This window comes from Ruminococcus albus 7 = DSM 20455, from assembly GCF_000179635.2.
GTDB lineage: Bacteria > Bacillota > Clostridia > Oscillospirales > Ruminococcaceae > Hominimerdicola > Hominimerdicola alba.
Window position 1 is genome coordinate 823,700 of the sequence record NC_014833.1, and the last position, 57,671, is coordinate 881,370.

Genomic DNA, 57,671 nt, shown 5'->3' on the forward strand with positions numbered 1-57,671 from the left:
TCCCGATGCTCACGGTACAGCGGCAGAAACACACTGTACAGGTCATAGAACTCAAACAGCCCGGGAAGATGAAAATAAGCTATATTTTTTTCAGTGTTTTTCATATGTTATCATACCTCTGAACGATGTCTGAAACGTCATGGCAGGTCGAATACGACCTTTGCAGGCACGCATAGCGAAGCGATCGTGTACGCATAGTCAGGACCGTATGAGGCCTCCATTCGTGACACACTGAAGTACACCGTTGCGTACGGCACCTTTTGGAATGACTGCATACCGACTGTATCAGCACCGGGGAAATAAATATCCGTTATGCCGTTGCCCGAATTCCATACGTCGCCTCCGAATGCATGGTCAAACACATACTCTCGACCATGCGTAACATCTTTAGGCATTGAAAATAAAGTATTTATATCCATATTTATATTATACTATATGTGCGGCAGAGTGTCAAGAAATGCCGCCTAACTCATGACTAAAGTCACGAGCGTGCGGCGGCAAAATCGTCAAAAGGTACGGTGACTTTTAGTATACGCCTTTCTCCGATTATCGGTACCTGATCTGTGTGTATCCATTTTCTTTTATCGGGTGGCAGACACAATTCTTCCTTTGCACATTCCATCCATGCCAGTTTATATCCTATATTATGAATACCTGCACCTTCGATCAGATGACGGTTCCGATCATCATTCGTTATACGGCTTTTACAGCAAGAGCATAATAAATTCACTATATCATCTCCTCTTCGGTTATATCAGCCATGGCTACTATGCTTAATATACCATAATTGTGATCAATAGAAACCTCGCATTAAAAATCGCTCCCTGCGCATTACACACAGAGAGTTGCATCATTTTATAAACTTGCTGAAAAAGCATATTTAATTATCATTTGGTTCTCCTCGTCTTTTGATCATATCTTCGTATGGATTGAGTATAAATTTCTCAATTTTTTCTGTATCAAGCTCGAATATGCTCCTTAGCTTCTTTGAGCCTGATCTCGATCGAGCTTATCATCCAACCTCGACTTCTGCTTCCTTACCGAAAAAAGCGATTGCTATCTTAATAATATCTGTTACACCTTTATCTCTCATTTCGGTACCGTTTGCATAATACAACTCTTGAAAGCCTTGCTGACGTCCCCGCTCATACTCCACGATTCTTTAGATACAACCGTCCCTGTTACGGGAACACAGTTTTCCGGAATATGAACCAGCTGCCGTCAGAACAACGATATATCATTGAGTTATCTTTCTCACGATACCATTCTTCAAATACTTTGATATGCCAGTAGTCAACTTCATGTTGAGTGCCTATTTTGTAAGGAAATCCACCACATTAATAATCTTGATCCCCTCTTCATCCATCGGGAGTTCGTCCATAGTGACGATGTATTTGGGGTAATTATCATGGATCCTCTTCAATGGAGCGATCTCTCTTGCAAAGATTTCTTCACTCAAAACTGTTGCTGCCACTTGATAGTATGCTTTTTCGCCGTCTTTTTCTGCAACAAAATCTATCGCCAGCTCTCCAAGCTTACCGACACTGACGTGATATCCTTTTCTGGTCAGTTCGAGATAAACGATGTTTTCAAGAATGTGACTAATATCCCGATTTCGGTTGCCAATAAGCAGATTGCGAAGCCCGACATCAACAATGTAGTATTTTTCAAGAGATTTTAAATGCTGCTTCCCTTGTACATCGTATCTTCCTACTTTATATAGGATAAAAGCTTCACACAACGCGGTGACATAGTTTTCAGCGGTCAGGGATGTTGTTTTTCGACCGAGTAAGGTTAAACTATCTGCAATTTTTTTAGAGGAAACTATATTACCAACATTATCAAACAGGAATTTGACAATGCTTTCCAGAAGTTCAATGTCATTGATTCTTCTCCTTGCAGCTACGTCCTTCAATAAAACAGTGTGATAGATTCCGTTAAGATAATCTCGGCGGATTTCTTCATCTTCTATCTGTGAAGCATACGGAAACCCACCGCTTGTGAAGTATTTTTTCCAAGCACTTCTGACATCTCAGCCAACCAATTCTGCATACTCTGAGAATGATAGTGGCAGCATCGGTACTTCCACATATCTTCCGGATAAAAGTGTTGCAAGTTCACCTGATAACATATGTGCATTGGAACCAGTGATATAGATATCCACATTGTCTTTTAGGAACAGTGAGTCCACAACTTTCTGGAAGTCTGAAACTGCTTGAATTTCATCTAAGAAAATGTATGTTTTTCTGTCATCAAGCAGCCTTTCCGTTATATATTGATGCAATGCATGGTATTCCAATAAATAATCGAATGAGATGTCCTCAAAATTGATCGAAATAATTTGTTCCTCAACGACTCCGCTTTCCAGAAGATATCGTTCAAATTGTTTCAGAAGCGTTGACTTTCCGCATCTGCGAACGCCGGTAACAACCTTAATGATTTTTTTGTCTCTCAAGCGAATCAGCCTGTCAAGATATTGTTTGCGCAGAACCATTGTATCATCCCCTTGGTTTAAGTATACCACAAAAACATTGTTTTGATCAAGAGTTTTTTAAGTGTATTTAAAAAACTTTATAATGAATATGATTGTTTGTGGATTTCCTTCAGTATGTTTTTGGGTCCATGGTGGGATATGTAGAGAAAAATAATACAAAACATATTGAATAAATACTACGCGATCAACGTGTGTCACGCGTGACACATAGTAAAAAGCACGCAGAAATCAAACACAATTAGACTTCGTCTTGATATCTTCAAGCATTCTCTGGGCTTTACATCTCTTAATGCCCCCGATCTGATGAGATATGTAGAGGATACTGTATATTCAGATCTGGTTGAACAGTTAGGCAGTGATGACTATTTTGTAGAGAACGTTGAAGCGGTCTACATATCCAAGGAGTACCTTGATGAATTAGCTTATAATTCACAGGAGAATATCTATTTCGGATATAAGTATTCAGAACTTGAAGAGGCTTTTCAAGGAGATAAATTTATATTCACATTCGGTGAAAACGGTCAGAAAGATGTTGTGCCTTTTGAGAAATACGATGGCACTTACGATACCGTTATACGTAATGTCGCTGTTGGTACAGGTGTTATATTGCTTTGCGTGACTGTATTAGTAGTTTCAGCAGGTGCCGGTGCGCCAGCGGTAAGTATGATATTTGCAGCTTCTGCAAAATCCGCAACAACATTTGCGCTTTCGTCAGGTGTTATCAGCGGAGTATCTGCGGGTGTTGTTGAAGGAATACAAACTCACGATTTTGATAAGGCGATAAAATCTGCTGCCCTTGAAGGTAGCGAAGGTTTTAAATGGGGTGCGATCGAGGGCGCTATTATCGGAGGCGTAAATGAAGCTCAAGATGTTTCAGCGTTAAATGGTGCTGATGTAACTGAATATATCTGTATATAAAAACGGAGCGTTACCATAGCGGTGCTGTTTTTGTTAAACGCATCGAACGGAATAATTATTTTGCACTATTTTGTTCATAGACGAATGTATAATTGGGCTTGCAGATATAGTTAAATATAATACTTTGTTTTAAGTAAGCAATAAAGTCGTGGTTCAATTTGGGCTAGAATTTATTGATTATTAATTAAATTTAAAAAAGTGCTTGCTATTCGTAAGATCATATGCTATAATATAGGCAATTCATTTTTATGGTGTGTTACCAATAAGGGCATTAACCAACTTTATACGATACGCTCTCTGCGTTTTGTATGGGGTTGGTTTTTTATTTGCATGAAAACGTACATCGCCATTGGAATGATCACAAACAGTTCGGAAAAAATGCGCATTATTTTTCTGTCGATTTATTTGGTTTATTTTAGGAAACGAGGTTTCAAAAATGACAAACAGCAAAAAGGTTATCTCATTCATTATGTCATTAGTAGCTTTGGCGGCAACACCTAGATTTGCAGGCATAAATGCATCAGCCGAAAAGTATAAATATGATGGCAGAAACGGCGCATATCAGAGAGTTGATTTTTATTATAACCACAGCACTGACTACAATAGAACTATCGAATGCGATATTAACAACGATGGTGATACAGACTACTATGATGTAAAATTACTTGAAGAAACAGTCAACAGATTCGGCTATGACGGCAATTTGGCTAAGAATAACAAGATATCTGTTGATTCACTTATCAGCGGTACTGATACACAAAAATTTGAAAAAACACTCTCTCAGGCTTATGATCTTTTGAAATACGATCGCAATGATAACGGCAGGTCGGAAGATTTCTATAAAAAATTTGATGTCAACGGTGATAATTTTATCGACAGCAATGATATTATAAAGCTGCTTGAATTCGTTCAGAAGGATTATCACTTTGTTGTAAATACAGGTGAATTCTCAGCAGTTTTATTCGGAACAAATGATAATTTGAAAACTGAGGCAAGACTTGTAGTTCCTGCTGAAATAGTATTTCACAAAGACGGCAAAAGTGTTATTCTTCCAGTAATGGAAATAGACAAGGAGACTTTCCAAAATTATCATCAGCTTAATAAGATCGAGATACCTGACTATATCCAGCCATTCACCAACCATTACTATTTTGATGAAAACGGAAATCTTAGTGACAAAAAACTTCTTGACACAAATGGAAAGGTCACTGCAAGCACATATCTCAGAATAGACGATAATGCTTTTGCAAACTGCGAAAATTTGGCCAATGTTTCACTCCCTCAGAATGTCAGACTTTCAAATAAGAATGTATTCAGCGGAAGTGATAATTTCCTTGATCAGCATCTCTATAAGGATACAAGCAACGGCGCTGTTGTGCTTTACGATCATGTTGACGGTGTAAGCGGCGATGAATCAAAATACGGCGACAAAACTACAGCAATTCTTGTGGAGCTTGGAAACAGCATAAGTTATGACGGTACACTTGACATTGCTGGTATCAATGCTGATACAAGAGTATATCAGGATAATTACGAGAAAAAGATTACCCCTGTAAAAGTTAATGTCGTAAACAAATTAGATCAGTTTGTAAAAGATAATAAGGCTGTTACTGATATTAAGGACATTAAACTTCCTGATGATGTTTACCTTGAAGAAAGTGTTTTTTCAAAATGCGTAAATTGCGAAAAAATAAACGGAAATGAATACACCAAGCTTGTAGAAAATAGCGCTGAAAATAAAGAAGTACTTGATACCATATCAAGATACCTCTCATCATTTGACGGCACGCTATTCATTATGGGTGCTGTTGATGCAAAGGCAAATGAAATAATCAAAAGCTTTGAACTTGATGATAACTGTACTTCATTTGACAAGGTCAAGGCTGTTGCAAAATATGTTGTACAGAAAAATAAATATCGTCAGTACAATGATACTACCGCGAATATCAACGATTACTTTGATAGCAACGATACTATCTATCCTTCTTTGAAGAATGAATATAACACAAGCGATCAGGACAGAGAAAGCATCTATAAGATGGCTACTCCATTCTTTGGAAAGACTACAACCTGCGGTTCATTCTCTTTCCTCGGCAGTGTTCTGCTTGACAAACTCGGTGTTGATAATTTCTCACTCGGAATTGGCTACAGCAGTATGGTAGAAAATAAAAAAACACATCAAGTCGAAGAGATTGTTGCAGCTTGGGGACATTCAACTATAAACTATTACAACAATGAAACCAAGAGATGGTATAATCTAGATCTTTCAATTCTGAGTGGATTTACTTCTACATCAGATGCAGACATCATCAATGTTATTGATAGTATTAAATTTGATGTAATAACAGGTAAGCCAAGCTCAGATTATAAGCTTAATAAAAAGAATGAGGTCATTAAAGGTCTGTGCGGTACTGCATACAGAACTGTAAGAAATACCACAGCAGGCTCAAACAACAGCGATGTTAATCTTGCTGTAAACTCATGCTTCGGATATTTCACAGAATCATCAGCAAAGCGTCAGATGACCGATGATTATTCATATGTAAAGGTAGTCGGTACAGAAAATTATCCTGAGAAAATGAAGGTCGAACTATTTTCAATAAAAGATAAAAATAATGAAAATAAGTGGATCAATGTTAATGAACTTGAAAAGCTTCTCAGACTGTCTGAAACACTTGAAGTAGTTAATATACATGAGTTCTATAATCTTGGTGATGTAAACTACGATAAGAGATTCAATTCAGCAGATATTGATATGATAAATGAATATCTGTCTGGCAATAATGATTTTTCCATCTTACAGAAAAATCTCGCTTCTATCGACTATGATAACAATAAAGTAATCAATGAAGATGATATTGATGCGCTTGAAAATCTGATCCAAAAGAAGATTCATGTAGTTCAGGAAGATACTGGCCTCAGACCTGAAAGTTTCAAGAAGTACGATATTGACGGCGACAGTGATCTTGATGAAGATGATATTGATGACTTGAAAATGTATATCAATTATTATGATACTGAAGAAGGTGTAAAGCAGGAAGAAACAGGTCTTAGACCTGAAAGCTTTAATAAATACGATATTGACGCTAACGGAATACTTAATTCTGAAGATATATATGATCTTGAAGCATATATCAGTAAATATGTTTTACTTGGTGATGAAGTCTATAAAATAGAAAATTTCAGTGACTTTAATGGTGACGGATATGTTGATTCAAACGATGTTGCTATACTGAGGGCCGCATTTAATAGTTAATCAAACAGTCTGATAAAGAATAGTAATAAATAAAACTCCTGTGAATTTTTCGCAGGAGTTTTTTATATAGACTAAATTAACAAAAAAATACAGCCATAGAATAAAATAAACTTAAATGTTTTTCTTTGAAAATACTTGAATTTCTTAAAATATTTTGATACAATAAATATACAAATAAATAATATGGTGTGTTACTGTTTAATACAGGCATTAGCCAACTTTATAATGTACAGTGTTTTCACGTCGTTATAAGGCTGGCATTTTTTTGGGTAATATTTAAGGTAACACAGCAAGACCATCAGCTAACACTTTTTTAAGGTGTTGCTTTAGCGCTTGAATGAGGAGAAATGAAATGGAAATACTAAGGGTAATTAACAACAGCAATGTGTGTGTTCTTGATGAATATGGAAAAGAACAGATCGTATCTGGAAAAGGTATCGGGTTCAAAAAGAAAGCAGGCGATACAGTATGCAAGGAAGATATTCAAAAAACATATCTTGTCACTGATTCGGATATGCAGCGGCGTATGATACAGATATTGCAGGAGATTCCGGAGGTTTACATAAAGTTTACGGATTCACTTGTGGAATATATCAGAGAAAGATTAGACCGTAAATTAAATGAATCACTAGTAATAACGCTTGCTGCCCACATTTGCTTTTCAATAAAGCGTAAAAGAAATGGTGTTGATATGATAAATCCACTGCTTGATACGTTCAAACGCTGTTACCCTAAGGAGTTAGAGCTTGGAAATTATTGCCTTGAACAAATAGAAAAAAAGTTTCACATCAGCTTTATCCCTGATGAAGCCGGGTTTATTGCAATGCATATAATAAACGCCCGGTGTGACAACGATTATAATGAGAAATATAAAATAACAAAGCTTATAGGTGGATGTATCAAAATAACAGAAACGAGATTTCCTAATATAAATAAATGCACCGATTCTTACGAATATTTTACTGATTATCTCAAATATATTGCAAAACGTATTTATTCGGGCAAAGATATTACTTCTGTCTTTACACACAATAAGGATCTTATAAAAAGCGTAAACAATAATCATTCACTCGAATACAAGTGTTCAGAAGATATCCGAAAATACATTCTTGAAACAACAGGATACGACATAATGTCGGAAGGAACAGCATTGATGACCGTTCACATTGCAAGAATAACTGCTGAAGCAGACGGATCTCAAGGAGAAAATCAAACATTTACAGCATGAAAGTCATGCAGATATAGGAAAAGCATTTGGATATGTTTAAGTGGCAGGAGACTGTTATTTGACGATTTTGCCGCCTAACTCATGACTAAAGTCACGAGCGTGCGGCGGCAAAATCGTCAAGAAGAATGATGCGGATAATTATACATCAAATATAAAATATCTTTTTGTGATCATTATTCCAAAGCATTAAGCTCGTAAACACGGAAAAAAACGGCCGTGCTTACGAGCTTTTTGAGTGTATGAATCCGACTGAAGTCTAATAGAGAGATGCTAATTATGCTCTGTAACCTGGTAAAAAAATTGATTACACAGTCCTATCCTATTAATGGATGGGGCTGTGTTTTTTATATGACAAAGTCCTATCATGCCTATCATCATTTATACCGACGGCATGATATCCGCTTGATTTCAGCGAGTCAGGTTTTTGTGTTTTAGGCTACGCTAATGCTATTCGCAACCTTTATTTGTAAAACGTAAACATACTTGGTGACTGTTTTCGTTTATCAATCAGATAAAGAGATATTCTGTCAGAATGAACATTGGAAGGATGTTCCGATACATGAAAAAGCACAGACACACGTCGAGTCGAGTGTCTGTGCTTTGCTGATTTCGTTGTTAATCAAGCTTGAAAGAAAAAGAATTTGCTACCTTACGTAGATAATCATCGCCGAAGTTCTTTGTAAGGAAATTTTTAAAGTCATTAATTTCGTTAGTATATATAATGCCGTAATACTTACCGTTTGTGAGAAGATATAGTGTACGGAAAGAATTAACAAACATTAAATAGTTCTCATCATACAGAGAATAATTCGTTCCCAGCAATTCGTTGACGGCTTTTGCGACACGCTTATTCTCAGTGGTTTTGCAGTTATAGTCAGTTTTAGCCGCAAAATACTCTTCCAACTTTTCCCATCCAGTTTGATTGCCGTATTTTTTATTTGCAAGAACGCCCATTTTTTGCATAAATTGATACCTTAAATCCGAAGAATGAAGATTATCCGTGATTGTATTATAAGGGTAGGAATATGACGCAGATGAACCGTCTGGTTCATAGTATACACTAGTTTGCCTGAGATTATCACAATTTTGCATTGCAGTCAGACCTCTTAAGTTGGTAACATAGTCATCCCACAAACCATTTGCGACAAAATTATAGTGATCATTGAAGTGCGATGAAGATTTACAGCAATAGCAGTGCGAGATCTCATGGATCAGACCCCAGACGAGTTCATTTTTATCTGATCTCAGACGTTTCAGATCATAGTCAGTAAATTCAGCGTTTGTAACTGCGATTGCATTCCGTGAACTTTGATCAGAATGAATATACGCAGTTTCAGAAGCACGTAACCCTACATCAGGTACATCATATGCAACAAAAAGCTGATCACGTTTGACACCAGTCATTTGACTCAGCGAGTTTGCAAGCAAGCAAAGTCTCTTGCCCCAAGCTTCAATATTCTTATATGGAACAGAACTGTCATTTCTCAGGCTGATAATAACATCTTCGCCGGGAGAGTCAACCGTGTAGATCGTGTATGAAATGCCGTTATTCATTGGAGACATATCTGCATAAACGCAGGACAAGGTGCCCATAAAATTAATCTTATCCAGATTGAACGAAAACTTGCTCCCATAAGACATGAGTTCATAAGTAAGTTCGTAGCATTTTCTTCCGTTTACCATTCCGTAGTAACTGACCTGCGGATTGGAGAATGCACGGGAAAAACCCGTTTTTCCTTCATAGGAGAAAGTTGCATTCAAATCAATATTCGTCAGGCGATCAAGAATATCACTTGGGCTCTCAGTACCGGTCACACGGATAGTAATTTTCCGTCTGTCGAGAATCGGAAGATAGTTCTCGGAATTCTTAGTTTGAATAACGTTGTCGCTTACCACCATAGAAAAACTTGCACCAGTATTATAGTAGCTTCTGGAAGAAACCTTGATCTGGCTTTCATCAATATTCAAAGCTCCGTTATTATTAGTATCGGTAATAAAATCTATTGATGCCGCTGAAGCGGTTACAGGCGGTTTAATTGCTGCAACAGTGGTGCAAAGTACAACCGAAGCAAGCAACGCACTAGTTGTTTTTATTATTGGTAATTTAATCATAAATAATGTTCCTCTTTATAAAATAGTTTGATATATTGCAATATACGGTTGTATTATACCATGATGACGAGAATTTGTCAATATATTTTTATATTATCGTACTATACACTTCTGTTTTTAATTATAACTGCAATAAATCATCCGTCGTAGGTATGCATTGTTCAAGGAAGGATGATATTTTACAATCTGACTATACCTTTACCACACCACTTAAAATGCGGTTCGACAAGAATATTTTCTTTCTGTATATCTGCATAGCATTTTTAACTGATACGAGCCGCCAATTATCTATATTATAATCTTCCGGAAGGGGAGTGGGATCATCAAATTCATCGAGTAAAGCTTCTTTATTAGGCTTGGTAGCATCTTTTGGTAGTCCAATTCTCACATGACATCCAAAAATAATGATATTATGTTGTATCTCGTAAACAAATATACTTTGATCTGAGCATTATAGACGGAAATGTATACCCTGCTTTGGGATTTGATGGTTCTATGCGACCGAATCTTTTATCCATTTGGCAAGATAGATTTTAAGAAAATGCCTCCTAACTCATGACTAAAGTCACGAGTTAGAAGGCAAAGTCGTCAAATATACTCCGTATAACCTTAGCCGGAGAGCCGACAGCTATCATATTTTCGGGAATATCCTTTGTCACAACCGAGCCTGCGCCAATCACAGCGTTATCACCGATAGTAACTCCCGGAAGAACGGTCGAGTTAGAGCCTATCCACACGTTCTTGCCTATATGTATCGGCTTTGGTATCAGGTCGTGGCGTTCTTCGGGGAGCAAACCGTGATTCAGAGTTGCAAGTACCGTGTTGTGACCGATCAGCGCACCGTCACAGATGTAAATGCCGCCCTGATCCTGAAACTTACACCCTGAATTGATGAATACGCCCCTTCCGAGATGAATATTCTTTCCGCAGTCGGTAAAGAACGGTGGGAACAGCCCGACCTCAACAGGCTCACCGATCAGCTCCGACATAAGCGCATTTATCTCATCGGGCGTATGATAACGGCTGTTGATCTCCATTGTTATGCGGATAGCCTCCTGACTGAGACGATGCATGGTCTGATGAACTCCGCACTACGCCGTGACTTGCTTGCCGCTGTTCATATATTCAAGAAATTCCGATGTCGTCATCTGTATTCCTCCCACCAATGCTCATTGAATGATGCTATATCATCATAGCTCACGGTCTGTCCTATCCTCGGTGTCGCAAGGTTCACGCCCTGCTCGTCTGCCGCATTTACGGCTCTCTGCGGCGGTTCGTCCCAGGCGTGATTTGAAAGCGAATATGCACCCCAGTGAACGGGTATCAGCCATTTCGCATGAGCGTCCTTTGCCGCCCGCACCGTTTCCTCGGGGAACATATGCGTAGTCGCCCAGCCCTTGTCATACTGTCCCGAATCGGCAAGCATAAGATCGGGGGCGCCCAATTTGTCATACACCTGTTCAAACAGATCGTAATATCCCGTATCGCCCGTGTAATAGAAACTATGATAGCCGTCCTTAATGTAAAGACCGCCCCATAACGTCGCATTGTTTTTCAGCGGATTTCTTCCGGTATAGTGTTCCGCAGGTGTAACGGTGTATGAAATGCCGTCAAGCTTGATATTCTCCCACCAGTACAGAGGGTGCAGCTTGCTTTCGTCAATGCCCCAGCCTTTCAGTATCACATCAATGCCGAGAGGAACGATATAATTGCTTACCTTGCTGTCAATTGCTTTGATCGTATCATAGTCAAGGTGATCATAATGGTCATGAGAGATAAACAACACATCTATTTCGGGAACACCGTCGGTATCGAGAGCGTATTCAGCAAACCGTGCCGGACCTGCAAAGCCGACGGGTGAAGTCCTGTCGCTCATCACGGGATCAATTAGGATATTCTTATCACCCATTTGCAGCAGAGAAGAAGAATGACCGAGCCATGTGATCTTCATTTCTCCCTCTCTTGCACGCTCTGCGGTGTCTGGTGTTTCGGCGGGCAGTTTGTTTTCGGGAACAGTCCTGTCACTCTTTGGCGATGCTTCATCCGTCATAACTTCAAAATCAAGTTCGTTATGGAACTGCTTTTCATAGTACAGATCGGTCTTTGCTCCGTATACTTTCTGCTTTTTCTTATCAGGTGTATCTCCTATCGTCGGATAGAATTCAAGGAAAAGCAGACCTATGATAAGTATCAGAATAATAACGATAACAATGATCAGCAGTACTTTTCCGCATATTTTCAGTATCTTCACAGGATCACACCCTTCGGTCATTTATATGCTCTTTCCTAACTCATAAGCAGCCATTAAGTATGTTTGATTTGCTTCCGCATCGGCAGGATCGGAAAGCCCTCCGCCGGATAGCACCTTGACGAGCTTTGCTTTCTCAAAGCAGTCAACCCAGCCCTGCATACCGCCTTTGGCAGTCTGATAAACTTCATCGCCGTCCTCGGCAGAAGCGGTTATCAAATATACCTCTCTGAACTTGTAGTCCGACGGATAAAGCGGATTGCAGCGGTCAAGCAATGTCTTGAGCTGACCGCACAGCTCGTAGTAGTATATCGGATTTGCGAAGATCAGCACATCTGCATTGCCAACTTTCTCACATATCTCCGAAGCATCGTCCTTGATAACGCACTTCATTGTTTTCTGACAGGCAAGACAGCCCTTGCAGAAATTCAGCGTTTTATCTTTCAGAGAAATAAATTCAACATCGTGTCCTGCGTCCTGCGCACCCTTTGCCGCCTGCTTTGCAAGCATTTCAGAATTGCTGTTATTACGCAGGCTTGATGATATTACAAGTACCTTTTTAGCCATAATCTGCTCCTTATTTCAGAAATTCACGGTAAAACGTCACGATCTTGTCAAACGGGATAGAGTCCTTACCGCCGCCATCATAAAGGTCGGTATGAACAGCATCGGGAATAATCATAAGCTCCTTGTTTTCGGTGTATTTGCTGTTCTTTGTCATAGCGGCGTAAGCGTCTTTACTGAAATAGCAGGAGTGAGCTTTTTCGCCGTGGATAAGAAGAACCGCACTTCTGATCTCGTTGCTGTAAGTATTGATAGGCTGATTCATGAACGACATACAGCCGATCACATTCCAGCCGCCGTTGGAATTGAGCGAACGTGGGTGATATGCTCTGCCCTTGTAGTATTCGCTATAATCCTTTACAAAGAACGGCATATCTTCGGGAACAGGCAGGGGCAGACAACCACCGCCGAGAATATATTCTCCACTCTGATAGTCCTTGATACGCTGGGCATTGAGAGCGACTTTCTTTTCATACCGCTTCTCCTCACTGTCCTCGGAATCGAAATAGCCATTAGCATTCACACGAGCCATATCGTACATCGTAACTGCAACTGTTGCCTTGATACGGGTATCGAGAGCTGCCGTATTGATCGCCATACCGCCCCAGCCACAGATACCACATATTCCGATACGGTCTGCATCAACATTTCCCTGCACAGACAGGAAGTCAACAGTCGCCTGAAAGTCCTCGGTGTTGATGTCGGGAGAAGCCATATAACGAGGCTGACCCCCGCTTTCACCAGTAAAGGAAGGATCAAAAGCGATAGTCAGGAAGCCACGCTCCGCAAGTGTCTGAGCATACAGACCGCTGCACTGCTCCTTGACTGCACCGAAAGGTCCGCTGACAGCGATCGCAGGTAGCTTACCTTCGGCATTCTTCGGAATATACATATCGGCTGCGAGGGTGATACCGTAGCGGTTGTGGAATGTCACTTTCTTGTGGTCTACTTTGTCGGACTGCGGAAAAGTCTTGTCCCATTCCTGCGTTAAAGTCAACATTTCGTTATTCATAGTGATACCTCCGTTTTTAATATGATAGTGTTACGGTGATATTTCCCTCACCGAACAGTTTTGCCAGTTCATCGCTTGTGATATTGTCGATATGTCCGAGCTTCGTGTAACTCCATGAATTTGAGTTATAAAAGATAGTCATCTGATTGCCCTGATAGAGCATAATATCTCCCGCTTTGGTCACGATACTCTCATCTGTTTTTGTGAGCGTCCACGGCAGCTTGCCGACCTTTTCAAAACCGCCGTATTCATTCAGCGTAACAGTTGCAGGTTCCGCTTCCAGCTTTTCTGCAAGCTCTTTTGCGGCGGTGCTGTCGGCAAGTGTAGCTGTAAGCTCCGTACCTTTGACGGATATTTTCAGCTTCATGTCTTCAGTTCCTTTGTTTATAACAACAGATCTCGGCGTTTCTTCTGATGCCGAAAAAGCAATTGTTTCTTCGGAGACAGCTTTATCATCTTTTGTATCGGATATTGTAGTTGCTTCCGGTTTCTGTTCTTGCTGTGCGGACGTTGCTTGTTGTGATATGCTGTTGCTTTCTGTACTCCCGCAAGCTGAAAACAATGTCATACAGCTGAGTAATGTTATGACCGATAACAACTTTTTCATAAAGCACCTCCTACGATCTTTCCAGTGTGTGGGTGAAATAATCAAGGCAGTCGATACGGGCATTATACTTATGAACACTGTCCAAAAGTGAGAGCCTGTGCTTTGTCAGCAGCCTGTTTAGCTCTGCGTACCTGTTCTGCTCGATCAGGCTGATACACTCGGCAATCTCTGATTCGTTCATTCCTGCATCAGTCAAATTACGCCGTATCTTGAAAATATCCTGCTTTGCCATAATCTTCACCCCCTGTGATTATATTCTATCACAGAACAGCAGAAATAGCAAATACTTTATAAGCAAATCAAGATATGCTTGACAGGCATATCACGAAATGATATAATAAAGCCATACGGATAAGGAGGCATGGCTATGGAAATTCGTGTATTGCGCTATTTTCTCACGATCGCAAGAGAAGGAAGCATCACATCGGCTGCGGAACAACTGCATATCACTCAGCCTACGCTGTCACGGCAAATCAAAGATTTGGAGGACGAGCTGGGACAGAAGCTGTTTCATCGAAGCAGTCACAGCATGAAACTCACGCAGGAGGGCTTTATTTTACGTCAGAGAGCCGAGGAGATCGTTGCTATGGTGGACAAGACCTCAGCGGAGTTTTTGTCAATGGATAAGCCGCTTGCAGGAGATATTTACATCGGCGGCGGTGAAACGCTTGCTGTCAGCCTGATAGCTGACCTGATAGCAGAGCTGAGAAAAGAATATCCTGATATTCGCTATCATCTTTACAGCGGCAATGAAGCCGATGTTACAGAACATCTTGACAGAGGACTGCTTGACTTCGGTATCCTCGTTCAGCCTGCCGACCTGACAAAGTACGATTGTATACATCTGCCTGCGGAGGATATATGGGGAGTTGTTATGCGAAAAGATGCTCCGCTCGCTCGAAAGAAGAAGATCACAAGAGCTGATCTGCTTGATTTGCCGCTTATCATGTCCCGTCAGGTCTTAGTCACAAAAAGCAAGGGCAACGATTTCATAGACTGGTTCGGTGAGGACTTCGACAAGCTGAACATCGTTACCACATTCAATCTGATGTATAACGCAGCTCTCATGGTCAAGGCAGGTGTAGGCTATGCAGTCAGCATAGACGGCATTGTTAACACCGACAGTGAAAGCGACCTTTGTTTCCGTCCGCTTATGCCCAAAATGACTTCGGGACTTGACCTGATATGGAAGAAGTATCAGGCTTTTTCTCCTGCGGCAGAGATGTTTCTGGATAGATTACAGGAAAGGTTCATAGGTTAAGATATATAAAAATACAATTCTAAAGAAAGGGATATGTTATTATTCCTGAACTTCCTTCATCAACGCCACGCCGTCCTTGAAACCTGCCTTGTACGTAGCCCTTATTCTGGTATTGTAAATCTCATCCATCATTTTTCATATTCTTGCTTTAAGAAACTTGATATTCAAATTGAAGAAAATGAAAAAAGAAATGATTTTATGCCTACAGTATTAAATTAATAATGCCCTTACCGGATTTTGGGGTAAGGGCATTATTGCTTAGTAAATCCCTGACAGCATTTTTTGCAGTCGGGGATTTGTGTTTTGAAATATCAGATTCAACTCATCTATTCGCTCAGCCTTGAGGAGGAGAGCATTTATGCAGATAAGACCGACTGCTTTCACAATCGTTCTCATCATACACTCTTTTATTGCACTATTTTTCGTTTACACAGAATTTGGGATTGACTCGCTGTAACCTCACTTAGACACGATAGCTGTCTGATGAGGACGGTTATCGTGTTCAGCTGCTAAGGTTAATCAAAATTATTCTTTGATTTCTTGGGATACAACATAATCCCAAGGGCGTTAAGTCTTTTTTAAGTTATTCAGTTCATCACTTTATAGTAATAGTAACAGCGTTTTTAATAGCGTTAGCAATGTCCCACTTGCCGTTGACTTTAACTGCAACAGCCAATTGATATGTCCTGCCGGGTGTAAGATTCTTGGGAGATGTGAAGACAGTAACATCAGCAGGGATATCAGAAGTCCACACTCTCCACTTGCCTGCTAAATATACAGCTATACCATACTTTTCAGCATTCACAACAGGATTCCAATTTAAACGTATCTGGTGATACTCTTCGCTTACTGCAGCTTTAACGAACATTTTCTTCGGATGAGGACAATTGGGTTCATCGATCAGCTTATACTTCAAGCCGTTTGCTTTTGCATATTTTTCAGCATATGAACCGCCGTAGCAGTTGATAGTTAAGTTCTTTAATGGCTTATATTCTCTTGCTTTGTTATCATAGTATGTAAATGCGTTTTTTCCTATGCTTGTTACACTTTCAGGTATTGTTATAATTTCAAGACCCTCACATAATACAAATGCACTATTATCAATAGTTTTCACACTATCGGGAATAACAACATTTTTCATACTTCTACAACCTGCAAAAGCGAACGCTCCTATATACTCTAAGTTTCCAGAAAATGAAATACTTTCAATACCAGCACAACCTGAAAACGTTCCTCTTTCAATACGCTCTACACCATCAGGTATAACAACACTCTTAATGTTTGCGCAACTCGAAAAAGCATTATCACCTATATTCTTCAAGCCCTTAGATAATGTAATACTTTTAAGGCTATCGCACCCCCAAAACGCCATTTCATTAATAAATTCAACGTCATCAGGTATAACGATATTTTTTATTTTACTACAACCTCCAAACGCATGCTCATCAATATATTTCATGGTTATCCCTTTAACACACCACAGATAATTTACAATGCTGTCCAAATAAACAGACCTCAAAAACCGGAAAATATAGTATAATAGTGACAGGAAACGAAAGGAGCTGTCGCTATGTCAAAAAGATTTCCGAAACCTGAGATCACACTTGATGGGATATACTCAAAGTTCGCAGATGAAAGCTTTTGCAAGGATTTTCTGCTTGATATCCGCTTTGAAAAGGGTTTTGCCTGCCCGTTTTGCGGTGGCTCTGAGTACCGCAGGATAAGGTCACGCCATCTGCTGCGCTGCAAGTTCTGTAAAGCAGATATATCCGCCACAAACGGAACTTTTATGCACAGAACACATATTCCGCTCAGACTGTGGATAGTCACCGCATTCCTCATTATGAGCAACAAATGCAGCGTTTCTGCTGTTACGCTGATGAGGTCTTTGGGGGTGACCTACAAGACTGCATGGTACATCCTTCACCGCATCAGAAAAGCTATGAAATGCCGTGAAGAACGTTATTTGCTGGACGGAATCGTTGAACTTGATGACACGTATCTCGGTGCTCCGACTCACGGTAAAAAGCGTGGCAGAGGAACTGAAAAAGTCAAGATGATAGTAGCTTTGTCAAAGAACGCAGCAGGAAATCCCGAGTACGTTAAAATGAGCGATGTGCCGAATTTAAAGGGCATAACTGTGGGTAGATTTGCCAGGGATAATATCCGCGCAGGCTCGAAGATCGAGAGTGATAATGCTCGAAGTTACAAGAAACCGCTGGCACAGAAATACTTCCATGTTTTTGAGACATATGATCCGACAAGCGGTCAGCTGAATTGGATGCATAAAGTTATATCAAACTTCAAAGCAATGATCATGGGAACTTACCACGGAAACGAAAAGATCCACACAGCGTTATATGCTGCCGAATACTGTTACAAATTCAACCGCCGAAAGCTCGGGAATAGTGCTTATTTACGGCTTTTAGCTGCTTTGGTGCAGTGATCTTACTTGTGGTGTGTTAAGGGGATAACCATTATATATTTTAATTTTTCCGGTAACGTAATTATTTCAATGCTATCACTATCAGAAAATGCATTGGCACATATAGCAGTAACATTGATCTCGGTACCATCATAACATTTTATCTGACTAGGAACCTCGACCTCTGTTTCAGAACCATAGTACTTTATAATGCCGATAGTACCGTCTTCCAGCATAGTATACTCATAATCGCCAAAAGTAAGTACTTCCGCACTTGACGAAATAACTGCATTGTCCACCACTACGTTAGGCAAAATTGCACCGCCGAATACTAATGTCAGCGACAGCAGACCTGCTACTATCTTCTTTTTGTTCATTATGTCCTCCTAAATATTGTTATAAAATCAAACGACACCCATCTTTCAACCTATACGACTAAATGTGTCGTTTGATGGCAATTGTCTGTCCTTTCGACATTATGTCAATTGACAGTTTTCACCTTATCTGGCAGTAAGGACAAATGATCTTCTGTCGATATCATAGGTATCCCATTTACCGTTGATTTTGGCACATATAACTATCTCATACTTATGACCGCGATACAGACTTGGCGACATATACTCATTAGAATCGGTATAAGCCTGAACTTTCCACTTGCCTGCGATCTTTACAGCAACGCCGTACTCTTCAGCATCAGAAACTCTTGTCCAGAACATACGGAATCGGCGTGAATTCAGATCATACTCCATTGATAACAGACTTGGATAATAGCCCCTTCCCTGGGCATCAGTGACCCTGAATTTAATGCCGTTATCCAGAGCATAATTCATCGCCTCAGATTTTTTGTGAACAGTAATTTTAAGTTTCGGCAACGGCTTATAGCAATCATTCTCGTAATCGTATTTATCAAATACATGGCTTCCTATTTCAACTACACTTGAAGGTATAACTGCACCTTGAAGTGCTGTACAGTTTCCAAACACACCATTACCCAATTCAGTTACTTTATCCGGTATAGTTATATCTTTAAGACTTGTGCATCCGCAAAAGATATTGCTTTCGATAGACTTTAAATTTTCTGATAAAACAACACTCTTTAATTCTGTACAATATTCAAATGCCGATGATTTCAAAGAAGTAACTTTGTCAGGTATAACTATCGATTTCAATGACGAGCAAAATCCGAATACTCTTTCATCGACAGTCTTTAGTTTTTTTGATAAAGTTATGCTTTCAAGAGATGAACAACCCAGAAAAGCTGCTTTTCCAATAGAAACAACTCTGTCAGGTATAACGATCTCTTTCAAAGCTTCACAATCGATGAATGCACCCTCACCGATAGTTTTCAAGTTATTCGATAAAGTTATATTTTCAAGATTATCGCAGTCAAAAAAGGCATAAACACCAATGGATGTCACGCTGTCAGGCAGATCGATATCTACAAGACCATTGCAATCAGCAAATGCTTGTTCTCCTATGATCTCCACACCATCGGGTATAATTATTTTTTCGATTTTTCTGCCATGAAATGCATCATCACAAATGGCAGTAACATATTCATCATTTATCTCCTCCGGTATCTCGACCACAGTATCACGACCCATGTATCCTGTTATACCGATAGTACCATCTTCAAGCACAGTGTAATAAAAATCACCGTATCTGAATTCCTCAGTTCTTTCCGCACTTGCAGATATAACTGTACTGCTGTTAACTGCCATATCAGGTACAGCTGCACCGCCAAATACGAATGTCAGCGCCAGCAGACCCGCCGTGATTTTCTTGTTATTCATTCCATTACCTCCTGATTTTCTAAACAGATAAAACAAACGACATAAGATATCCGCTTATCCATGAGCATATATGTGCTATCATCCGGATAAGTATGAAAAATTATGTCGTTCGATAATTATTATATATCTTTTTAAATTGTATGTCAACAGGTTGTTACAAATTACTTTACAGTAACCTGTTACATATTACTTAACAGTAACAGTCACAGCGTTCTTGATAGCGTTTGCAGTATCCCACTTGCCGTTTACTCTGGCTGCAATTGCAACTTTGTAAGTCTTGCCGGGAGTCAAACTCTTTGGAGTAGTATATGAAGTGCCAGTAATGTTCTTATCCTGAACCTTCCACTTGCCTGCCAGATAAACAGCTACGCCGTATCTATCAGCACCTTCGACCTTGTCCCATGTGAATCTTACCTGATGGTATTTTTTTCTTGCTATATTATTTTTAATTGAAAACAATAATTGCCAAAGTTTCTTTTATGTTCATAGTTAATTGAAAGGATATGTGGTAATAAACAGTGGGGGAGGGGAGTCAATCTTCTTTTTCAGCATCTGTTCCTAAGAAGACAGAACATAAGCTCAGCATAGGCTTCTTTCTGTATTTCTGTATAGCACTTCTGATAGAAACGAGCCGCCAATTATCTATATTATAATCTTCCGGAAGGGGAGTGGGGTCATCAAACTCATCCAGCATAGCTTCTTTATTAGGTTTGGTAGGTTCTTTCGGGATCGAAACCAGAACTTCGATTTCGTGAGGAAGATTTGTTTCATTTTAACCCAAGAGTCTGTCACATTAGCCAATGTGGTGGGCTCTTATTTTTTAGGAAACTCAAAGCAATTTTCTTTACCTGATGCAAACACTGCTTGATATATATTGCATGAAATCTGGATTTAGTTTTGTGCAAGTATCCAAAGCTCACTATAATGGTGGTAAAGTGCTTGATGCGTCACCAAGATGGTGGTATAATGTAATCAAGAAGAAGATGATGAAACCTATACGAATAAGGATGGATATAAAACGGAACTGCCGAGCAGCTATTATAATCCCGACCAGATTTTCAATAATAAGGAATATGCTACGTACTATTGGGAAGCTATTAAGATTCGTTTTGAAATAGTTTAAATTTTCGTCCGAAGTACTAACCTGGAATAAAGCTTAAAATAGAATAAATTCAGTAATTGTAAATGCAGAATATGAGAACGTCGTGACGATACATAAGGTGAAATAAACTTACTATGAGTGATATGAAAAACGTATATACCGGAGCCTTTGGCAAAGTGAATTCTCCCAAGGAACAGTATCAGATAATGAATGAAAACTACAGCAAAATATGCCTGGAATTTGCTGGAATATGCCGTAGATACCGACTTATGCTAGATGAAAAGTTCAAGGAGATAGTTAGGCTTAGAGATGAAGTGATAAAGCATCAAAATACTATCTCTGCGCAAAATCGGCAGATAAGAAATCTGCAAAAGGAAAATTCTAAGTTAAAGAAAGCATTGCAAAAACAAAAAAAGAAATAAACGGAAAATCATAAAAAAATCTAAGATACAAAAACGTACCAGCTTATATTGGGCACCTTTTCTTCCTAGTGCGGATGAAATGTATCCGCTTTACAACTGGGCACTGGAAAATCCTCAGTGGTGGATAACCGGATTTGATCCAAACTGGAAAAATAAGGTTGACTGTATTAACGGAATGGATTGGCCACTAATGAAAGAAAATCTGATTATGATTGGTTCTGTTGATTTGAGTCAGTTTTCTGATGAAGCAATTGATGAGATAATGGAAAAAGTTAATGATTCAAATCAGGATGTGATTGTAGATAAAAATAATAAAACTATATGGATAGTATTCGGAAATATGATTGGGAGTAGGGTATGAAGATCAAAATAGCGTTAAGTATTTTGACTATAATAATACTTTGTTTTTCATCATGTGGTAATGTGTATGAGAATTTACATTCTGATATCGAAAATCAGAGCATTGAGTCCAATGAAGAAAGCAACTATACTGAAGATAATAATATCGGTAATGATCTTAAAACTCGAAAGATAACACATGGCTATAAACGTGTGATCGATGAATATGCTGAAAAAGCAATGGCGTGTTTTGTTAGTAAAGATACAGAAGGTTTATTATCGTTGTTTTCAGATATGTCCAATGAAAACTATTCTCTTGGTGATGAAATAGATAGAGCCTATGATTTTCTGGGTGGAGATATAATTTCTTTTGGTGAAATAGAATCGCATACGGGAGGATCGACTTTTGGCGGCGGACATACGAGCCGACAGACAGGTACATCATATATATACGAAGTGAAAACGGATAAAGATGAATTTGAGATTTTTATTGGTTGTGTAATAATCAATGACGATGACATATCTCAGGTTGGTATCCAGAATATAAAAATCAAGAATTCAAGCTTTGATATTAATGATCCTGATAAAGAAGAAAATATGGTATCGATTGGCGAATTTTTAGGCAGTTGGTATGGTTAAGCTTATTGGAGGATATCTATAATGTACAAAATAAAACTTATGATAGTGCTTGTTTTATCATGTACGTTTCTTTATTCTTGTACATCTGATATTAGCAGTATCCATGATGAGTCAGAAGAACTTAAAATCGCAGAAAGTTCTTTGGCTGAAAGATTCAACCCTCTTACCGATTATAAAAAATATGGAAAACAGATGGATGATTTTGCAGAAGATGTTGCGAATGGCTTTATAAACAAAGACTACGAAATGATAAAACAGAATTTCTGTCAGAGATCCCTTGATACTTACGATCTGGATACGGATATAAATAATGTTTTTGAAAAGATCGGTTCTGATATATTATCATATGGAGAAATTAATCATACATTTGGAGGGAAAACATTCGGCGGTGGAAATGTCAGCAGATTGACGGGTTCGGTTGAGATCGATGATGTTAAAACTGAAGATAATTCATATGTGATACATATAAACTGTGTAATGAAGTACGATGATGACAATTCAGAGATTGGTATACAAAATATCAACATAACTCCAAGTGATTGGAAGGCTCGTGAAGATCCGGAGCATGAGTATTTTTGGGATATCGGCGAGGTATATGACAGTTGGAATTGGTGATGCTTGATGTTTATAAATGGAGTGAAGGCTTATCAGAAGGAGATTTATTTAATCTGAATTATTATGGCCTTGCAAGAATATTTAAAGATTATGGTTGCTATGAAACTACCATAACATGGAAAAAGGGATCTAGATACCCCAATTTAAGTGGCTATGGTGTAGTTGATTTATCTCAAGTGGATTTTGAAGGCATTTCCGATCCGATTGTGAATAGCACAACTATTTTACTTAATTCCCTAGTGGTCTAGTTGTACTCGTTAACACGCAGCAGAGTTATGTACTCAAATCATTCACGTTTAATAACAATAGCTGAACGAAGCATAGCTCTTTTTGAGAAACCAGATCTGACGACTTTGATAGTTGATTCGGGCAACTCAGAAAGATCTGAGCTTTGAAAAAGTAGATCATAAAACCTCGCCTTTTCGATACAGAAGAAACGGTAAAATTACCTTGCATAATTTTGATAACAGCAACTCCATTAGGTGTTTTTTCTTGCAATGATATAATTCAAGAATAATTGGCTGTTTTCTATAATTATATAGTGACTCATTGAAAATTATTAGTTCTGAAACTACGTGATTATATTGGATTTTAAAGCTTTGCTTGGAGCTATACAGATAGCTAGTGGAGGTGTTTATCATTGAAAATCAATAAATTTTTGAATGCTTCAATATTTATTCTTTTAGGACTTGTTGTTTTTATTGCGTTGTTAAGCAAATATTTTGAACTATGCAGCAATAAAATCACTATGCTTTCTTTATGTGGGTATATATTATGTTTAGATTTGGTGCTATTAATTGCAAAATATATTATCTTAAGAAAAAAAAGATTTGCTATACTATCAGCTATTGGATGCTTGTTTTTGATCTGCTGTGTTTTCATTGTCAATAATGATATAATAAATATTAAAGCAAGTTACAACGTTTATTCAACGGATAAATACTCGGTAATAGTAAGGTTAAATGAATCTTTTATTTCTGGAAGATGTGATATATATATAAAAGAAAACAATATCATTATGAAAAAGGTTGGATATCCTTTAGGTGTTCCCCAAAAGTATGATCCTATTGCAACAGAAAATTACAAGATAGATGATAATAAGTCTTCGATAATTCTTAAAATAAAATGTGATCCCAACAGAGATGAGTATGAACTTATTGAAATACAAAGAGATAATTGAGTGAATAAAAATGAACTGAAATAACACTTATTCAAGAAATATTCTTGAATGAGTGTTATTTTGTTTTCCACACCAATGCAGATGTTTTCCTATGTTTTCTCGTAAGCGTATAACCCCCCGCATCATAAAAGCAAACAGCCGGGCAGATAACACCCGGCTGTAACATCATATTCTGGCTTTGATTTCTCCATTTCTCTTTGCGTCCATGTATATTTCTTTGAAATCAGCTTTGCTGTTCGGACCGAATATGATCGGCATAACAGATACAAGGCCATCGGAAATGATCGCATTTTTAAATGGCAGAAGCGCTGCATCAAGCAAAGTTGGCATCGGTGCATTTCTCAGCATTTCCTCCCAACTGCTGACAATGCCGTTTACAAGAAAAACAGAATTGTCATCGATCGATATAAATACCGATCCCTTTTTCAAATGTCGCTCAATGATAAATCTGCCGGTGATGCACCCTTTCCAGCTTTTAAGTATCTCCATGTGTTATTCGGGCAGATCCGATCGCTCAAGATAATCATCAATGATCCATGTCCGTTCCCATAAAAAGTGGGCAACCTCCGCAGCATCCTGTGGGTCGATCATTCCTTGCCCGAAATAATCTTCCTCAGGAAGTATATGATATTCTCTGTTCACATAGTCAAGCAGTGGAAAAAACAGTTCATAAAACAGCTTTGCATCTTCATTACTAAGTTTCATTTTCTTCCCTCCATGGTAATAATATCGTTCCCGCAGGCTGTGAAAACAGCTCGGTCAGGTATTTCTCAGCATCAACACCGTTCGCCTGTGCAGTTGAAATGATCGAATACAGCGTTGCACTTGATCTGGCTCCGTTTGCTGTATTTGAAAACAGCCAATTTTTTCGGCCTAACGCAAACGGTCTTATTGCGTTTTCGGCTCTGTTGTTGTCGATAGGCACGTCTCCGTTTTCAAGAAACGTGTAAAGATATTTCCGTTCATTCAACGCATATCTTACTGCATCTGTCAGCTTGCCCTTACCACTGACCTGAACATTTTCAAGCCACGCAAAAAACTCGTCAAGCAAAGGCTTTACCTTCACAAGGCGCTGTTTATATCTGTATTCTGTGGAGCTGTCGGCAAGCAGATTTTCTTCGTGATATATCTTGTTGAAATATTCTACTGCCTTTGCCGCAACAGAAGTGCTGTGCAGCTTTTGGTCGTTCGGAAGAGCCTGAATAAAACCACGCCTTGCATGAGTCATACAGCCGCATCGCTTAGCACCCTCGACTGCATTGTAGGCATCGTATCCGTCACAGATAAGATAGCCGATAAATCCTTTCAGGAAATTCGAGGCGTGCTCACCCTTTCGTGTCGGCTGATAATCGAAAACATGGTTATCCCTTTAACACACCACAGATAATTTACAATGCTGTCCAAATAAACAGACCTCAAAAACCGAAAAATATTGTATAATAGTGACAGAAACCGAAGGGAGCTGTCGCTATGTCAAAAAGATTTCCGAAACCTGAGATCACACTTGATGGGATATACTCAAAGTTCGCAGATGAAAGCTTTTGCAAGGATTTTCTGCTTGATATCCGCTTTGAAAAGGGCTTTGCCTGTCCGTTTTGCGGTGGCTCTGAGTACCGCAGGATAAGGTCACGCCATCAGCTGCGCTGCAAGTTCTGTAAAGCAGATATATCCGCCACAAACGGAACTTTTATGCACAGAACACATATTCCGCTCAGACTGTGGATAGTCACCGCATTCCTCATTATGAGCAACAAATGCAGTGTTTCTGCTGTTACGCTGATGAGGTCTTTGGGGGTGACCTACAAGACTGCATGGTACATCCTTCATCGCATCAGAAAAGCTATGAAATGCCGTGAAGAACGCTATTTGCTTGACGGGATCGTTGAACTTGATGACACGTATCTCGGTGCTCCGACTCACGGTAAAAAGCGTGGTAGAGGTACTGAAAAAGTCAAAATGATCGTAGCTTTATCAAAGAACTCAGCAGGAAATCCCGAGTACGTTAAAATGAGCGATGTGCCGAATTTAAAGGGTATAACTGTTGGTAGATTTGCCAGGGATAATATCCGCGCAGGCTCGAAGATCGAGAGTGATAATGCTCGAAGTTACAAGAAACCGTTGGCACAGAAATACTTCCATGTTTTTGAAACATATGATCCGACAAGCGGTCAGCTGAACTGGATGCATAAAGTTATATCAAACTTCAAAGCAATGATCATGGGAACTTACCACGGAAACGAAAAGATCCACACAGCGTTATATGCTGCCGAATACTGCTACAAATTCAACCGTCGTAAGCTGGGAAACAGTGCGTATTTAAGGCTTTTGGCTGCTTTGGTGCAGTAATCTTACTTGTGGTGTGTTAAGGGGATAACCATAATCGAAAATGATGATGCTCCTGTCATTCATTTTGCCGTTGCAGTAGACCCACATTCTTGATGTCGTGGTAGGCTTTCGGCCTTCCTCGTGAAGCACCTGAACGGTCGTTTCATCGGCATGGATCATCTGCCCTGCGATAAGCGTCTCATGCATTTTCTCCACAATCGGCAAACACCATTTTTCGGCAGCAGTGCCTACCCAATTAGACATAGTCGCTTTGAGCAGAGGTATGTTTTTGGAATTAAAGTCCTTTTCCTGACGGTGCAGAGGTACTGACTTTGCATATTTTTCGTAGATGATATGAGCCAGAAGTTCGGGAGAGCAATAGCTTCCCGGGATCATAGCGTGAGGATATGGCGCACGGATGATATGACAAGGTTCGTCCCTTTCTTCGGGCTTTTCTCCGCACTCGGGACACTTGTACTTATGTACTATATGCCTGCGGATATGATATTTTGGCGGCGTAAATATAAGTTCATCGTAAGCCTTTTCGGGAGTCAGTTCTTCCATTTCGGCGCCGCATATTTCGCATACCGGGTTGTCAATTTTGTGATGTTCTTCTTTTACAGGCAGATTGTTCATCCATTCATCGTGAGTGCGTTTTTTCTTGCGCTTGTGTTCGGGAACAGTAATTGTTTCGGCAGATTTAGCTGCGGATTTTTCTTCATTGTTTCCGAACATGGAAAGCTGAACACCGAACTCCTTTTCCATAACAACAGATGTCTGCTCTGTTTTTCTTCCGAATATCTGCTTTCTGAACCACGCTAACTGCTGATTGGCAAGTGCTAGTTCTTCCTTGAGAACAGCGTTTTCATTACGGAGCGATACAATTTCCGATGTCATATTTGGTTCGGACATAAAGCACCCCTCCGTTCGTTATGATACTTTAATGATACCACGAAAAGAGGGGCTTTTCAAGCACATATTCTGAATATTCGGTAAGTATTGCCTTAATACAGCGCCCCCGGCTTTCCCTCACGGATAGCCTTCGGCTGCTCTATTTTCAAGCCTTCCAGAAGCCAGCGAATTTGCTGAGATGTGAGCATTACTGCTTCGGTCTCACTGCGCGGCCACTGGAATCTTCCGTTGTCAAGGCGCTTGTACAACAGCAGAAAACCATCGCCCTCCCACAGCAGACCTTTGATGCGGTCACAACGTCTGCCGCAGAACAAAAACAATGCTTTCGAGAACGGGTCAAGTCGAAGCTGAGCCTGAACGATAGTCGCAAGTCCGTCTATCCCGCGTCGAAGGTCGGTGTATCCCGTAACAAGATAGACCTGTGCGTCCGCTGCCAGATCATTCAGCATAGCTCATGCACCAAAGCGGTCAGAGTGTCCGCAGATATATCTGCCGGAAGAGATATTTGAAGTCCGTTTTTCTCAATGCGGATATTTTCGTTTGAGCAAGGAACTGATACAGGAACGATGGTCGGAGAATTTTCGATATACTTTTCACGAACTTTTCTTAGGCGGTTGTAATACGTGTTTGGCTTGATCCCTTTTTCTTTGCACCATTCCCGGATCGTCAGACCGCTTGCCTGCTGTGCTTTGATCTGCGCAGACCATTCCTGAAGCTGCATTTCTTTTTTGATTGTTGTGATGGATGTTGTTTTGTCCATACCTGTTACCTCCTTGTCTAATCGTCTCCAATGAACTCCATGGATCAATTTGGATTATTCAATTTACTTCATGGTGTTCCTTGGAGTTTATTATACTTTATTAGACTTCGGTGGGGTAGGTGCTGGGGGTTATACGCTTACGTTTTCTCTATAAAAATCTTTCGTAAGAGTAAAATATTATGCGCCTTTCCCTCTAGAGGCAAAAATGGTATAATAGAGTCCAACGGCAGAGTTTCCGCAGATATATCTGCCGGAAGAGATATTTGAAGTCCGTTTTTCTCAATGCGGATATTTTCGTTTGAGCAAGGAACTGATACAGGAACGATGGTCGGAGAATTCTCGATATACTGTTCGCGGACTTTTCTTAAGCGGTTGTAATACGTGTTAGGCTTGATCCCATTTTCTGCGCACCATTCTCTGACCGTCAGTCCGCTCGCCTGCTGCGCTTCGATCTGTGCAGACCATTCCTGCAGCTGCATTTCTTTTTTGATTGTTGTGATGGATGTTGTTTTGTCCATACCTGTTACCTTCTTGTCTAATCGACTCCAATGAACTCCATGGATCAATTTGGATTATTCGATTTACTTCATGGTGTTCCTTGGAGTTTATTATACTTTATTAGACATTGGTGAGCTAGGTGCGGAGGGGTTTGATGCTTACGGAATTACTTCAAAACTATAACTCATAATATAAAGCAACAGCACTGCGCCCAAAATGACGTAGTGCTGTTATATTACTAGGTCTTAAATTAGCCGTTAATTGTGATTCTTGTCAACAATCCATTTTCCATTTCGGGCGCTTCCGTTACGATGTATCCGATTTGCTTCTTTGAGTTGTTTGATCGCATTCTCAGTTTGCTTTTTAGATATATTCAAGAGATCTTACAGTTCTTTTACTGTGATTTCCGGATTATTAGCAATCGCTGAAAACACACGCTCTATTCTCTCAGCGATTTCATCGCCTTTTTTATCTCCTTTTTCAGAAAGGCAATAATTCAAGCTTTTCAGGGTTAAGAAGAAACCGCCGTGTTCGGAAACAAACTCAGGCTGCAGATCATCAGAATACTTATATTGAGCCTTATATTCCTTGATGATTTTCTTGATACCACTGCCCCTGCGCTCCATAAAATGAAGCCGTGAAAATATATCTGCTATGATAGGATTACGTCTTTGAGACGGTATCTGCATCAAATCTCTATCCTGAACATTGATGCCGTCAAACATTCCGCCGGGGGAGTAGATCTCAAGTCTGTCATCGAACATATCAATATGCACTTCACTTCCGACTACTAGGTAGTCCCTGTGTATCAGAGCATTCACAATACCTTCCTCAACTGCTCTTTCTAGGTAGTCGGGTAGCTCTATTCTCTGGTCGGGAGCTTTGAACCATCCATTATGCGAATTGCGTTTAACAAAAGCTTCTCCTTCTTCAAGGAGTGTTATGAGACTACCGGTATATTCAGCATCATCAAGAGTGTCCTGCAAACCTGAAGCCTTAGTCAGTCCATTCCAACGTGTACAGAACAGGCGGGACTGGTAAATCGGGCAGTAATCCGCAAGCAAAGCTCCTGCATTAGTTAGTTTATCATCGCCATCAATAAGACCGAATGAAGCGTAGTCACTGTCCTGAAAATCAAGGTGTGCTCTGCTGTAATATGTGGAGATCAGTTTGGTGAAAGACATTTTTGAGAAGTCATATCCTGATGGCAGACTGTCAAAAGTCTTGCCTGAACCTTTCAGAGCAACGAAAGGATTGTATCACAAAAATGAGAAATTGTCAAGTGCGTCTTAACATGAATTATGAGATATGCATCGAAGAAAGCTCACCTGTCAAAGTATTGAGCAATGTTATAGATGAGATCTATCAAAAAGAGGAATACACGATAGTAAGCAAGTGGAATGGCGCCATACCCGAGGATATTATGATGAAGATACTCATCTACGGCTACATGAACGACTCTTTTTCAAGCCGTAAGATTGAACAGCTCTGCAAAAGAGATATCCATTTCATGTGGCTTCTCGATGGCTTTGGAGCTCCGGATCACAGCACTATCTCAAGATTTCGACAGAAAATTGGAGAACAGATCGAGCGTGTGTTTTACGCTGTTGTAAAGTATCTTTTGAATATGAAAGAGATAAGCGGTGAGAACCTGTTCATTGATGGCACCAAGATCGAAGCTAATGCAAACAGATATACATTCATCTGGAAAAAGGCGGTCTCAAAAAACGAACAGAAAACGATGGCTATATTATAATAGTGACAAAACCTTAGGGATACTGACGCTCTGCCAATAATTATTCCAAAGCCCGAAAAGATGATGAAGATACATACGAGCAGAGTTCTGAGATTGAGAAAACACCGATGGTATCTATTTTTATGAGGGGATGGATTTTGATAAAATAATATGGTTACCAATATACCATCAAACGAAAAAGATAGGATATGATTACAGCAAACGTACTAAAGGCTTTGCTTTTTTGGGATTGGCGGAGGAGATGGGTGAATGATTCATATGAATGATTCTATTTCCCGAAATTGAAAAACACTTGATTTTGGGAAATAGATGTGGTATAATAGGCATAGAGGAGTGTGAGTGCTTATGAAACTGATAGAAAGAACCGAATATCTCAATAAGGTCATCAATGTGATCGGTACACCTGATATAAAGGTTATCACCGGTGTTCGACGCAGCGGCAAGTCTAAGCTGCTTGAAGCCTTTAAGAAGCATATTCTGGATAACTATCCTGATGCCAATATCATACACATCAATTTCAATCTGCCCGAATATGAGGAATATACAGAATATCGTCCTCTTTATGATCATATCAATTCCCTATACAGAGAAGGTGTAGAAAACTTTGTCCTGATAGATGAAATACAGATGTGCAATAATTTTGAGAAAGCAATCAACGGTCTGCACGCTTCGGAGAAGTATGACATATATATTACCGGATCTAATGCGTTTCTGTTAAGTTCTGATCTTGCCACCCTGTTCACAGGAAGGACTTTCGAGATCAAAGTGTATCCCTTCTCCTTTGCCGAGTATGTAAGGTATTTTGGATATACCGATCTTTATACTGCCTTTGACAAATATGTTAACGAGGGCGGTATGGCAGGTTCCTATGTCTATAAAGATCAGGAAGCGAAGTACGACTATATCGAGGAAGTGTTCAATACACTTATCGTCCGTGATATCCGCAAAAAGTATAAGATACGAAATACAGCCCTTATGGACAGACTTGTAGAATTCCTGATGGATAATATATCGAACCTCACATCGGCCAGAACTATTGCCGATACCTTTAACAGCCATAAGGATAAGATCAACCATAAGACCGTCAGCTCATATATGCAGTACCTCTGCAATGCATTTGCGTTTTATAAGGTGCGCAGGTATGACATCAAAGGGAAAAAGTATCTTGCGACGACCGAAAAATACTACCTCAGCGACCACTCCTTCCGCTATGCAAAGCTCGGCACGAAGAATATGGACTACGGCAGAGTTCTAGAAAACATCGTAGCTATTGAGTTGCTTCGCCGGGGATACGAAGTGTATGTCGGTGTCCTTTATAAGAAAGAAGTGGACTTTGTAGCTATAAAACGTGATGAAAAGCTGTATATACAGGTCTCGGATAATATCACCGATGATAAGACATTCCAGCGTGAAGTATCACCGCTGCTGTCTATCAAGGACGCATATCCGAAAATGCTCATCGCAAGGACCCGGCATGATACTTATCAGTATGAAGGCATCAAGATCGTAGATTTTTCGAACTGGCTAACAAATATTTAAGAAGGTAGTAATATGGATGTTATAGAAGAAATCAGAGCCCTTGCAGAAGAATATGAAGCATGCGGTGGAACTGAACGTAGTGACGGCAGCAAATCCAGGCTTTTTGATCCGCCTGCCACAATAGAACAGGTACGTGAATTTGAAAAAGAGATGCGCGTCACACTTCCCGAGGTATTCGTGCTTTATCTAACTGAGCTTGGCAACGGCGGGATAGGACCGAATTACGGCATATATTCGCTGGATAAGATGCGTGAGCGTAATCCTAATGCAGCAGCACGTGCAGAACTGCCTGTAATGATCGGCGGGAGACTTCCCGAAGAAGCTTGGAAGACTTTTGCACGTGAAGCTGAGGCAGCAGATGATGAAGAGGATTTTGATAAAATTGAAGAACTTGAGCAGAGACTGATCGCAGGCGGTATCTTCATCAGTACACCGGGCTGCACGATGTATACTCTGCTGATGTGCAGAGGTGAAGCGGCAGGCGATGTTTGTACCATAGATTTTGATTATCTTACATGGTATGATAAGCCCATCGAAGGCGGATACTCGTTTGAAGATTGGATGATCGAGGGAATGCACGATCATATTGCACGCCGAAAATACGGGATCGATATTGAAATGGTCACGCGATATAACCAAAGAGGTCTCGGAATGGCAGGTGAAAAACTTACGGATTCGCTGATCGATCTGCGAATCGCTCAACTAACGGAAGAAGGAGATACTGATGCTGTGAATCTTTCCCATGAGCTCCGCGATTTCTATGAGCGAGCATTTGGTAACGGGACGTTTCGAATGTGGATCGCAGTTCACCGTGGAGAGGTTATAGGCACTGTCGGGCTGACAATGCTTGAAAAGCCGCCATATTCCGCAAATCCAAACGGAAAGATCGGACTGATCTCGAGTATGTATGTCAAACCTGAATTCCGAAGACGCGGCATGGCAAAGTGTATGCTTGGATATGTTATGCGCTGGGCAAAGCGAAACGGCATGGGCATTGTACAGGCAATGGCATCGGAGCAGGGCGTGAAGCTTTACGAATCCTGCGGATTTAGGCACAGTGAACGTTTTTTGCAGTATGATCTGAAAAATATGTGAGTCTTATCGATGACAGCTATGCTTATCATCGCTGTACTGATTGGGTTAAAATCACTGACCGGCATTTAATTATATAGAGAACAAAATTAAATTTAATACATACCATATCTCAGCAAATGAAAAGATAAAAACTATGGTGAAAACAACAAAGAATAACGGATATGCAAAGCATATAATAAAATGCTATAAAGATGATCAGGCGTATCGTATCTCGAAAATAATAATACCGGAGATCACTGACTTAGAAGGACGTTCGCAACGGTATTCAGATACTTTATTGAAATACAGCAGTTTAACGGCAGGCGTGAGGTCTGGACAGAATACGAGGAAACAAAGGCATATTTCCTTGAACTAATGATGTCCACTGAAGGCGAGGATCGTGACCGAGCAGAGTGTGTATACATTATACATCTGCGAATTGTTTTTTTATATACTGCGGAAATCTGATGCGGCAGAGGTTTTGATTAAAAAAAATTTAAATTATATTATTAAAATCATTGCAATTTGAAAAGAAATGTGATATAATATCTATCGGACATAACAGCGTAATGCTTGTGATGTGAAATGTCCATCCCAATTATAATATGGCTATGACTGTTTCAGGTATATATGTCGTTTACTGTAAGTTACAGCCGTATCAGATTTAAGTTCTTTTATTTTCAGAAGGAGGGTCAAGAGATAATGCACAAGAAAATGAAACGTATCGTTGCAGGGCTTGTGGCAATTACCGGTGCTTTATCGGCAACAGCCGCATCTGCACCTATGAGTGTGTTTGCAAAAAATGAACAGATAATTATTCAGTCTGACTTCAATGCAGGAATGGGTCTTCCCTGGCGCACATTCGAGAATGCACCGGCACGGCAGGACTTCGATATTTCAGACGGCACTTACAATATAACGATACAGAATAACGATGGTCCCGAGTCAAGATGGGATCTTCAGTTCCTTTACAAAAATTTCTATATACAAAAAGGTCATACTTACAAGGTACACTGGAAGGTCAATTCTTCCAATGAGGGTGAGCTGTATACTAGGATCGGTAATTACGGCGGAACTGTTGAAGTTTGGCACAACAACTGCGGCAATGATGATTTCAATCAGACGTGGGAATGCGTAAAGATCGCTAAAGGCGACAACACCTTCGATGCTGAGTTTACAGCTAAAGAAGATATGGATCGTGCTTGCTGGATATTTGATTACGGCGGACAGGGTCAGTATCAGCCGGTAGATTGCTTCCCCAACGGTACGGTCCTCAAATTCGACGATCTGTCTTTGATCGACACTACTTCCGGGGGCTGTATAATCGATTTCATTCCTAACGATTGGGGCATTGTAAGACCCGAAAGCAACGTTCGTCTGAATCAGATCGGTTACTATCCTCAGCTGGAAAAGAGGGCTTCTTATGTTACCGATGCTGATATGCCACTGACTTTTGAGATACGTGACAGATCGGGCAACGTAAAGTACACAGGCAAGACGAAGGTATTCGGCAGCGATCCTGATTCGGGTACAGGTAAGGATACAGTTGTTAATTCGGTCACAAGATACAAGGACTCGGGTGCCAACGTACATATCATTGATTTCTCTGATTTCAGAACTGTGGGCGAGTACACTATATTCGTTAAGGATACAGTCGGCGTAAGCGGCACTCAGGTGATGGGTTCTAAGAAAGTAAACGATACAAGGCTAAGCGGTGATAAGCTTTTATGGACAAATCCCGTTACTATGAAAACTTATACGATGAACGAGAGCAGTACATTCAGGATAGACAGACAGATCTATGATGATCAGCTGCTGAGGGATTCCATGAACTACTTCTATCAGAACCGCTCAGGAGTCCCGATAAAGTCTGAGTACATCACATCAGGTGATAAGTCCGCACTGTCACACCTTAAATATGGTCATAACCCCGATATGGCTTATGTACAGAGCAAATGGGTAAAGACTTACGAAGATGACTTCTCTGATGGCGAGAAGGATAAGAAGATCGACGTTACAGGCGGATGGTACGCTGCAAGCGACCACGGTAAGTACGTTGTCGAAGGCGGTTTCTCCGTATGGACACTTCAGAACGCTTATGAGTTCTCCAAGAGGAGCGGCAATACTCGCAAGTGGACTGACGGCACTATAGCTGTCCCCGAAAATAAGGATAATGCTCCCGATATACTGGATGAAGCAAGGGTAGAGCTGGAGTGGATGTTCAAAATGATAAATGAGGACGGCTTTGTATATCATTCAGTGCAGGACTATAAGTGGGCAGATATTCCGATCAGGTTAGGGCCCATATACTGTACGGACCCCCCAATGGAGTACACTTATCCTTACCGTATCGTCAGACCTCCTACGTATGCAGCCACATTCAACATGATCGCTTGTGCTGCACAGGCTTCACGTCTGTGGAAGGGCATAGATGATGACTTCGCAAAAGAGTGTCTGCAAAATGCACAGAACAGCTGGAAGGCTATCATGGCTAAGCAGTCCAATTGGAACGTTACAAGTGGCTATTACTATGATGATCCTTACTTTGCTCCCAGTGAATCCGGCGGAAACAACTTTTTCGGTGACACCTATGTAGTTGACGATGCTTACTGGGCAGCTTGTGAGCTTTATGCTACAACAGGGGACTCGGCTTACTATGGCTTCTTAAAAAACTATAAAAATTATAATGATCCGTCAGGTCAGGATAAGGCATTCAGCCTGACTTCCTGCCTGAGCGGTGGTGAGAACAACGGTTCGTTCGGTTCCTTCAATTGGGGCAATACTGCGGGTCTGGGTACCCTTTCACTCTACCTGAGCGACAAGACATCTTCTGCTGACAGGAAGACTATTGTCAATTCTATCAAAAATATTGCTGACCAATATATTATTCAGATGAGTAAAGAAGGTATGGGCATACCTTACAAGAGTGCGACTGTCGGGGGCTATATCGGTATCGGTGATGGAGATGTGTACACAGGTTATGAATACGGCTCCAACTCATTCGTTATCAACAACGCTATGGTCCTTGCATATGCTTATGATACTGATAACAGCAAATATATTTATCGGAACGGTGCTGCCGAAGCACTTGATTACCTCTTCGGACGCAACGGTCTGGGCTTCTCTTATGTATCAGGCTACGGCGATAAGGCAATGAGATCGCCACACCACAGATACTGGGCACAAAGTATTGATCCGTACTTCCCGGCGGCACCCTCAGGTGTTCTTGCAGGCGGTCCATGCTCAGATCTGTATCATGATAAATATCTTCGTGGTCTCGGCTATAAAAGAGGCACTTTAGCTGATCAGAAGTGCTATGTTGACAGTGCAGAGGCATGGTCTGTAAATGATGTTTCCGGCAGCTGGAATGCTCCTCTGGTCTGGATGTCATCATTCATGAACGATCGTTTCGGCGGTCCGAAACCAGTCCCCTATCCTACCAACATTAAGGTCGATTACAGTGAGGAGTATCATCAGGTAAGATTTACCTGGAACAAGGTGGAAAACGCTGACAGATACGGCATAGCAGTTTATCTGGCAGGCAAGTGGAGAGTTCAGAAACAGGATATCACAGGCACTACCTACACTTCTCCCAAAAATCTGACTCCCGGCGTAACTTATAAGGTAGCGATTGCCGCAAGAGTGAACGGCACATGGGATACTGAAAATGCTATCAAACGTGCTTGTACTGTTACTATAAAGTGATAGACTTCATTGATCCAATTTATTAAAAACAAAACGTGGCTGTTGCACCAAGCAACAGCCACGTTTCTCATATTGTTTAACATATTTTCTGCACAGAACTATTCCAAGGCAGAAACTCTTCAAGTATATCGGGATCGGTGAAAAACTCCATGCTTTTACTGCCTATCAAACCCGTATGCGGTTATTTCCCAAAAACAATGTGCTAATATTGTTGAGTATGAATAGTTTTTCAACGTATTAGCATCTATATTATATTGTAAAAAATCCGAGTAATCACAGGCTGCAATAGAATATACCTGATCTTCATCACCGTAATTGCCTCTGACATCATAATATAGTGATGTATCGTTTTCGTCAAAATGTTCGACATATTCGTCTTCATCTGAATCGCTGATTCTAAAAGCAGAGATATATACAGTAAATTTCTTATCTGTATGTGCTGCTGTAATAGATAACAGCTTATTATATAGTTCAGCGAATTTATCTATATCCTTATTTCCATAAAACATTTGTATCTTTTCAGATATTTCAGTAAATGGAGTTTGTCTTAAAATTTCATATATAGTCATTTGTGTAGTTTTTCAAAGAATTCCCGGATAATCTTTCCATGGTTTGTTTATTTCCAAGAAGTCTATATGCAATTACAATGAAGCGCTGATAAATCGCATCAAAGATATAAGGCATCATCTCATCTCCGTCAGATATATCAAAATCGACTTTGTAGAATAAAACCTTATTATTTTCTATCTCGGACAGCATTTCGAGCAGCTTGTAATCACGTTCTTTTGAAATAGCCATTCAACTGCTAAACGGTTTTGCCTTCACGTCTTGAAAGCGCAAACGCCTGACACAGTGCAAGATGCTGTCCGAAATCCCGCAGCGGATAAACAGCATTTTCGGGGATTTCTGTTTCATCTGCAATCATTTTTAATGCAATAGCATCATAGCGCTGACCGATTGTATTTTTTAGTAATTCCGAAAGACGATTATTTTGTTCCATAGTAGATCTCCTTATATTATTCCGAATGAAAGAATTAACATCGGCCGCACAGTAAATGCGCCAAGAAACTGCGGCAAGTTCTCACAATATAATAATATTTTATCTGATCCGGACGAAATTATCAAGCCTTTTCTGTGTCAGCAACCGCCAGAAAAGAGTTAGATTATTAATATTATTGAGTCCTAAGCAAGTCTTTGGACTATTTTAGACCATTTGAAGTGGGATCGGTATACAATCGGAAATCACAACAATCACGGTTGGCATCTCAGAGTTATTATATATTTTATCTGTTTAATTATTTTTGTTTTTGCAAATTTCTTTTCTGCCGATTTTGCGCTGAAATAACACTATACCATAAATTATAAAGTCGATCATGATCGCAAAGTTATACAGATCTCACTTTTTGATTATCATGCTGTACGATATACGCATGGATCTTTCCTGATGCTATTATTAAACAAGGCATTCACCAAACGATGAATACCTTGTAATTTATTCGCTCGCTGAGTATGATTCCGGTCGTTTGTATCATACTTCAGGAAGAGTATCTATCATTCTCAGAATATATTTTCTGACAGCCACAGCATCTGCATCGGTTATGCCATCGCCACTGCCCGAACAATCAGCGTTTATTTTTCCCTGCTCAGTCAGCTTATACTTTGAAGGTGCTGACAATGTCTGCTTGATAAGTACGAAATCAGAAATATCCACTTTTCCGTCGCAGTTTGCATCACCATAAACTGCCTTTGGATTATCCGGAATATTGCTCTCTGTTATGGGAGCCATGCTCGGTTCGGTATCACCCCACCAGTCCCAACGGTCAGCGGTACGGTATTTCTCCATATTTCCGCCTGCCGAAGTCCAGGTAAACACATTGTCGTAAAGATGCCCTTCGTTATAATAAAACTGTGCCATCGAACAGATCTCATCAGCATAGGTCTTGTATGCACCATCGTCCTCAGCCATATAGCACCAGCCTGTATTAAAGCCCTTAAGGCTGTTCCTTATGACCTGATAGCCGTGCATTCCCTCTTCATTAATACAGATCTCAGCAAAGTGGAGTATCTTTCTGATACCCATGTGATTTGAGATTATACAATCATAGAAATTGGATTCCGTGAAAGAATACTGAAACATCTCAGGGACGTTGTCCTCGGGCATGAACTTGGGATTGCAGTCTGCAAAAGCAGTAACAGCGGTCTGAAGAGTACCATATGCATGGGCAGAGTTAACACCCCAGCCGTCTTCATAGGCTGTTTCATGGTCTGAGCCTATCTTGCCTTCACCCAGAGTAGATTCACGGGTACCAAGTCCAAGAAACAAAGCATACACCTTTTCACGTTCCGGTTGGCCAAGACGAGTGGAGATAAGATCCCAGTGCTCATCTATCTCTTTATAGAGAGCGTACTTTACCTCCTGCACTGTCATATTATGGTTGATAGCGCGTATCTCAGCCGTAGAAGCGTTTGCAGGAGTATTTCTCTCCCCAAAGCCAAGGGGATTGCCAACTCCTTCCTTCTGTATATCACGGGAAGTATCGTGCAGAGGGTCGCAGGTATTTCCGGCACAATACCATTCGTCTGCCGAAGCAACGATAGAAGTATCCATATCACCTGCCGATATCGACATTGATGATACGATCATTGCAGCCGCGGTAATGACACCGAAAAATCGTCTTTTATTCATAAATAACACCTCATGTTTTGAGTCGATTTACTGACACGGACAGACCTCTGTCAAAGTGAAATTGAGGTCTGTCCAGATTACCGTTACAAATTATATCACATTTCCATGTAAATTTCAATATGATATTATAAAAAATGGCTATCCCCTTAACACACTGCACGCAAAATCACTGCACCAAAGCAGTCGATAGCCTTAAATACGCACTGTTTCCAAGTTTACAGCAGTTGGATCAGTAGCAGTATTCGGCAACATATAACGCTGTGTGGATCTTTTCGCCTACTCAGTTATCACTCTACAGTAAAAGTCACAGCGTTTTTGATAGCATTTGCAGTATCCCATTTGCCATTAACTTTGGCTGCGATAGCTACGTTGTAGGTCTTGCCCGGGGTGAGGTTCTTGGGAGTAGTATATTCTGTATCGGTGATACTCGCCTCCTGAACTCTCCACTTGCCTGCCAGATAAACAGCTACGCCGTAACTGTCAGCACCATTTACAGCGTCCCAAGTAAATCTCATCTGCTTGTACTGGCTGTCATATTCCATCTGTATGTTCTTAACGGAATCATCTTTATGATGTCCGCAGTCACAGATGCCTCGTGGATACATATTCATAGAAACTTCAACCTGACCATCGCTCTCCCAACCTTCAACGCTGAAAGAAATATCGTACAGGTTCCCCACCTTCATACCCAGGTCCTCCCAAGCCTTGAAGTGTTTGGAAACGCTGATAGTACCCTTGGTTCTCGTGTTCTGACGTATGCTTATATACTGTGTGAAATACCTGTCGCCTTCGATGGTATAGGAATTTTTGTTTATAGTATATACCTTGTACTCACTTCCGTCAATATTAACGGAACCCTTGTACTGTGCAGAAGCAGACTGCGCAGGTGACCAGTTCTTCCAGTCTTCAATGATGTAGTACTCTACCAGAGGATTCTGCGCCCAGCCGTAGATACCGATCCTGGCGTTACCGGATGAACCTGCATACCAGATGCAGTCGTAGTCACAGTAGAAATTACCATAGTCCTTGTAAGTCTTGGGATTATTCAGACCCCAGCGAAGACCACGATTAGTAATGAAGTTTCCTCTCGTGTTGTTAGGACCACACTTCCACTGTGCGCGGAAACCACCGTCATTTTCGTGCAGTGTCATTGTAGAAGAATTATTGGTATCTGCCTGCCAGATCTCGTGGTGGTAGTCGTTGTACCAGCCGACTTCCTGTGTGTGTGACGGGCTCGTAGTGAGCGTCTTTGCAGCAGATGCAGTAACTGATGTTATAATAGGTGAAACCATCAGCACACCGGCAACAAGAGCGCCTAAAACACGTTTTGAAACATTTTTCATAAGCTATTTCTCCTCGCTATCAAAAAGATTAAAACTATATATAGATACTTAAATGATACAACGCATTGACTTTTTCGGTTCAATATTATTTGATTATATTTTATAATTTTTTAGTAATTGGTTCTAATTATATTTTGCTTATTATCATTTTAGCAATACCATAAATTGCTATTTATTGCCTTTTAGTCATCAACTATTTACTTTTTAAATTATAATTACCACAAATCTTTTAATCATTATAAGATAAGCATTCAACACATAAAACCCCGGAATTGCGCGGCTTCGCAGGATTGATAGCATAGAAAATGTATGTTCATAAATAAGGATCCGTCTGACATTAATACAATTTTTTTGTCATAAATTCAACATTTTTCATGCTAATATTGATAGGCTTTAAATCGTACATCATACTCAAAGTATCAGTTAATTATCCGTTGTTTGTAATTTCACCGGTTTCTTACTCCCTATGAGTATTACAACAGCCTTTTTGACGACAGAAACAGTCTTTCCAAGACCGATACAGATGCGACATTTATGTGTATAAATGATGTTTGTATTGATAGGAATGATTTGAAATTTAAGTAGTTTAATATTACAGAAAATAACCGCCCCATTCCGTTTATAACAGTGGAATGGGGCGGTAGTTTATTCGTCATTTTGGTGTGGATCTGCTCATCTTGTGATATTAGCAATAGCGGCGGATATAACATCTTCTACGCCGCAGACTTTATCAATTTTATCCTTGTCGGGAGCATTCCTTAGTTCTGCGATACCTGCTCTCCACAAAACCAGAGTATTTACATTCAGTGAATCTATCCGCTGTGACATGGCACTGTTGCGGGTGTACATATCAGATATCATCATAATACCTTGTGATGCTATGTTTGCCGAGATTACAAGGTCGTTTATTTTTTTATCTGCAAGGATCTGGTAGTATTTCCAGTCGGTATCTTTATCTTTGTTTTTCATATGTTCACTCAATGCGGCTGATGCTTCATTAAGCTCCTGTATGCAGCACTCCAGCACTTGTTTCATGGTGTCAAGCAGCATATTCTCTTTGTATAGTCCTATGTATATTTCCTGAAAGCTATCGGATATCCTCTGGGCTTCTTTGTCAGCTTTTTCAGCATTGTCAATGAGTCTTGCGTAGCTTATAGTTCCCACAAATCCCTTGTATTTTGCCAGACCGTTTATCTTTAGCTGGTCTGAAGCAAGGGTCAGGACATTTATAGCTTTGTCAGGCATCCTATCCTGCTGTATTCTGAATAACATATCTGATGTATCAGCTATTCTCTTCTGAACATCTCCTGCATATGAGGGGAGAAGTTCAAAGGTCATCATATCGGGGGTATATTTCTTGGTACTATTCAGCATGACCTGTTCACCTTAGCAAGCTTGATATACTTATCAAGATCTATCTTCTTAAAAAAATTATAACTGTCACAATTTATATCCTGACCAAATATACCCATCTGAACTGGTGATGAAATGACTATATCAGTATCGGGTATATTGAAGATATCACGGAACTGGTCTTCCGTAAGAGGCTGACCATAATAGGGATACCAGTTCTTTTCGTGGAATGACATGGACTCCATCACCCTCAGCACGACACGTCGTAAAAACATAACCGAGCACATGGGGTAGAAGCATTTTTTCATATTAATAGGTTCCGACGGGCTTTTCAGCCTTATCTCGGAGTTGAACACCTCGTCATTGCTGTAGCATGAGCTGAACACTTTAAGGTCAACACCTATGCCGTATTCTTCAAGCAGTTTTATCAGACTGAGAGTCAGCGCGCCGCGGTTGGTGACTGCCTGCTCTAAGGTGTGAATTGAATATGCCAGATTGAACCATATAGTAACGAATTTTTTCTCTCTTGCTCTTGTGAGCCTGTACATTGTCTTCGGAGTACCTGCCACGTACGCGGGAATATTTGGGTGAGAGCCTGCCATTGCCTTTTCCTGCCTGCGTCTGTAAGTTCTTATCGGCATAGTCTTTTCAAATTCCTTCAGCATTTCCAGTGTAATGTCATAATTACCCGTATATCCGCCGATAAGATAATCTACAGCATTATCAAAGGTATCCTCGGGAAAATCCGGACGTCTGATGATACTGTGCTGTTTGAGAAATATTTTGTCGTTTACTTTAGGTTTGCTGAGTATATACATCTGCATATCACTCAGACTGTTGAACGCCGCATTGTATACAGTCATTTTTTTGTATTGGTATACTTTGAGGTTCATAAATTCTCTCATCGTCTTGTTTCTCCGTTTCGTATAGCGTTAACTATATTGCTGAACACGCTGAATATCCCGACACTTTTTCTTTCACGACCGTCGTAGAACTTTGCCATTTCTCTCTGTAGAAATGCAAGATATTCGCTGTCCTTGGTCTCAACGAATTCATATCTGACGATCGCCTCGACATCGTAACTCTGGTGATCAAGGTACTTCTTTATGCTGGTTGCATCACGGGTGGTGAATATACCCGGAGCTGCTGTCTGATTTTCTTTGCTCCATGCAGTGGTGGCATTGCGGAAGACCTCAGCGAATTCAAACCACTGAGGATAATTACAAAGTATGTTCTCTTCAAGTCTGTTATCGTAATCAACGTATATCGCTGTGAATCTCTGCATGAGAGATTCCTCTATCTTCTCACGGGTGCTGTAATTCCTGTCAGCGCCGTCACCTGCGGTGTTGCCTGCTGCTATGATACGGAAATTCGGGTGGCGCATTACTCGCTCGCCGTTAGGGAAGCAGTAGCTTGCATTTTTGGAATTGGACATAAAGCTGTTGAGTTTTACTGCTGCCCTGATATTGCCATTATCAAATTCATCGCAGAAAACTATACCGCCGTATTTGTATGCTCGGTAGAATGCAGGATAGTTGTATCCGCCGTCCGCTGTCTGGAATCCCAGCAGGTCATATTCCTCGTTTATGTAGCCGATATCCAGATATTCCAGTCCCAACAGCTTGGCTATCTGCCCTACAAGAAAAGTTTTTCCGCAGCCGGATGGGCCTATCATATATGGGTTTGAATCTTCGATTACAGCGGTGATTATATCATCGAAATGCTCATGATAAAGAGTATTGTTTTCATCGATATACTTCTGCTTTTTCTCCATGAGTTTTGCGAACCTGTCTTTGAAGGGATAGGATTCATCAAAGAAGAAATTAGGTGTCATATCAGCAGGCTCGGTGCATCTCTGGGCATTTATCTGAACTATGGTTGGGTGCACTCCTGCCGCCACCTGTATTGGTGCGGCAGCTGCTTCAGTTTTTTCGGCGTCGAAATTTTTGCTGAACTCATCAACGCGTATTATTCTGTTCACCAGATCACTGCTCTTGTTTACCTCTGATATGATATTTTTCAGTTCGCCGTTGTTAAGCATTGACGAGGCTCTGTCAATAGCTTTGTTTGCCTCCGTGTTTATGCGGAAAAGCTCTGCGGCTGTGTTGTCCTTTATGCCTGAAGCCAACAGTTTAAGCTCTCTTATCTTACTGTCCGCAGAATCTATGACATCTCTGATCAGCTTATCCTTTTCAAACACTATACTGTCATGTTCTTCGTTCAGAAAAGCATCAAAAGATTCTTTCAACTTGAATTCCGCATTCTTTGCTTCTCTTGTAAGTTTTTCCGTCTCACTAAGTGTGAGATCCTTGATAGTCTTTTCATTCTGCTCAACAAATCTTTTGAAGCTGTCGAGGCGATCTTCTGTAAGGTCGAGAGTGTGCTTTGCGTTCTCAAGGTTTTCCTTGCTGTTTTTCAGCAACATCTCAGACCTTGCTATCCTTTCTTCACTGATATCGTATATTCCGCAAGCCATTCGCGCATAGCTGAGAAGTTTTTCACATTCGATCTCTTTGTCATGAGCACTGCATATCTTGATAGCACCGCTTATAAGCGATGAGGCAAAGCTTTTCTCATTGTTGTGGTACTGTCTGAGCTCACAGCTGAAAGTATTGATATAATAGATGTTTTTTTCTGCTGTTGGTATATCTGCAATGGTGCACATGGTATCGATGTAGATCTGCTTGTCACTGAAACATAAATACATCTCTTTAGTGAACAATCCTGAATGATAGATGCCGTCCTTTTCAAATATTTTCAAAAATACTGCATTTGCAAACCTGAAATCTTTGGTTGCTTTTCCGAGAGGAAGTACGGTGCGGTAGATATCCTCTGCATCTTTCATTATTTCTATAGGCGATTTTTCACTTCGGGAAGTTATAATGCTGTTGACCAGCTTTGAAAGTGTTTCTTCCGAGCCGAATCTGTTTTTATCGGGCTCCCGCTTTATCTCACTGAGGTATATACTCAGCGGAACATATTTATCGTCCTTTTTTAACGCTGCCTTGACCGCCTGCAATATTGCGTCTATCCTGTTTTTTGTCATATCCTTCCACCTATTCGTTATCTTTATGTAAGTATCTGTCTATTATTTCAACACCGGGTATACCAAAAAGATCATCCTTGATTTTTTTGATCTCTCCATCGTTTATATGTCGGTAATAATATCCTTCCTGTGAGCTGTCCAGGCTCTTTATGATTCTTGTGCAGCACAGTTTTGATTGTACAAGCAGCCTGGTTTTTTCTCTGAATATTTCATGAACTACCGATATCTCACTTTTTCTGCCGTTGCAGAGTTCTTCCTCATATATCTGAGTTATCATTTCGCTGTCATTGCAGTAAATTGTTTCTTTATCCGTCATGAAGATCTTTTCGCCCCAAGGCAATAAAGCTCCCTGAGCATAATTGCCGCCGATCTCGCATATCAGCTTCACTTCCTCAGACATTTCAGTTTTTTCAAGCTCGGGAGAGATCTCCTCACAGAATATCACTTGTCCGTCTTCGATGATCATACATCTGAGGCTGTTCTGTAATAGATCGTATATATATTCATGTCGAAGCTCCCTATCGGTAAAACTTTGGGTTATCACTTCGGTTTTTGAATGGGCATACCTGAGCGTGATCTGTGCTGTGTGAGTGCCATTGAATAGATTTCCCAGAGTATAAACATATTCGTTACCCTGTGAAGTTATGCTGCATGGCAGTTGTTTATTTATTCCGTTGACAGTACAGGATATCATATATCTGTTTCTGTTCCCTTTGATGTTTGAAAGCCTAAATGTTGCTTCTGCATCACTGTATATCTTTGAAAGAAAGTATTCGATGAAATTTTTGGAAAACATACCTGTGCCGAACGTCAGTACCTTTTCTTCATGCTTACTGCACTCAGCAATAAAGTTGAAACGCGTGGGGAAACTAAGTTTTTTACGTTTCTCAATTATCTCGGAAGTATAGTCGTCGAAACAGCTTTCGGGGTAATTGAGATACAATCGGTCTGCTGTTTTTGCCAGCATGGAGAAGTAGTCGTCATATTCACATAGATTGATATACTTATTTCCGTTATATATCACTATCAGTGCCTGTGTGTTATCAGGCATGGTGTAATATCTTATCAGATCTGCTTTTTCTATCTGAGATATTTCCAACTGAGTTCTGCTCATGAATGGTGTCATAGTTTACGCACTCCTGTACGCGTTAGAATTATAATATGGTTATCTTTTAGCACACCACATGATCTTACATTATTATAAGCGTTTATAAAGGATCTGTTATCTATCAGGTAAATTATGTGGTAACTTAGGTGCGCATGACTGATATCCATTAAATATTATATCATATGTATCAATAAAAGTAAAGCAACTGCAACGTGCTTGAATGTTAGCTTTAGTTGCGAAGCCTCACACGACTAAAGTCGCGTGCTTCCAATAGTGTCCTATAGGACACGCCCACTTTAGGAGGGCGGACTACGTTTCTACCATACAGCCTGAACTCAGAAAATTATGCTGTTGGAGCAATAAATTCCGCATTCAGGTTAACTAAGGTAGAGAACGTGCAGGTGCTTCTCTTACTGCATTGAGGGACTTTAGCCTCAATGAGCAACCTTGAATTCTCATCCAAGGATTTTAATATTTCACGTATGAAGTATCTTGCCCCTATATTATACGAAGCAGATAGATCACAGTTGTAGGTCTTGCCATTTTGAAATTTGCATAGCTCATAGGTATTGAAACCACCGAATTTACCACGAAGTACAAAACCACTGCCATCGTAGGCAAGGCGTGACGTATTCCATGCACAGATATGGCTTACTCTCATACCTAGTCTGTGAGCTTTATTCGTTACAATAGACTGAACTTCCTGACTGCGCCACAGCTTGAGTTTCTGCTTTTTAGAACCGCGGACCTTACCGTTCTTGTCTAAATGCTCAAATACAATAACATCTGCATTATAAAGAACAGCTATATCTACGATGCAGGCAGCAGTTTTAGTGGCAATGTCGTGATTGATTCCTTTGGCTTTTGCCCAAAGCCTTGGTGTTTTATAGTTACCATGCTGCTGAGCTTTTTTTATACGGTTAACACAATGCATAAGATGGTCTGTTTCTTTGGTAAGCTTATAAAAATGCCTTCCAAGAATAGTGCCATCTGAACGCATTACGGAAATCGTAGCTGCGGTGTTTATTCCAAGATCTACAGCAACAATGGTCTGTTCATACACAGATATATCTGCAAGTTTGACCTTTTCCTCAAACGGAAAGTCCAAAAACCACTCCTTGCCTCGTTTTTGAAGTGTTGGAGCGCATTGCTTGCGAAAATTGCAATGTCTGTATATATAATCCATATCAGACTTTTTAAAGTTTATCGTTATCCAGTCCCATGTATTACGGATGTAGACTTTGATCTGGGCAGTATAATCACCGGTCTGATTGTACATTCCTGTACGATACATTGACGGAAATGTATATCCTGCTTTTGGATACGATGGTTCTCTGCCTACAGGATCTTTTATCCAATTGGCGAGATTGCTTTTGTAAGATGATACCTTGCCTATAGCTTCGTTAATAGCACCACGGCGCAGATAGCTTGGCATCTTATAGAATTTTGTATCAAAATCATAAATTGGATCGGGATTATCTTTTGTAGAATGGATCAGTGTTTCAATATATGTGAGTTTACTCACCCCTTTGAATGAAACAATGTTATCCCATTTATCAAGACATACTTTGATAAGGTAATCTACAGCATGTCTGTATACGATAACGGTATCTTTAAAGATGTTGTTGTAATGCTTGATCTTAACGCTATAAGTCGTATATATCTGCATACTGTAGACTCCCTCCTTCTACTTAGTTTTTTGAGAATTAATGTAATCAGTTACCTGTTTAAGACTTCTGTCGCTTACAGTTGCTACAAAATACGATGGATTCCATATATATTTATTATAGTAGATTTTTTTAAGAATTTAAAATTTTATATACTTAAAAGTTGTTCTGTGTTTGTGTCACGCGTGACACAAACAGAATTCAATTTTTCTTTTTATGAGGTTTAATATGCAGAAAGACAGCTAAGCTTACACACTTAGCTGTCTTTCACTTAAGAATTATAGTATCTGACATTCTTAATTGAGGCTTACAGTTTACAAGACGAAGTATATGATCAGGACTTCCTGTATTTGGTAGTTCTTACGATATGGTATTACAATGAATATACATACCCTCGACCATGCGTAGCATCTTTAGGTATTGAAAATAAATTATTTATATTATACCATATGTACGGCAGGATGTCAAGAAATGCCGCCTAACTCATGACTAAAGTCACGAGCGTGCGGCGGCAAAATCGTCAAAGTACTGCAAAAGCAGCAGCACAGCACCGTCATAGCAATTTTCTTCGAGGATATCCTCCTGTATATCCCAGCCCACGTCGGCAGTTGCAGTTATAGCATCGTTTACTGCGGGCATTTCGTCGATGATGTGCTCATCCTCATCGAATATCTCAATTTCGATATCGTCCGATGCATCAAATATCATCTGTGCCCGTTCACTGATCTGCGGTTCGTTCTTATAATACTTGTCGTACAGAAACTGCATGGCTTCTTCCGCTCGCTCAGATTCTTCCGTTGAATCAATTGGTAGATGAACGTCAAGCTCGCCGCTTTCAATCATGCCGTCAAACTCTTTCCTCATTTCCACGTCGATATTCTCGTAATAGATGTCGCATATCCACCAATAAAGTGCATCAAAACCTGCAATACGCAGATAAGGATCCGGGCTTTGGGTAAGCGCAACTATGCTCAGCATTTCAGCCTCGTTTTCAAGAAAATAGCCCTTGTGGTGTGCAAGTTCATGAGCATCTGTAACGATGCGGTCGAGCGGTGACAGATACTTACTGCGAGTAGGCTCCATCGTAAAAGGATAGTTGTACCCCCCTATACCCATTCGGTCAAGTATATCCGAACAGAGCGCGGTTTTTACGGGTGGATAGTAACCATTCAAGCGGGGAAATTCTTCTCCCATAGACCGCATGGCATCTGCGATAAGGGACTGAGTATCTTCCGTAGTCGGGAAAATCACTTTACCATCGGAGGATATCTCTATTTCTTCAGCGGCAGAATTGATCCCGTCTACCGAATATCTTACAAGCTTTTCGATCTCATAAGGATCGAATTCTGTTCGGGTGTCTGTTTCACCCTTTCCGAGAACCGTCCCGCAGAAGGGTATGTACCAGGTCGGCATATAGATAAATACCGTACAGACGATCGCCATCAGCAGCGTTTTGAAATACACTGCGCAGAACCTGCGGTACCTATCTTTTTTGCGTAAGAAAATAAGAAGCAGCAGAAATATCACTGCCAATACCGTCCCTGCGATGCCGATATACATAATTATCTCACCTATCGCAAACGGAACAAGTCCCGTAGCGCGGCTTACACCGTTGCAAATATTATAGAAAATACTGTCCGTGTATCTGTCGCACAGGTTTGGAAAGAACCAAGCGAGCCCCATCACTGCAGAGCATATCAACAGAACGATCAGCACTCGCCAATATGCAGAAAGTTTCTTCAAAATGTCATCTCCTGTTTTACATAATTCACTGACGCTTATTATATCAGACGACATAAGAAAAGTCAACAGAACGGTTTGTTATACCTACTTGATATGCAGTCTTGTCACTGGTATACCTTATCAAATATATCTTATGTTTTTTGTACAGCGACTGTAGGAAAGTCATAAAATGTAAAGGGTCAAATCGGCAACAGGCCCTAAATATAAACTCACTGCTGTGAAGAATATACATTAATATATTTATCTATTATGTATAAGCAACGAATAATTAAGAAAACATGTCAATTTTATTGACAATAGCATTTTTGCGTGTTATAATAATTTTGCATTTATTGATATAATATCATATCCAACATTATTGATCGGGAGGGAATAATTATGAAGATGAAAAAAATATTAGCAGCAGTAATGTCGCTTTGTATGGTAACAGGTGCTGTCAGCTACGGTGCGCCTGTTATTTCACAGGGTATCACTGTACAGGCAGCAGAGGCCGAGTCGGATGAAACAACTCTTACCTATCCCACAAACATCAGAGTTGAATACAGTGAAAAATATCACCAGGTAAGGTTCAAATGGGATGAAGTGGAAGGTGCTGACATGTACGGCATCGCTGTATATCTTGCAGGCAAGTGGAAAGTTCAGACGCAGAACATCACCGATACAGTTTACACATCTCCCAAAAATCTCACACCCGGCATGACTTATAAAGTTGCTATTGCAGCAAGGGTTGACGGAAAATGGGACACTGAAAACGCAATTAAAAATGCTGTAACTGTTACCGTAAGAGGCAATAATTCCTATGTCAAGCCTGAAAAAGAAACCTTATATGGTGCGAGATTATATGTTATTGCCAATGAGATCACCTTGTATCTCGGACCTGATATAAGCTACGGCAAGGTTACAACGATCCCCGCACAAACTATGCTTACGGAACTTGGCGTTATGAATAATAGCAACAACTGGGTATTTACAGAATATAAGGGACAGTATGGCTGGGTGCAGCTCGTGGACGATTATGGAAAAAAGCAGATCAGCGTTTTCTTCCCTTCGGTAGACAAGCCTGTTATCTACCTCTATCCCGAAAAGGAGACAAACGTTCATGTTGAAGTCGAGCTGACAGAAGCTGATCTTGCCACAACCTATCCTAAGTACAACAACGGCTGGGATATAGTCGCTAAGCCTAACGGATCACTTGTGAACAAGGTTGACGGAACTCATCACAGATATCTGTTCTGGGACGCAGTAAACTGCCGTACAGCATTTGATTTTTCCAAGGGATTCTGTGTAGCAGGCAGTGATACTGAGAGTTTCCTCAAAGAGAAACTCAGCTATATGGGACTGAGCGAAGATGAGATGAATGAATTTATCGTATACTGGCTGCCTAAAATGGAGCATAACGAGTATAATCTCATTTCCTTCCAGAGTGAAAAATATACAGATTCCGCCAAGCTGAACATAACCCCCGCACCCGACAGTATGCTGCGCGTATTCATGACATATGTACCACTTGAAGAGGCTGTGGACATCGAACCGCAGGAGCTTTCCACATTCGAAAGAAACGGATTTACAGTCGTTGAATGGGGCGGTTCCGAAATAAAATAATAATGTATAGTAATCGACATTGAAATTGCTGCTTTGCGAACTTCGCAAAAGCATATATCAATCTTTTACTCGTTCCCAAAGTGCAATTACTTATGTCGTTTAACGATAACATGATGCATTTTTAAAGGGCTGTGTCAGCCGTGTGAGAGATAATGATCTCATGCGGCTGGTCACGGTCCTTGTTTTATATTTCGTTACTTCGTGAGCGTAATATACAGATGTTGATCCCTTGCATGATCTTAGTTTTAGGTGTGCGGGATATTATACTACTACTCTTTTATTGCATTGACGGTACACTGTACTGAAAGTAAGAATAACCGAGTTTTTCGGATCATATGTCTCAAAAACATGGAAGTATTCTGTGCCGGCGGGATAACCGGATCTTCTTATGTCGATCAAGCTCAAGAGTGCTGATATCGAGAGCAAGGACATGATAAGGTCTGAAGGTAAAGTTCTGAAAAATAAAGGCGAAGAATTACCTAGAACCTGCCGGTGATGTTGCTTTGGTACGGGTTTGATACTTTCCGCAGTTCGGAATATTGTATTCGCATACATAAGGTTTTTCAACGATATTTTAAGTATTAGTATACAAAAATAAAGTGAGATAATTGTGTGTTTTTGTAATTGGAAATTATAATAATATATGATATAATTAAATATTATATGATTATATTTTGAGGAGGCAATTATTATGAATAAACGTTTATTATGCGGACTGGCTGCACTGGCCGTTGTCTTTTCGGGCGCGGGGACGCTGCCTGCTGGGATTTTTGAGGGCTTTTCTCTGAGGGCTAACGCGGAATCGTCCGGGAAGTATGCGGATTTCTCTTATATTGTACATGACGACTGTATAGAGATTCTCCAGTACTACGGTACTGACGAAATAGTTACTGTTCCTTCCGAGATCGACGGAAAAGCTGTTACAAGCATCGGCTCATATGCTTTCTATTCGTGCCCTGGACTTAAAAGCGTAATTATCCCCGACGGCGTGACACGTATCGGCGATTTCGCTTTCTATGAAAGCGAAGTTGAAAGCGTAACTATCCCGAATACAGTAGAAAGCATCGACGAATACGCTTTCTGCAAATGCAAAGGCATTAAAAGCATTACCATCCCCGGCAACAAAACGCACATCGGCAACAATGCTTTCCGAGACTGCCAAAACCTTGAAAAGGTAATTCTCTCGGACGGTGTGTCGTATATCGGCAGATATGCTTTCAGCGGTTGCTATGCTCTTTCAGGCATAAATTTACCTGATAATATCACAAGCATTTGCGCGGGTACTTTCAACAGATGCTACGATCTCGAAAATGTAACTATACCTGACAGCGTTACAAGCATCGATGATTATGCTTTCTGCGGTTGCACAAGCTTTGATGACATTACTATCCCGGAAAGCGTAACAAGCATTGGCAATGGTGCTTTTTCCGAGTGTTCAAATATTAAAAGCTTTACTATTCCTGACAGCGTTACAAGCTTTGGCGATGCTGTTTTTTACGGCTGCACAAGCCTTACAGACGTAAAACTCCCTGACGGCTTGACAAAACTTGGCAATTATATGTTCGGCGACTGCAAAAGCCTTGAAAGCTATACTATACCTGACGGCATTACAAGCATCGGCGAAAACGCCTTTGAAAGATGCCATAACCTTAAAAGCATTATTATACCGGATACTGTTACAAGTATTGGTGATTCTGCTTTTCAAAGCTGCACAAGCCTTGCAGACATAAAGCTGCCGAAGGGCATTACACGCATTGGCACTTCAGAGTTCTGTGGCTGTTCAAGCCTTGCCGGGTTTACTATCCCTGACAGCGTTACCAGCATCGGCTCCTGCGCTTTCGAGGACTGCACAAGCCTTACAGGTATTACTGTCCCTGACAGCGTTACAAGTATTGGCGGTTATGTTTTTAGCGGCTGCACAAGCCTTACAGACGTAAAGCTGCCGAAGGGTATTACAAGCATTGGTTATTCAGCCTTCGATGGCTGCTCAAGCCTTGCAAGCATCACTATCCCTGACAGCGTTACTAACATCGGCGACTGGGCTTTTGCCGACTGTTCGAGCCTTACAGGAATTACTATCCCGGACAGCGTTACTAACATCGGCGAGTGGGCTTTTGCCGACTGTTCAAACCTTACAGATATTACCATCCCAAACAGTGTGACCTTCATCGGCAAATGGGCTTTCGGCGGCTGCACAAGCCTTACAGACATTACTATACCGGAAAGCGTTACAGACATCGGAGAGTCGGCTTTCATTAACTGCTCAAACCTTACAGGCATTTCTGTACCAAAAAGCGTTATGACCATTGGCAAAAATGCTTTTGGGTATCATTATGAATATAATAATTATTATGGTAGTGTATATAAAAAGGCTGACGGCTTTACAATAAAAGGCTATAAAGGCACTGCCGCCGAGACCTACGCGGACAAAAACGGCTTTAAGTTCACAGCCCTTGACGGAACCGCTGAGAGATATCCAGTTGTCAAGTCCGAGGTTCGTGGCAGACAGTTCAGGTTAAATTGGACTGATGTTGCGGGAGCGGAAAAGTACGGTATAGCTGTATATCAGGCTGGCAAATGGCGCGTAAAGGTTCAGGTCAATGGAAATGTTACAAGCTACACATCGCCCAAGGTAGAAACAGGCACTTATAAAATGGTAGTCTGCGCCAAGGTAAACGGCGAATGGGATACAGGAAGTATAAACAAGAGAGCTTTCAATGTTACAATAGAATGACCTGAAATATAAAAAGAATATCCGTAAAAACAAGCGGCAGAACGTCTAAAAGCGAGCGTTCTGCCGTTGTTTTTTACTGCATATATTTACCGCCTGTTTAATACACTCAATTATATCACAATGACAGATTACATAATGCTTTTTACTACTCTCAATTTCTGATATTATCCAGTTCCGATGCTCAAAAGTATATCTCTTTCATATTCTCCGGCATAGCAGCAAACATCATCTGCACCACAGTTTCCGCCGAGGTAGTATTATCGTTAAGCAGCCATTCTTTTGTCATACCGACGCAGCCGTAGCAATACAACCGAATAGAGTATTTAAGCTGAGTATCGAGAATATCGGTATTCAGCTTTTCTTTTGCGATCAGCTCATAACGCTTGACGAAATATTCAAGCATATATTGCCACAAAGCGTTCTGCGAAACATCATCATAGGCTCGCTTGTAGAAGATGAACTCCTGCCGCATTTTCGCCATGCCCTGAGCTGCCGACTCCGCTGAAATAACGTCTGTATCATAGGCATCGCTGAGGAATATCCATGCCACAAGATCATACTTATCTTTGAAATGATAATAGAAAGTGGGGCGCTCGATCTCTGCAACACGGCATATCTCGGTCACTCTGATCTTGTCCAGGGGCTTGGTTTTCATAAGTTCTTTCATCTTGTCTGCTATCCATATCTTAGTGCGTTCAGCCATTTTTATCACTCCATTTTCTTACAGAATTTAGATTGTGTAAGACTTTCTATCATAATTATAATTCTGTATATTGAAAAAGTCAAGTACTTCGGGTAAAATAATATCAACAAAGGCGACAGCCTGCATGAAAGGAAATGATCTCATGAACAGAGTATGTGAAATTTTAGGAATAACCAGACCAGTCATTCAGGCACCTATGGCTTGGATAACCTCATCAGACCTCGTTGCCGCCGTATCTAACGCAGGCGGACTTGGTGTTCTCGGTACAAGTGCAGATTTTACGGAGATCGTTAAGGGTGTGGAGGAAACAGTAGAGGAAATGCGAAAGACCATCCGCAGAACAAAGAAGCTTACAGACAAGCCGTTCGGAATCAACGTATTCCCGAAAGCGGCAGACCCCTACGGTTTCAGCTAAGCGACGATCAGGCTGGCAAAAGAAGAAGGCGTAAAGGTACTGGTCGTTGCAGGTAATATTTCTGCCGATGAGATAAAGGCTTGGAAGAATGATGGATTCATCGTTATCATGCGTGAGCCTAATCCTACCGTCCGTGGAGCGATAGAAGCAGAAAAGGCAGGTGCGGACATCATAGTTGCAACAGGCTGTGACGAGGGCGGCTGTATGCCGTCGCTCACTTCGGGAACAACTGCGTGACGGCTCTGCTTTCGGAGTATGTGAATATCCCCGTACTTGCAGCAGGCGGTATCGTCAATGAGAAAATGGCACTCGCCGCAAAGGTCGTGGGAGCTGAGGGCGTATTCGTCGGCACACGGTTCATTCTCTCAAAGGAGTGCAGAGCTGCCGATGCTACAAAAGCTGATATTATGGCAACTCACCCCGATGATTATATCGTGTTCACGCAGATGAACGGTAATGCCCGTTGGAGAACAACTCCCCATAAGCACGGATTTGAGGGACTTGAAGCCAACAGGCGTGGTGACCTGAATCCGCCGTCGGGCAGCTTCTTCTACGGTATGCTCAAAGGTGATCCCGATGCCGGAGTGAATACCGTTGCAAACGTCACAAGTCTTATCAAGAGCATTGACAGCTGTGAAGATATTGTAAATGAGCTTGCAAGGCCGTTTGAGGAGGTATAAATATGCATTTTACAGGCACAGTTTACCGCAACCCCTATTGGGAGACATTTCCGCTGTTGCAGATAACCCAGGGCTGCACCCACAACAAATGCAAATTCTGCACAATGTACCGTGATGTGCCTTTCAAGCTCCAGCCTATGGAGTGGATCGAGGAAGATCTCAAAGAGATCGCAAAAGTTGCTCCCGATGCAAGTACGATTCAGCTTCTCAGCGCCAATCCGATTGCTATGACCTATGACAAGCTCGCCCCGATACTCGAAATGATAAACAGGTATCTGCCGAAAATGGAATACATCTACGCAGCCACCAGAGTTACCGACATTCGCAATAAGACCGTAGAACAGCTTAAAAGCCTGAAAGAAATGGGCTTGCGTGAGATCTCCCTCGGTATTGAAAGCGGAGACGACTTTACTTTGGAGCGTATCAATAAGGGCTATACTTACGCAGATATACTGGAGCAATGTCACAAGCTCGAAGATGCAGGTATCGACTACTGGATGACTTTCCTCAATGGCGTGGCAGGCAGAGAACACAGTCATGCCCATGCCGTCAACTCCGCAAAGATATTCAGCCAGTGCAAACCGATGCTTGTCGGCACAGGCGGTCTGACACTGTTTCCCGGCACTCCGCTTTTAAAGGAAGCGCATAGGGGTGAGTTTACACCGCTTCCCGAAAAGGAAATGCTTATAGAGCTTAAAACCTTTGTGGAGAACCTGACCTGTTACTGTTCGTTCATCACGCATCACACGGTTTCGGGCAAAAACCTGACAGGTCCGGACTTTCTGAAACGCAAGGAGAGTATTATCGCAGCTCTTGAACGTGAGATCAGTCATGGCGATTTGGACGCTATGGCGGCGATCAGAAGTGGCAAGAGGTCACTATGAGTATCGAGAATTTTGAAAAAACGGACGAACTTTTCTCTCTCGGTCTCAACTGCGGACTATGCAGATACCGTCTGCTTGGCAACTGCAACAGCTGTTTTAAGGACAGCAGCTTCAAGTAATTATTCTATCTGATTATCCGAGTCAATCCCAAATTCTGTGTAAACGCAAAATAGTGCAATAGAAAAGTGTATGATGAGACCGATTGTGAAAGCAGTCGGTCTTATCTGCATATTAGCACATGATTATTTGATTGTCAAGATATAAGTGTTATTCCGGGATCCTGTCGCCGTAGTATATCACAAGCTGAGCGTATATCTGGCTCCAGTCCTGACGACGCCCAGTCCACTTTTTCGTGATGTCCTTCATAGCCAGATACAGCATCTTGAAAAGGCTGTCATCTGTAGGAAATACGGATTTTGTTTTGGTCACTTTCCTAAGCTGACGGTTGAATCCTTCGATTGCATTGGTGGTATAGATCAGCTTCCGAAGCTCCTGCGGGAACTTGAAATATGTGCTGAGATTAGGCCAGTTTTCGTACCATGACTTTGAGATCTTGGGATATTTGCTGTCCCAGACAGCGGCAAATTCGTCCAGAGCGTCCAGAGCAGCTTCTTCAGTGGCGGCAGTATAGACCTTTTTCAGGTCGGTCATAAGCGCCTTGATATCCTTGTAGGAGACATATTTGCTTGAATTCCTGAGCTGATGAATGATACAGTTCTGGATATCAGTTTTCGGAAATACAGCCTCTATCGCCTGAGAAAAACCTGTCAGGTTATCAGTGCAGGCGATAAGAATATCATCAACGCCTCTGTTACGCAGACTATTCAGAACGCCTGCCCAGAATTTGGCACTTTCATTTTCGCCTACCCACATACCGAGAACGTCCTTCCTGCCGTCCATATTAACGCCTATCGCTATGTAGA

The 57,671-nt window shown here is 40.8% G+C and carries 59 protein-coding genes and 4 pseudogenes (2 of these 63 running past the window's edge); 24 read left to right on the top strand and 39 right to left on the bottom strand.

The features are described from left to right. The 5 genes from RUMAL_RS03710 to RUMAL_RS22825 all read right to left on the bottom strand — a co-directional run. Nucleotides 1-104 carry the 5' end (the start) of a hypothetical protein gene (locus tag RUMAL_RS03710; RefSeq protein WP_013497454.1) on the bottom strand. It extends 808 nt beyond the left edge of the window, so only the first 104 of its 912 coding nucleotides appear in the window; it begins with the start codon at nt 102-104; the stop codon falls past the left edge of the window. A 33-nt stretch (nt 105-137) separates the two neighbouring features. Then, nucleotides 138-419 (bottom strand): hypothetical protein, encoded by a 282-nt coding sequence (locus RUMAL_RS03715; protein WP_154662832.1) that lies wholly within the window; start codon nt 417-419, stop codon nt 138-140. A gap of 62 nt (nt 420-481) precedes the next feature. After that, complete coding sequence (locus RUMAL_RS03720) at nt 482-730, bottom strand: hypothetical protein (protein ID WP_013497456.1); 249 nt, start codon at nt 728-730, stop codon at nt 482-484. Between the two features lie 582 nt (nt 731-1,312). Then, nucleotides 1,313-1,915: an ATP-binding protein gene (locus RUMAL_RS22820; protein WP_336470101.1), complete on the bottom strand. Its 603-nt coding sequence runs from the start codon at nt 1,913-1,915 to the stop codon at nt 1,313-1,315. 117 nt (nt 1,916-2,032) lie between these two features. Further along, a complete protein-coding gene (locus RUMAL_RS22825; RefSeq protein WP_336470102.1) occupies nt 2,033-2,494 on the bottom strand; it encodes an ATP-binding protein in 462 nt (153 codons plus the stop codon). A gap of 303 nt (nt 2,495-2,797) precedes the next feature. Here RUMAL_RS22825 and RUMAL_RS03730 point away from each other — a divergent pair, with 303 nt between their 5' ends. The 3 genes from RUMAL_RS03730 (at nt 2,798) to RUMAL_RS03740 (ending at nt 7,896) form a co-directional block, all read left to right on the top strand. Next, nucleotides 2,798-3,412: a hypothetical protein gene (locus RUMAL_RS03730; protein WP_013497457.1), complete on the top strand. Its 615-nt coding sequence runs from the start codon at nt 2,798-2,800 to the stop codon at nt 3,410-3,412. A gap of 436 nt (nt 3,413-3,848) precedes the next feature. Then, the gene (locus tag RUMAL_RS03735) at nt 3,849-6,668 is read left to right on the top strand and encodes a leucine-rich repeat protein (protein ID WP_013497458.1); all 2,820 of its coding nucleotides are present in this window, start codon (nt 3,849-3,851) and stop codon (nt 6,666-6,668) included. A gap of 352 nt (nt 6,669-7,020) precedes the next feature. After that, nucleotides 7,021-7,896, top strand: a complete 876-nt coding sequence (locus tag RUMAL_RS03740; protein WP_013497459.1) for a PRD domain-containing protein — start codon at nt 7,021-7,023, stop codon at nt 7,894-7,896. A gap of 615 nt (nt 7,897-8,511) precedes the next feature. Here the strand turns inward: RUMAL_RS03740 and RUMAL_RS03745 are convergent. From RUMAL_RS03745 to RUMAL_RS03780, 7 genes and pseudogenes are all read right to left on the bottom strand, one after another. After that, complete coding sequence (locus RUMAL_RS03745) at nt 8,512-10,008, bottom strand: hypothetical protein (protein WP_013497460.1); 1,497 nt, start codon at nt 10,006-10,008, stop codon at nt 8,512-8,514. A 572-nt stretch (nt 10,009-10,580) separates the two neighbouring features. Beyond that, nucleotides 10,581-11,156: pseudogene (locus RUMAL_RS03755) on the bottom strand (sugar O-acetyltransferase). Continuing rightward, complete coding sequence (locus RUMAL_RS03760) at nt 11,153-12,280, bottom strand: MBL fold metallo-hydrolase (protein ID WP_013497461.1); 1,128 nt, start codon at nt 12,278-12,280, stop codon at nt 11,153-11,155. Before RUMAL_RS03760 ends, RUMAL_RS03755 begins: the two are co-directional and overlap by 4 nt. Beyond that, nucleotides 12,281-12,823, bottom strand: coding sequence for a flavodoxin family protein (locus RUMAL_RS03765; RefSeq protein ID WP_013497462.1), 543 nt, complete (start codon nt 12,821-12,823; stop codon nt 12,281-12,283). Nucleotides 12,824-12,833: 10 nt separating this feature from the next. Then, a complete protein-coding gene (locus RUMAL_RS03770; protein ID WP_013497463.1) occupies nt 12,834-13,832 on the bottom strand; it encodes an alpha/beta hydrolase in 999 nt (332 codons plus the stop codon). 16 nt (nt 13,833-13,848) lie between these two features. Then, nucleotides 13,849-14,439: a cyclophilin-like fold protein gene (locus tag RUMAL_RS22230; protein ID WP_013497464.1), complete on the bottom strand. Its 591-nt coding sequence runs from the start codon at nt 14,437-14,439 to the stop codon at nt 13,849-13,851. A 10-nt stretch (nt 14,440-14,449) separates the two neighbouring features. Continuing rightward, nucleotides 14,450-14,671, bottom strand: coding sequence for a hypothetical protein (locus RUMAL_RS03780; RefSeq protein ID WP_013497465.1), 222 nt, complete (start codon nt 14,669-14,671; stop codon nt 14,450-14,452). A 135-nt stretch (nt 14,672-14,806) separates the two neighbouring features. Between RUMAL_RS03780 and RUMAL_RS03785 the strand changes: the two genes are divergently transcribed. Further along, a complete protein-coding gene (locus tag RUMAL_RS03785; protein WP_013497466.1) occupies nt 14,807-15,700 on the top strand; it encodes a LysR family transcriptional regulator in 894 nt (297 codons plus the stop codon). Between the two features lie 595 nt (nt 15,701-16,295). Here the strand turns inward: RUMAL_RS03785 and RUMAL_RS21195 are convergent. After that, entirely contained in the window at nt 16,296-17,204 is a 909-nt protein-coding gene (locus RUMAL_RS21195) for a leucine-rich repeat domain-containing protein (protein ID WP_013497467.1), read from the bottom strand. Nucleotides 17,205-17,270: 66 nt separating this feature from the next. Between RUMAL_RS21195 and RUMAL_RS03795 the strand changes: the two genes are divergently transcribed. Further along, a complete protein-coding gene (locus tag RUMAL_RS03795) occupies nt 17,271-18,146 on the top strand; it encodes an IS1595 family transposase (protein WP_013483548.1) in 876 nt (291 codons plus the stop codon). A gap of 2 nt (nt 18,147-18,148) precedes the next feature. Here the strand turns inward: RUMAL_RS03795 and RUMAL_RS03800 are convergent, their stop codons facing one another. The 4 genes and pseudogenes from RUMAL_RS03800 to RUMAL_RS03815 form a co-directional block, all read right to left on the bottom strand. Then, nucleotides 18,149-18,502: a hypothetical protein gene (locus RUMAL_RS03800; RefSeq protein ID WP_013497468.1), complete on the bottom strand. Its 354-nt coding sequence runs from the start codon at nt 18,500-18,502 to the stop codon at nt 18,149-18,151. Between the two features lie 123 nt (nt 18,503-18,625). Continuing rightward, nucleotides 18,626-19,918, bottom strand: a complete 1,293-nt coding sequence (locus RUMAL_RS20525; RefSeq protein ID WP_013497469.1) for a leucine-rich repeat domain-containing protein — start codon at nt 19,916-19,918, stop codon at nt 18,626-18,628. A gap of 186 nt (nt 19,919-20,104) precedes the next feature. Next, a pseudogene (locus RUMAL_RS03810) lies at nt 20,105-20,347 on the bottom strand (BspA family leucine-rich repeat surface protein); the annotation flags it as partial. 103 nt (nt 20,348-20,450) lie between these two features. Next, nucleotides 20,451-20,612 (bottom strand): hypothetical protein, encoded by a 162-nt coding sequence (locus RUMAL_RS03815; protein ID WP_242837775.1) that lies wholly within the window; start codon nt 20,610-20,612, stop codon nt 20,451-20,453. A 324-nt stretch (nt 20,613-20,936) separates the two neighbouring features. On the opposite strand from RUMAL_RS03815, the pseudogene RUMAL_RS22355 reads away from it, so the two are divergent. From RUMAL_RS22355 to RUMAL_RS03850, 7 genes and pseudogenes are all read left to right on the top strand, one after another. Then, nucleotides 20,937-21,041, top strand: a pseudogene (locus RUMAL_RS22355) (DUF6075 family protein); the annotation flags it as partial. A 113-nt stretch (nt 21,042-21,154) separates the two neighbouring features. Further along, complete coding sequence (locus RUMAL_RS03825) at nt 21,155-21,442, top strand: hypothetical protein (RefSeq protein ID WP_154662906.1); 288 nt, start codon at nt 21,155-21,157, stop codon at nt 21,440-21,442. 79 nt (nt 21,443-21,521) lie between these two features. Further along, entirely contained in the window at nt 21,522-21,803 is a 282-nt protein-coding gene (locus RUMAL_RS03830) for a hypothetical protein (RefSeq protein WP_013497472.1), read from the top strand. Next, nucleotides 21,800-22,420 carry a DUF5104 domain-containing protein gene (locus tag RUMAL_RS03835; RefSeq protein ID WP_013497473.1) on the top strand — a complete coding sequence of 207 codons (621 nt, stop codon included), beginning with the start codon at nt 21,800-21,802 and terminating at the stop codon, nt 22,418-22,420. Before RUMAL_RS03830 ends, RUMAL_RS03835 begins: the two co-directional genes overlap by 4 nt. A gap of 21 nt (nt 22,421-22,441) precedes the next feature. Continuing rightward, the gene (locus RUMAL_RS03840; protein ID WP_013497474.1) at nt 22,442-23,035 is read left to right on the top strand and encodes a DUF5104 domain-containing protein; all 594 of its coding nucleotides are present in this window, start codon (nt 22,442-22,444) and stop codon (nt 23,033-23,035) included. Further along, a complete protein-coding gene (locus tag RUMAL_RS03845; RefSeq protein ID WP_013497475.1) occupies nt 23,035-23,283 on the top strand; it encodes a hypothetical protein in 249 nt (82 codons plus the stop codon). The genes RUMAL_RS03840 and RUMAL_RS03845 overlap by 1 nt, the downstream gene beginning before the upstream one ends. A gap of 392 nt (nt 23,284-23,675) precedes the next feature. Beyond that, nucleotides 23,676-24,215, top strand: a complete 540-nt coding sequence (locus RUMAL_RS03850; RefSeq protein ID WP_013497476.1) for a hypothetical protein — start codon at nt 23,676-23,678, stop codon at nt 24,213-24,215. Nucleotides 24,216-24,380: 165 nt separating this feature from the next. Here RUMAL_RS03850 and RUMAL_RS03855 read toward each other — a convergent pair whose 3' ends face one another. The 3 genes from RUMAL_RS03855 to tnpC are packed head-to-tail and all read right to left on the bottom strand — an operon-like array spanning nt 24,381 to nt 25,524. Then, entirely contained in the window at nt 24,381-24,704 is a 324-nt protein-coding gene (locus tag RUMAL_RS03855; protein ID WP_043550630.1) for a hypothetical protein, read from the bottom strand. A gap of 3 nt (nt 24,705-24,707) precedes the next feature. Beyond that, nucleotides 24,708-24,920, bottom strand: a complete 213-nt coding sequence (locus RUMAL_RS03860; RefSeq protein ID WP_043550632.1) for a hypothetical protein — start codon at nt 24,918-24,920, stop codon at nt 24,708-24,710. Next, complete coding sequence (tnpC, locus tag RUMAL_RS03865; protein ID WP_336470112.1) at nt 24,910-25,524, bottom strand: IS66 family transposase; 615 nt, start codon at nt 25,522-25,524, stop codon at nt 24,910-24,912. Before tnpC ends, RUMAL_RS03860 begins: the two co-directional genes overlap by 11 nt. Nucleotides 25,525-25,685: 161 nt before the next feature. On the opposite strand from tnpC, the gene RUMAL_RS03870 reads away from it, so the two are divergent. Continuing rightward, a complete protein-coding gene (locus tag RUMAL_RS03870) occupies nt 25,686-26,561 on the top strand; it encodes an IS1595 family transposase (protein WP_013497477.1) in 876 nt (291 codons plus the stop codon). Here the strand turns inward: RUMAL_RS03870 and RUMAL_RS20530 are convergent. From RUMAL_RS20530 to RUMAL_RS03895, 5 genes are all read right to left on the bottom strand, one after another. Beyond that, nucleotides 26,532-27,452, bottom strand: coding sequence for an IS66 family transposase (locus RUMAL_RS20530; RefSeq protein WP_050793258.1), 921 nt, complete (start codon nt 27,450-27,452; stop codon nt 26,532-26,534). The two genes, RUMAL_RS03870 and RUMAL_RS20530, sit on opposite strands and share 30 nt — an antisense overlap. Nucleotides 27,453-27,544: 92 nt before the next feature. Beyond that, nucleotides 27,545-27,901 (bottom strand): IS66 family insertion sequence element accessory protein TnpB, encoded by a 357-nt coding sequence (gene tnpB, locus RUMAL_RS03880; protein WP_013483393.1) that lies wholly within the window; start codon nt 27,899-27,901, stop codon nt 27,545-27,547. Then, complete coding sequence (gene tnpA, locus RUMAL_RS03885; RefSeq protein WP_013483496.1) at nt 27,895-28,212, bottom strand: IS66 family insertion sequence element accessory protein TnpA; 318 nt, start codon at nt 28,210-28,212, stop codon at nt 27,895-27,897. Before tnpA (RUMAL_RS03885) ends, tnpB begins: the two co-directional genes overlap by 7 nt. Before the next feature lie 137 nt (nt 28,213-28,349). Then, on the bottom strand, nt 28,350-28,730 hold the full coding sequence (gene tnpA, locus RUMAL_RS03890; RefSeq protein WP_013497478.1) for an IS66 family insertion sequence element accessory protein TnpA: 381 nt from the start codon (nt 28,728-28,730) through the stop codon (nt 28,350-28,352). 363 nt (nt 28,731-29,093) lie between these two features. Next, nucleotides 29,094-29,894 carry an ATP-binding protein gene (locus tag RUMAL_RS03895; RefSeq protein WP_050793259.1) on the bottom strand — a complete coding sequence of 267 codons (801 nt, stop codon included), beginning with the start codon at nt 29,892-29,894 and terminating at the stop codon, nt 29,094-29,096. A gap of 83 nt (nt 29,895-29,977) precedes the next feature. On the opposite strand from RUMAL_RS03895, the gene RUMAL_RS03900 reads away from it, so the two are divergent. From RUMAL_RS03900 to RUMAL_RS03915, 4 genes are all read left to right on the top strand, one after another. Beyond that, nucleotides 29,978-30,466 (top strand): transposase, encoded by a 489-nt coding sequence (locus tag RUMAL_RS03900; protein ID WP_013497479.1) that lies wholly within the window; start codon nt 29,978-29,980, stop codon nt 30,464-30,466. A 345-nt stretch (nt 30,467-30,811) separates the two neighbouring features. After that, the gene (locus tag RUMAL_RS03905) at nt 30,812-32,005 is read left to right on the top strand and encodes an ATP-binding protein (RefSeq protein WP_013497480.1); all 1,194 of its coding nucleotides are present in this window, start codon (nt 30,812-30,814) and stop codon (nt 32,003-32,005) included. Between the two features lie 12 nt (nt 32,006-32,017). Next, nucleotides 32,018-33,100 carry a GNAT family N-acetyltransferase gene (locus RUMAL_RS20535; RefSeq protein ID WP_013497481.1) on the top strand — a complete coding sequence of 361 codons (1,083 nt, stop codon included), beginning with the start codon at nt 32,018-32,020 and terminating at the stop codon, nt 33,098-33,100. A gap of 681 nt (nt 33,101-33,781) precedes the next feature. Continuing rightward, nucleotides 33,782-36,784, top strand: coding sequence for a glycoside hydrolase family 9 protein (locus RUMAL_RS03915; protein WP_013497482.1), 3,003 nt, complete (start codon nt 33,782-33,784; stop codon nt 36,782-36,784). Nucleotides 36,785-36,939: 155 nt separating this feature from the next. Here RUMAL_RS03915 and RUMAL_RS03920 read toward each other — a convergent pair whose 3' ends face one another. The 12 genes from RUMAL_RS03920 to RUMAL_RS03970 all read right to left on the bottom strand — a co-directional run bounded on the left by RUMAL_RS03920 (nt 36,940) and on the right by RUMAL_RS03970 (nt 49,730). Next, nucleotides 36,940-37,353 carry a DUF6557 family protein gene (locus RUMAL_RS03920; RefSeq protein WP_154662877.1) on the bottom strand — a complete coding sequence of 138 codons (414 nt, stop codon included), beginning with the start codon at nt 37,351-37,353 and terminating at the stop codon, nt 36,940-36,942. Further along, on the bottom strand, nt 37,340-37,582 hold the full coding sequence (locus tag RUMAL_RS03925) for a hypothetical protein (protein ID WP_013497484.1): 243 nt from the start codon (nt 37,580-37,582) through the stop codon (nt 37,340-37,342). Before RUMAL_RS03925 ends, RUMAL_RS03920 begins: the two co-directional genes overlap by 14 nt. 7 nt (nt 37,583-37,589) lie before the next feature. Continuing rightward, nucleotides 37,590-37,784 carry a hypothetical protein gene (locus RUMAL_RS03930; RefSeq protein WP_013497485.1) on the bottom strand — a complete coding sequence of 65 codons (195 nt, stop codon included), beginning with the start codon at nt 37,782-37,784 and terminating at the stop codon, nt 37,590-37,592. Nucleotides 37,785-38,312: 528 nt separating this feature from the next. After that, nucleotides 38,313-39,470 (bottom strand): dockerin type I repeat-containing protein, encoded by a 1,158-nt coding sequence (locus RUMAL_RS03935; protein ID WP_013497486.1) that lies wholly within the window; start codon nt 39,468-39,470, stop codon nt 38,313-38,315. Nucleotides 39,471-39,757: 287 nt separating this feature from the next. Then, nucleotides 39,758-40,813: a glycoside hydrolase family 11 protein gene (locus RUMAL_RS03940; RefSeq protein WP_013497487.1), complete on the bottom strand. Its 1,056-nt coding sequence runs from the start codon at nt 40,811-40,813 to the stop codon at nt 39,758-39,760. Between the two features lie 672 nt (nt 40,814-41,485). After that, nucleotides 41,486-42,187 (bottom strand): toxic anion resistance protein, encoded by a 702-nt coding sequence (locus RUMAL_RS03945; RefSeq protein WP_013497488.1) that lies wholly within the window; start codon nt 42,185-42,187, stop codon nt 41,486-41,488. After that, nucleotides 42,181-43,071, bottom strand: coding sequence for a DUF7192 family protein (locus tag RUMAL_RS03950; RefSeq protein WP_013497489.1), 891 nt, complete (start codon nt 43,069-43,071; stop codon nt 42,181-42,183). The genes RUMAL_RS03945 and RUMAL_RS03950 overlap by 7 nt, the downstream gene beginning before the upstream one ends. Next, nucleotides 43,068-45,212: an AAA family ATPase gene (locus tag RUMAL_RS03955; RefSeq protein WP_013497490.1), complete on the bottom strand. Its 2,145-nt coding sequence runs from the start codon at nt 45,210-45,212 to the stop codon at nt 43,068-43,070. Before RUMAL_RS03955 ends, RUMAL_RS03950 begins: the two co-directional genes overlap by 4 nt. A 10-nt stretch (nt 45,213-45,222) precedes the next feature. After that, nucleotides 45,223-46,338 carry a hypothetical protein gene (locus RUMAL_RS03960; protein ID WP_013497491.1) on the bottom strand — a complete coding sequence of 372 codons (1,116 nt, stop codon included), beginning with the start codon at nt 46,336-46,338 and terminating at the stop codon, nt 45,223-45,225. A 325-nt stretch (nt 46,339-46,663) separates the two neighbouring features. Further along, the gene (locus RUMAL_RS03965; RefSeq protein ID WP_013497492.1) at nt 46,664-47,989 is read right to left on the bottom strand and encodes an IS200/IS605 family element transposase accessory protein TnpB; all 1,326 of its coding nucleotides are present in this window, start codon (nt 47,987-47,989) and stop codon (nt 46,664-46,666) included. Nucleotides 47,990-48,007: 18 nt separating this feature from the next. After that, entirely contained in the window at nt 48,008-48,127 is a 120-nt protein-coding gene (locus tag RUMAL_RS22910) for a transposase (protein WP_080678386.1), read from the bottom strand. A 355-nt stretch (nt 48,128-48,482) separates the two neighbouring features. Then, nucleotides 48,483-49,730, bottom strand: a complete 1,248-nt coding sequence (locus RUMAL_RS03970; RefSeq protein ID WP_013497493.1) for a DUF3810 family protein — start codon at nt 49,728-49,730, stop codon at nt 48,483-48,485. A gap of 498 nt (nt 49,731-50,228) precedes the next feature. Between RUMAL_RS03970 and RUMAL_RS20540 the strand changes: the two are divergent. Then, nucleotides 50,229-51,332, top strand: a pseudogene (locus tag RUMAL_RS20540) (BspA family leucine-rich repeat surface protein); the annotation flags it as partial. 691 nt (nt 51,333-52,023) lie between these two features. After that, nucleotides 52,024-54,066 carry a leucine-rich repeat domain-containing protein gene (locus tag RUMAL_RS20545; protein WP_013497495.1) on the top strand — a complete coding sequence of 681 codons (2,043 nt, stop codon included), beginning with the start codon at nt 52,024-52,026 and terminating at the stop codon, nt 54,064-54,066. Nucleotides 54,067-54,247: 181 nt separating this feature from the next. Here the strand turns inward: RUMAL_RS20545 and RUMAL_RS03985 are convergent, their stop codons facing one another. Beyond that, nucleotides 54,248-54,769, bottom strand: a complete 522-nt coding sequence (locus RUMAL_RS03985) for a TetR/AcrR family transcriptional regulator C-terminal domain-containing protein (protein WP_013497496.1) — start codon at nt 54,767-54,769, stop codon at nt 54,248-54,250. Between the two features lie 124 nt (nt 54,770-54,893). On the opposite strand from RUMAL_RS03985, the gene RUMAL_RS22235 reads away from it, so the two are divergent. The 5 genes from RUMAL_RS22235 to RUMAL_RS22680 all read left to right on the top strand — a co-directional run bounded on the left by RUMAL_RS22235 (nt 54,894) and on the right by RUMAL_RS22680 (nt 56,867). Beyond that, nucleotides 54,894-55,184 carry an NAD(P)H-dependent flavin oxidoreductase gene (locus RUMAL_RS22235; RefSeq protein WP_050793261.1) on the top strand — a complete coding sequence of 97 codons (291 nt, stop codon included), beginning with the start codon at nt 54,894-54,896 and terminating at the stop codon, nt 55,182-55,184. Between the two features lie 108 nt (nt 55,185-55,292). Further along, nucleotides 55,293-55,421, top strand: a complete 129-nt coding sequence (locus RUMAL_RS22675; RefSeq protein ID WP_272868100.1) for a hypothetical protein — start codon at nt 55,293-55,295, stop codon at nt 55,419-55,421. Beyond that, nucleotides 55,418-55,864, top strand: a complete 447-nt coding sequence (locus RUMAL_RS22240) for a nitronate monooxygenase (protein WP_050793262.1) — start codon at nt 55,418-55,420, stop codon at nt 55,862-55,864. The genes RUMAL_RS22675 and RUMAL_RS22240 overlap by 4 nt, the downstream gene beginning before the upstream one ends. Nucleotides 55,865-55,866: 2 nt before the next feature. Further along, nucleotides 55,867-56,748 carry a radical SAM protein gene (locus RUMAL_RS03995; protein ID WP_013497497.1) on the top strand — a complete coding sequence of 294 codons (882 nt, stop codon included), beginning with the start codon at nt 55,867-55,869 and terminating at the stop codon, nt 56,746-56,748. Beyond that, a complete protein-coding gene (locus RUMAL_RS22680; protein WP_013497498.1) occupies nt 56,745-56,867 on the top strand; it encodes a hypothetical protein in 123 nt (40 codons plus the stop codon). The genes RUMAL_RS03995 and RUMAL_RS22680 overlap by 4 nt, the downstream gene beginning before the upstream one ends. A 148-nt stretch (nt 56,868-57,015) precedes the next feature. Here the strand turns inward: RUMAL_RS22680 and RUMAL_RS04000 are convergent, their stop codons facing one another. After that, nucleotides 57,016-57,671: the 3' portion of an IS256 family transposase gene (locus tag RUMAL_RS04000; RefSeq protein ID WP_013497499.1), read on the bottom strand. It continues 589 nt past the right edge of the window; only the last 656 of its 1,245 coding nucleotides appear in the window; the start codon falls outside the window, past its right edge; it ends in the stop codon at nt 57,016-57,018.

Coding starts and splice junctions, on each gene's coding strand:
- RUMAL_RS03715 (WP_154662832.1), bottom strand. CDS start 419: ATGGATATAAATACTTTATTTTCAATGCCTAAAGATGTTACGCATGGT.
- RUMAL_RS22825 (WP_336470102.1), bottom strand. CDS start 2,494: ATGGTTCTGCGCAAACAATATCTTGACAGGCTGATTCGCTTGAGAGAC.
- RUMAL_RS03730 (WP_013497457.1), top strand. CDS start 2,798: ATGAGATATGTAGAGGATACTGTATATTCAGATCTGGTTGAACAGTTA.
- RUMAL_RS03735 (WP_013497458.1), top strand. CDS start 3,849: ATGACAAACAGCAAAAAGGTTATCTCATTCATTATGTCATTAGTAGCT.
- RUMAL_RS03740 (WP_013497459.1), top strand. CDS start 7,021: ATGGAAATACTAAGGGTAATTAACAACAGCAATGTGTGTGTTCTTGAT.
- RUMAL_RS03745 (WP_013497460.1), bottom strand. CDS start 10,008: ATGATTAAATTACCAATAATAAAAACAACTAGTGCGTTGCTTGCTTCG.
- RUMAL_RS03760 (WP_013497461.1), bottom strand. CDS start 12,280: ATGACCGAAGGGTGTGATCCTGTGAAGATACTGAAAATATGCGGAAAA.
- RUMAL_RS03765 (WP_013497462.1), bottom strand. CDS start 12,823: ATGGCTAAAAAGGTACTTGTAATATCATCAAGCCTGCGTAATAACAGC.
- RUMAL_RS03770 (WP_013497463.1), bottom strand. CDS start 13,832: ATGAATAACGAAATGTTGACTTTAACGCAGGAATGGGACAAGACTTTT.
- RUMAL_RS22230 (WP_013497464.1), bottom strand. CDS start 14,439: ATGAAAAAGTTGTTATCGGTCATAACATTACTCAGCTGTATGACATTG.
- RUMAL_RS03780 (WP_013497465.1), bottom strand. CDS start 14,671: ATGGCAAAGCAGGATATTTTCAAGATACGGCGTAATTTGACTGATGCA.
- RUMAL_RS03785 (WP_013497466.1), top strand. CDS start 14,807: ATGGAAATTCGTGTATTGCGCTATTTTCTCACGATCGCAAGAGAAGGA.
- RUMAL_RS03795 (WP_013483548.1), top strand. CDS start 17,271: ATGTCAAAAAGATTTCCGAAACCTGAGATCACACTTGATGGGATATAC.
- RUMAL_RS03800 (WP_013497468.1), bottom strand. CDS start 18,502: ATGAACAAAAAGAAGATAGTAGCAGGTCTGCTGTCGCTGACATTAGTA.
- RUMAL_RS20525 (WP_013497469.1), bottom strand. CDS start 19,918: ATGAATAACAAGAAAATCACGGCGGGTCTGCTGGCGCTGACATTCGTA.
- RUMAL_RS03815 (WP_242837775.1), bottom strand. CDS start 20,612: ATGCTGGATGAGTTTGATGACCCCACTCCCCTTCCGGAAGATTATAAT.
- RUMAL_RS03825 (WP_154662906.1), top strand. CDS start 21,155: ATGAGTGATATGAAAAACGTATATACCGGAGCCTTTGGCAAAGTGAAT.
- RUMAL_RS03830 (WP_013497472.1), top strand. CDS start 21,522: ATGTATCCGCTTTACAACTGGGCACTGGAAAATCCTCAGTGGTGGATA.
- RUMAL_RS03835 (WP_013497473.1), top strand. CDS start 21,800: ATGAAGATCAAAATAGCGTTAAGTATTTTGACTATAATAATACTTTGT.
- RUMAL_RS03840 (WP_013497474.1), top strand. CDS start 22,442: ATGTACAAAATAAAACTTATGATAGTGCTTGTTTTATCATGTACGTTT.
- RUMAL_RS03845 (WP_013497475.1), top strand. CDS start 23,035: ATGCTTGATGTTTATAAATGGAGTGAAGGCTTATCAGAAGGAGATTTA.
- RUMAL_RS03855 (WP_043550630.1), bottom strand. CDS start 24,704: ATGGAGATACTTAAAAGCTGGAAAGGGTGCATCACCGGCAGATTTATC.
- RUMAL_RS03860 (WP_043550632.1), bottom strand. CDS start 24,920: ATGAAACTTAGTAATGAAGATGCAAAGCTGTTTTATGAACTGTTTTTT.
- RUMAL_RS03870 (WP_013497477.1), top strand. CDS start 25,686: ATGTCAAAAAGATTTCCGAAACCTGAGATCACACTTGATGGGATATAC.
- RUMAL_RS20530 (WP_050793258.1), bottom strand. CDS start 27,452: ATGTCCGAACCAAATATGACATCGGAAATTGTATCGCTCCGTAATGAA.
- tnpB (WP_013483393.1), bottom strand. CDS start 27,901: ATGCTGAATGATCTGGCAGCGGACGCACAGGTCTATCTTGTTACGGGA.
- tnpA (WP_013483496.1), bottom strand. CDS start 28,212: ATGGACAAAACAACATCCATCACAACAATCAAAAAAGAAATGCAGCTT.
- tnpA (WP_013497478.1), bottom strand. CDS start 28,730: ATGGACAAAACAACATCCATCACAACAATCAAAAAAGAAATGCAGCTG.
- RUMAL_RS03895 (WP_050793259.1), bottom strand. CDS start 29,894: ATGTCTTTCACCAAACTGATCTCCACATATTACAGCAGAGCACACCTT.
- RUMAL_RS03900 (WP_013497479.1), top strand. CDS start 29,978: ATGAGAAATTGTCAAGTGCGTCTTAACATGAATTATGAGATATGCATC.
- RUMAL_RS03905 (WP_013497480.1), top strand. CDS start 30,812: ATGAAACTGATAGAAAGAACCGAATATCTCAATAAGGTCATCAATGTG.
- RUMAL_RS20535 (WP_013497481.1), top strand. CDS start 32,018: ATGGATGTTATAGAAGAAATCAGAGCCCTTGCAGAAGAATATGAAGCA.
- RUMAL_RS03915 (WP_013497482.1), top strand. CDS start 33,782: ATGCACAAGAAAATGAAACGTATCGTTGCAGGGCTTGTGGCAATTACC.
- RUMAL_RS03920 (WP_154662877.1), bottom strand. CDS start 37,353: ATGACTATATATGAAATTTTAAGACAAACTCCATTTACTGAAATATCT.
- RUMAL_RS03925 (WP_013497484.1), bottom strand. CDS start 37,582: ATGGCTATTTCAAAAGAACGTGATTACAAGCTGCTCGAAATGCTGTCC.
- RUMAL_RS03930 (WP_013497485.1), bottom strand. CDS start 37,784: ATGGAACAAAATAATCGTCTTTCGGAATTACTAAAAAATACAATCGGT.
- RUMAL_RS03935 (WP_013497486.1), bottom strand. CDS start 39,470: ATGAATAAAAGACGATTTTTCGGTGTCATTACCGCGGCTGCAATGATC.
- RUMAL_RS03940 (WP_013497487.1), bottom strand. CDS start 40,813: ATGAAAAATGTTTCAAAACGTGTTTTAGGCGCTCTTGTTGCCGGTGTG.
- RUMAL_RS03945 (WP_013497488.1), bottom strand. CDS start 42,187: ATGCTGAATAGTACCAAGAAATATACCCCCGATATGATGACCTTTGAA.
- RUMAL_RS03950 (WP_013497489.1), bottom strand. CDS start 43,071: ATGAGAGAATTTATGAACCTCAAAGTATACCAATACAAAAAAATGACT.
- RUMAL_RS03955 (WP_013497490.1), bottom strand. CDS start 45,212: ATGACAAAAAACAGGATAGACGCAATATTGCAGGCGGTCAAGGCAGCG.
- RUMAL_RS03960 (WP_013497491.1), bottom strand. CDS start 46,338: ATGACACCATTCATGAGCAGAACTCAGTTGGAAATATCTCAGATAGAA.
- RUMAL_RS03965 (WP_013497492.1), bottom strand. CDS start 47,989: ATGCAGATATATACGACTTATAGCGTTAAGATCAAGCATTACAACAAC.
- RUMAL_RS20545 (WP_013497495.1), top strand. CDS start 52,024: ATGAATAAACGTTTATTATGCGGACTGGCTGCACTGGCCGTTGTCTTT.
- RUMAL_RS03985 (WP_013497496.1), bottom strand. CDS start 54,769: ATGGCTGAACGCACTAAGATATGGATAGCAGACAAGATGAAAGAACTT.
- RUMAL_RS22235 (WP_050793261.1), top strand. CDS start 54,894: ATGAAAGGAAATGATCTCATGAACAGAGTATGTGAAATTTTAGGAATA.
- RUMAL_RS22675 (WP_272868100.1), top strand. CDS start 55,293: ATGCGTGAGCCTAATCCTACCGTCCGTGGAGCGATAGAAGCAGAAAAG.
- RUMAL_RS03995 (WP_013497497.1), top strand. CDS start 55,867: ATGCATTTTACAGGCACAGTTTACCGCAACCCCTATTGGGAGACATTT.
- RUMAL_RS22680 (WP_013497498.1), top strand. CDS start 56,745: ATGAGTATCGAGAATTTTGAAAAAACGGACGAACTTTTCTCTCTCGGT.